Source organism: Finegoldia sp., assembly GCF_046991905.1.
Taxonomy (GTDB): domain Bacteria; phylum Bacillota; class Clostridia; order Tissierellales; family Peptoniphilaceae; genus Finegoldia.
The window spans coordinates 1-57,671 of sequence record NZ_JBKWZF010000002.1; the positions used below are offsets into that span (position 1 = coordinate 1).

The 57,671-nt window shown below is 33.2% G+C and carries 52 protein-coding genes and 1 riboswitch; of the genes, 44 read left to right on the top strand and 8 right to left on the bottom strand.

Going from position 1 to position 57,671, the window contains the following annotated elements; translation table 11 throughout:
- The first annotated feature begins 34 nt into the window (after window positions 1–34).
- From ACLUJM_RS01160 to ACLUJM_RS01180, 5 genes are all read left to right on the top strand, one after another.
- Entirely contained in the window at window positions 35–475 is a 441-nt protein-coding gene (locus ACLUJM_RS01160) for a peroxiredoxin (RefSeq protein WP_094207729.1), read from the top strand.
- On the top strand, window positions 468–1,403 hold the full coding sequence (locus ACLUJM_RS01165; protein ID WP_278725763.1) for a TIGR01212 family radical SAM protein: 936 nt from the start codon (window positions 468–470) through the stop codon (window positions 1,401–1,403). The genes ACLUJM_RS01160 and ACLUJM_RS01165 overlap by 8 nt, the downstream gene beginning before the upstream one ends.
- Window positions 1,404–1,447: 44 nt before the next feature.
- Window positions 1,448–1,870, top strand: a complete 423-nt coding sequence (locus ACLUJM_RS01170) for an ATP-binding protein (RefSeq protein WP_278725764.1) — start codon at window positions 1,448–1,450, stop codon at window positions 1,868–1,870.
- 672 nt (window positions 1,871–2,542) lie between these two features.
- A complete protein-coding gene (locus ACLUJM_RS01175; RefSeq protein WP_412411932.1) occupies window positions 2,543–3,016 on the top strand; it encodes a site-2 protease family protein in 474 nt (157 codons plus the stop codon).
- 32 nt (window positions 3,017–3,048) lie between these two features.
- Window positions 3,049–3,546 (top strand): M50 family metallopeptidase, encoded by a 498-nt coding sequence (locus tag ACLUJM_RS01180; protein ID WP_094225186.1) that lies wholly within the window; start codon window positions 3,049–3,051, stop codon window positions 3,544–3,546.
- Between the two features lie 84 nt (window positions 3,547–3,630).
- Here ACLUJM_RS01180 and ACLUJM_RS01185 read toward each other — a convergent pair whose 3' ends face one another.
- From ACLUJM_RS01185 to ACLUJM_RS01195, 3 genes are all read right to left on the bottom strand, one after another.
- On the bottom strand, window positions 3,631–4,779 hold the full coding sequence (locus tag ACLUJM_RS01185; RefSeq protein WP_412411933.1) for an MFS transporter: 1,149 nt from the start codon (window positions 4,777–4,779) through the stop codon (window positions 3,631–3,633).
- 82 nt (window positions 4,780–4,861) lie between these two features.
- A complete protein-coding gene (locus tag ACLUJM_RS01190; RefSeq protein WP_412411934.1) occupies window positions 4,862–5,074 on the bottom strand; it encodes a hypothetical protein in 213 nt (70 codons plus the stop codon).
- A 60-nt stretch (window positions 5,075–5,134) separates the two neighbouring features.
- Window positions 5,135–5,686: a hypothetical protein gene (locus ACLUJM_RS01195; protein ID WP_412411935.1), complete on the bottom strand. Its 552-nt coding sequence runs from the start codon at window positions 5,684–5,686 to the stop codon at window positions 5,135–5,137.
- 841 nt (window positions 5,687–6,527) lie between these two features.
- Here ACLUJM_RS01195 and ACLUJM_RS01200 point away from each other — a divergent pair.
- Window positions 6,528–7,352, top strand: coding sequence for a DUF5633 domain-containing protein (locus ACLUJM_RS01200; protein WP_412411936.1), 825 nt, complete (start codon window positions 6,528–6,530; stop codon window positions 7,350–7,352).
- A 100-nt stretch (window positions 7,353–7,452) separates the two neighbouring features.
- Here ACLUJM_RS01200 and ACLUJM_RS01205 read toward each other — a convergent pair whose 3' ends face one another.
- Window positions 7,453–7,905, bottom strand: a complete 453-nt coding sequence (locus ACLUJM_RS01205) for a hypothetical protein (protein WP_412411937.1) — start codon at window positions 7,903–7,905, stop codon at window positions 7,453–7,455.
- A gap of 238 nt (window positions 7,906–8,143) precedes the next feature.
- Between ACLUJM_RS01205 and ACLUJM_RS01210 the strand changes: the two genes are divergently transcribed.
- The 16 genes from ACLUJM_RS01210 to sdaAA all read left to right on the top strand — a co-directional run bounded on the left by ACLUJM_RS01210 (window position 8,144) and on the right by sdaAA (window position 25,319).
- Complete coding sequence (locus ACLUJM_RS01210; protein ID WP_412411938.1) at window positions 8,144–8,683, top strand: sigma-70 family RNA polymerase sigma factor; 540 nt, start codon at window positions 8,144–8,146, stop codon at window positions 8,681–8,683.
- A 154-nt stretch (window positions 8,684–8,837) separates the two neighbouring features.
- Window positions 8,838–9,500 carry a nitroreductase family protein gene (locus tag ACLUJM_RS01215; RefSeq protein WP_412411940.1) on the top strand — a complete coding sequence of 221 codons (663 nt, stop codon included), beginning with the start codon at window positions 8,838–8,840 and terminating at the stop codon, window positions 9,498–9,500.
- A complete protein-coding gene (locus ACLUJM_RS01220) occupies window positions 9,491–9,619 on the top strand; it encodes a hypothetical protein (protein WP_275077110.1) in 129 nt (42 codons plus the stop codon). Before ACLUJM_RS01215 ends, ACLUJM_RS01220 begins: the two co-directional genes overlap by 10 nt.
- On the top strand, window positions 9,609–10,553 hold the full coding sequence (locus ACLUJM_RS01225; RefSeq protein ID WP_412411941.1) for a DnaJ domain-containing protein: 945 nt from the start codon (window positions 9,609–9,611) through the stop codon (window positions 10,551–10,553). The genes ACLUJM_RS01220 and ACLUJM_RS01225 overlap by 11 nt, the downstream gene beginning before the upstream one ends.
- A gap of 18 nt (window positions 10,554–10,571) precedes the next feature.
- Window positions 10,572–13,157, top strand: a complete 2,586-nt coding sequence (gene clpB / locus ACLUJM_RS01230; protein ID WP_412411942.1) for an ATP-dependent chaperone ClpB — start codon at window positions 10,572–10,574, stop codon at window positions 13,155–13,157.
- Between the two features lie 1,199 nt (window positions 13,158–14,356).
- Complete coding sequence (gene galU, locus ACLUJM_RS01235) at window positions 14,357–15,220, top strand: UTP--glucose-1-phosphate uridylyltransferase GalU (protein ID WP_316515983.1); 864 nt, start codon at window positions 14,357–14,359, stop codon at window positions 15,218–15,220.
- A gap of 81 nt (window positions 15,221–15,301) precedes the next feature.
- Entirely contained in the window at window positions 15,302–15,997 is a 696-nt protein-coding gene (locus ACLUJM_RS01240; protein ID WP_412411943.1) for a LytR/AlgR family response regulator transcription factor, read from the top strand.
- Window positions 15,998–16,004: 7 nt separating this feature from the next.
- Window positions 16,005–16,670: a sensor histidine kinase gene (locus ACLUJM_RS01245; protein WP_094208094.1), complete on the top strand. Its 666-nt coding sequence runs from the start codon at window positions 16,005–16,007 to the stop codon at window positions 16,668–16,670.
- A 79-nt stretch (window positions 16,671–16,749) separates the two neighbouring features.
- Complete coding sequence (locus ACLUJM_RS01250; RefSeq protein WP_412411944.1) at window positions 16,750–18,552, top strand: ABC transporter ATP-binding protein; 1,803 nt, start codon at window positions 16,750–16,752, stop codon at window positions 18,550–18,552.
- Entirely contained in the window at window positions 18,536–19,219 is a 684-nt protein-coding gene (locus ACLUJM_RS01255) for a hypothetical protein (RefSeq protein ID WP_412411945.1), read from the top strand. The genes ACLUJM_RS01250 and ACLUJM_RS01255 overlap by 17 nt, the downstream gene beginning before the upstream one ends.
- 14 nt (window positions 19,220–19,233) lie before the next feature.
- A complete protein-coding gene (locus ACLUJM_RS01260) occupies window positions 19,234–20,370 on the top strand; it encodes an ABC transporter ATP-binding protein (protein ID WP_412411947.1) in 1,137 nt (378 codons plus the stop codon).
- 53 nt (window positions 20,371–20,423) lie between these two features.
- Window positions 20,424–22,454, top strand: a complete 2,031-nt coding sequence (locus tag ACLUJM_RS01265; protein WP_412411949.1) for a cell wall-binding repeat-containing protein — start codon at window positions 20,424–20,426, stop codon at window positions 22,452–22,454.
- 184 nt (window positions 22,455–22,638) lie between these two features.
- The gene (locus ACLUJM_RS01270; protein WP_412411950.1) at window positions 22,639–23,160 is read left to right on the top strand and encodes a cell wall-binding repeat-containing protein; all 522 of its coding nucleotides are present in this window, start codon (window positions 22,639–22,641) and stop codon (window positions 23,158–23,160) included.
- Window positions 23,157–23,630: a CAP domain-containing protein gene (locus ACLUJM_RS01275; RefSeq protein WP_412411951.1), complete on the top strand. Its 474-nt coding sequence runs from the start codon at window positions 23,157–23,159 to the stop codon at window positions 23,628–23,630. Before ACLUJM_RS01270 ends, ACLUJM_RS01275 begins: the two co-directional genes overlap by 4 nt.
- A gap of 117 nt (window positions 23,631–23,747) precedes the next feature.
- Window positions 23,748–24,410 carry an L-serine ammonia-lyase, iron-sulfur-dependent subunit beta gene (sdaAB, locus tag ACLUJM_RS01280; protein WP_294685365.1) on the top strand — a complete coding sequence of 221 codons (663 nt, stop codon included), beginning with the start codon at window positions 23,748–23,750 and terminating at the stop codon, window positions 24,408–24,410.
- Between the two features lie 9 nt (window positions 24,411–24,419).
- Window positions 24,420–25,319, top strand: coding sequence for an L-serine ammonia-lyase, iron-sulfur-dependent, subunit alpha (gene sdaAA / locus ACLUJM_RS01285; RefSeq protein ID WP_412411952.1), 900 nt, complete (start codon window positions 24,420–24,422; stop codon window positions 25,317–25,319).
- Window positions 25,320–25,370: 51 nt separating this feature from the next.
- Here the strand turns inward: sdaAA and ACLUJM_RS01290 are convergent, their stop codons facing one another.
- Window positions 25,371–25,922: an ECF transporter S component gene (locus ACLUJM_RS01290; protein ID WP_412411953.1), complete on the bottom strand. Its 552-nt coding sequence runs from the start codon at window positions 25,920–25,922 to the stop codon at window positions 25,371–25,373.
- Window positions 25,923–26,074: 152 nt separating this feature from the next.
- Here ACLUJM_RS01290 and ACLUJM_RS01295 point away from each other — a divergent pair, with 152 nt between their 5' ends.
- The 5 genes from ACLUJM_RS01295 to ACLUJM_RS01315 all read left to right on the top strand — a co-directional run bounded on the left by ACLUJM_RS01295 (window position 26,075) and on the right by ACLUJM_RS01315 (window position 37,217).
- Window positions 26,075–31,981: a cell wall-binding repeat-containing protein gene (locus ACLUJM_RS01295; RefSeq protein WP_412411954.1), complete on the top strand. Its 5,907-nt coding sequence runs from the start codon at window positions 26,075–26,077 to the stop codon at window positions 31,979–31,981.
- A gap of 132 nt (window positions 31,982–32,113) precedes the next feature.
- Window positions 32,114–33,397 (top strand): UDP-N-acetylglucosamine 1-carboxyvinyltransferase, encoded by a 1,284-nt coding sequence (murA, locus tag ACLUJM_RS01300; protein WP_374042472.1) that lies wholly within the window; start codon window positions 32,114–32,116, stop codon window positions 33,395–33,397.
- Between the two features lie 63 nt (window positions 33,398–33,460).
- Window positions 33,461–35,692: an ATP-dependent RecD-like DNA helicase gene (locus ACLUJM_RS01305; protein WP_412411955.1), complete on the top strand. Its 2,232-nt coding sequence runs from the start codon at window positions 33,461–33,463 to the stop codon at window positions 35,690–35,692.
- Window positions 35,679–36,317 carry a ComF family protein gene (locus ACLUJM_RS01310; protein WP_412411956.1) on the top strand — a complete coding sequence of 213 codons (639 nt, stop codon included), beginning with the start codon at window positions 35,679–35,681 and terminating at the stop codon, window positions 36,315–36,317. Before ACLUJM_RS01305 ends, ACLUJM_RS01310 begins: the two co-directional genes overlap by 14 nt.
- Window positions 36,318–36,356: 39 nt before the next feature.
- Window positions 36,357–37,217 (top strand): neutral zinc metallopeptidase, encoded by an 861-nt coding sequence (locus ACLUJM_RS01315; protein ID WP_412411957.1) that lies wholly within the window; start codon window positions 36,357–36,359, stop codon window positions 37,215–37,217.
- A 14-nt stretch (window positions 37,218–37,231) separates the two neighbouring features.
- On the opposite strand, the gene ACLUJM_RS01320 is transcribed toward ACLUJM_RS01315, so the two are convergent.
- Window positions 37,232–37,744, bottom strand: a complete 513-nt coding sequence (locus tag ACLUJM_RS01320; protein WP_316511027.1) for a hypothetical protein — start codon at window positions 37,742–37,744, stop codon at window positions 37,232–37,234.
- Window positions 37,745–37,914: 170 nt separating this feature from the next.
- On the opposite strand from ACLUJM_RS01320, the gene pflB reads away from it, so the two are divergent.
- The 4 genes from pflB (at window position 37,915) to ACLUJM_RS01340 (ending at window position 43,521) form a co-directional block, all read left to right on the top strand.
- Entirely contained in the window at window positions 37,915–40,191 is a 2,277-nt protein-coding gene (gene pflB, locus ACLUJM_RS01325) for a formate C-acetyltransferase (protein WP_412411958.1), read from the top strand.
- Window positions 40,192–40,246: 55 nt separating this feature from the next.
- Entirely contained in the window at window positions 40,247–41,752 is a 1,506-nt protein-coding gene (pflA, locus tag ACLUJM_RS01330; protein WP_412411959.1) for a pyruvate formate-lyase-activating protein, read from the top strand.
- A gap of 71 nt (window positions 41,753–41,823) precedes the next feature.
- Complete coding sequence (locus ACLUJM_RS01335) at window positions 41,824–42,240, top strand: hypothetical protein (RefSeq protein ID WP_294685354.1); 417 nt, start codon at window positions 41,824–41,826, stop codon at window positions 42,238–42,240.
- Window positions 42,239–42,311, top strand: a riboswitch (Fluoride riboswitch). Its footprint overlaps the gene before it by 2 nt.
- 40 nt (window positions 42,312–42,351) lie before the next feature.
- Window positions 42,352–43,521 carry a cation:proton antiporter gene (locus ACLUJM_RS01340; RefSeq protein ID WP_412411960.1) on the top strand — a complete coding sequence of 390 codons (1,170 nt, stop codon included), beginning with the start codon at window positions 42,352–42,354 and terminating at the stop codon, window positions 43,519–43,521.
- Between the two features lie 392 nt (window positions 43,522–43,913).
- Here the strand turns inward: ACLUJM_RS01340 and ACLUJM_RS01345 are convergent, their stop codons facing one another.
- A complete protein-coding gene (locus tag ACLUJM_RS01345; protein ID WP_412411961.1) occupies window positions 43,914–44,300 on the bottom strand; it encodes a hypothetical protein in 387 nt (128 codons plus the stop codon).
- Window positions 44,301–44,460: 160 nt separating this feature from the next.
- Here ACLUJM_RS01345 and ACLUJM_RS01350 point away from each other — a divergent pair, with 160 nt between their 5' ends.
- The 3 genes from ACLUJM_RS01350 to ACLUJM_RS01360 all read left to right on the top strand — a co-directional run bounded on the left by ACLUJM_RS01350 (window position 44,461) and on the right by ACLUJM_RS01360 (window position 46,173).
- A complete protein-coding gene (locus ACLUJM_RS01350; RefSeq protein WP_412411963.1) occupies window positions 44,461–45,330 on the top strand; it encodes a D-alanyl-D-alanine carboxypeptidase family protein in 870 nt (289 codons plus the stop codon).
- 10 nt (window positions 45,331–45,340) lie between these two features.
- Complete coding sequence (locus ACLUJM_RS01355; RefSeq protein ID WP_094224242.1) at window positions 45,341–45,643, top strand: MTH1187 family thiamine-binding protein; 303 nt, start codon at window positions 45,341–45,343, stop codon at window positions 45,641–45,643.
- An 89-nt stretch (window positions 45,644–45,732) separates the two neighbouring features.
- The gene (locus ACLUJM_RS01360) at window positions 45,733–46,173 is read left to right on the top strand and encodes a hypothetical protein (RefSeq protein WP_412411964.1); all 441 of its coding nucleotides are present in this window, start codon (window positions 45,733–45,735) and stop codon (window positions 46,171–46,173) included.
- Between the two features lie 65 nt (window positions 46,174–46,238).
- Here ACLUJM_RS01360 and ACLUJM_RS01365 read toward each other — a convergent pair whose 3' ends face one another.
- Window positions 46,239–46,796, bottom strand: coding sequence for a CD3072 family TudS-related putative desulfidase (locus ACLUJM_RS01365; protein ID WP_412411965.1), 558 nt, complete (start codon window positions 46,794–46,796; stop codon window positions 46,239–46,241).
- A gap of 87 nt (window positions 46,797–46,883) precedes the next feature.
- Here ACLUJM_RS01365 and ACLUJM_RS01370 point away from each other — a divergent pair, with 87 nt between their 5' ends.
- From ACLUJM_RS01370 to cas2, 10 genes are all read left to right on the top strand, one after another.
- Entirely contained in the window at window positions 46,884–47,585 is a 702-nt protein-coding gene (locus ACLUJM_RS01370; protein ID WP_012291126.1) for an ATP-binding cassette domain-containing protein, read from the top strand.
- Window positions 47,578–49,188: a hypothetical protein gene (locus tag ACLUJM_RS01375; protein WP_412411966.1), complete on the top strand. Its 1,611-nt coding sequence runs from the start codon at window positions 47,578–47,580 to the stop codon at window positions 49,186–49,188. The genes ACLUJM_RS01370 and ACLUJM_RS01375 overlap by 8 nt, the downstream gene beginning before the upstream one ends.
- A gap of 226 nt (window positions 49,189–49,414) precedes the next feature.
- The gene (gene cas6, locus ACLUJM_RS01380) at window positions 49,415–50,134 is read left to right on the top strand and encodes a CRISPR-associated endoribonuclease Cas6 (RefSeq protein WP_412411967.1); all 720 of its coding nucleotides are present in this window, start codon (window positions 49,415–49,417) and stop codon (window positions 50,132–50,134) included.
- Window positions 50,135–50,143: 9 nt separating this feature from the next.
- On the top strand, window positions 50,144–51,925 hold the full coding sequence (gene cas8a1 / locus ACLUJM_RS01385) for a type I-B CRISPR-associated protein Cas8b1/Cst1 (protein WP_412411968.1): 1,782 nt from the start codon (window positions 50,144–50,146) through the stop codon (window positions 51,923–51,925).
- Window positions 51,926–51,935: 10 nt separating this feature from the next.
- Entirely contained in the window at window positions 51,936–52,817 is an 882-nt protein-coding gene (cas7i, locus tag ACLUJM_RS01390; protein WP_412411969.1) for a type I-B CRISPR-associated protein Cas7/Cst2/DevR, read from the top strand.
- The gene (gene cas5b / locus ACLUJM_RS01395) at window positions 52,795–53,598 is read left to right on the top strand and encodes a type I-B CRISPR-associated protein Cas5b (protein WP_412411970.1); all 804 of its coding nucleotides are present in this window, start codon (window positions 52,795–52,797) and stop codon (window positions 53,596–53,598) included. Before cas7i ends, cas5b begins: the two co-directional genes overlap by 23 nt.
- 12 nt (window positions 53,599–53,610) lie before the next feature.
- Window positions 53,611–55,878: a CRISPR-associated helicase Cas3' gene (cas3, locus tag ACLUJM_RS01400; RefSeq protein WP_412411971.1), complete on the top strand. Its 2,268-nt coding sequence runs from the start codon at window positions 53,611–53,613 to the stop codon at window positions 55,876–55,878.
- Window positions 55,875–56,372: a CRISPR-associated protein Cas4 gene (locus ACLUJM_RS01405; RefSeq protein WP_412411972.1), complete on the top strand. Its 498-nt coding sequence runs from the start codon at window positions 55,875–55,877 to the stop codon at window positions 56,370–56,372. Before cas3 ends, ACLUJM_RS01405 begins: the two co-directional genes overlap by 4 nt.
- Before the next feature lie 8 nt (window positions 56,373–56,380).
- A complete protein-coding gene (gene cas1b / locus ACLUJM_RS01410; protein ID WP_412411974.1) occupies window positions 56,381–57,373 on the top strand; it encodes a type I-B CRISPR-associated endonuclease Cas1b in 993 nt (330 codons plus the stop codon).
- A 2-nt stretch (window positions 57,374–57,375) separates the two neighbouring features.
- On the top strand, window positions 57,376–57,651 hold the full coding sequence (gene cas2 / locus ACLUJM_RS01415; RefSeq protein WP_035109318.1) for a CRISPR-associated endonuclease Cas2: 276 nt from the start codon (window positions 57,376–57,378) through the stop codon (window positions 57,649–57,651).
- Window positions 57,652–57,671 lie beyond the last annotated feature (20 nt).

Genomic DNA, 57,671 nt, shown 5'->3' on the forward strand with positions numbered 1-57,671 from the left:
AAATTTTTAGAAGAACTATTTGAGTTGAGGGATTATGAATAATTTAAAAGAATTTTTGAACGAAGAATACTATGACAAATATAAGGGCAAAAACTTGGTAGTCTACATTTATCCAAAAGATAACACAAGTGGATGTACGATAGAAGCAGACGGATTTTCCGAAATTTACGACGAATTTCAAAAACTAAACACAGAAGTTGTCGGAATAAGCAAAGACACTGAAAAAACTCACGAAAATTTCAGAAAAAAACAAGGACTAAAACAAGAATTGATATCCGACCCAGAAAGAATATTCTTGAACAATTTTGGTTGCGTTTACAAGGGCAAAATGTTCGGCAAAGAAGTTACCAAAACAGAAAGAAGCACATTTGTATTTGACAAGGATATGAACTTGGTCAAAGAATTCAGAAAAGTAAAACCAGACGAAAATCCACAAGAAGTGTTGGATTTCGTACGAGATAATCTAAATGACTGATAGATATAACATTTACAGCAAATATCTCAAAGAACATTACGGAGAAAAAGTCTACAAACTTCCGATAAAATTGGACTTAACATGCCCGAACAGAGACGGAAGGCTTGGGCGTGGTGGTTGCATTTACTGTCACGAAGAAGGTGGAAGCTTTGAAAACAAAGAAAAACACCTTTCCATTCGTGAACAATTAGAAGAGGATAAGCAAACCATCGAGAAAAAATACAACGCCCACAAATTCATATCGTATTTTCAAAACTATTCCAACACGTATATGCCACTTGATTTGTTTCGAAAATACGTAAATGAAGCTGTGATTGACAACGTCGTTGCAGTTAGCATATCCACAAGACCGGATTGCATAGCTCGTGAACACTTGGAAATACTAAAACAACTTCAAGACGAAAAAAACGTCGACATCATCATAGAGCTTGGACTGCAAACATCGAACAACAAAACACTGAAGATAATCAACAGACAACACACAGTTGCTGATTTTATCCAAGCGTGTCTTCTAATCAAAGAATACGGATTTAGAATTTGTACGCATGTAATACTGGCACTTCCTTGGGATGATATGGACGATGTGAGAGAAACTGCGAAGCTATTGTCGGTATTAAAAGTTGACGAATGCAAAATCCATTCTCTATACATTCCCAAACACACAATACTTGCAAAGTGGTACGAAGAAGGAAAAGTGAAACTCAAATCACTGGACGATTACGTAAATGAAGTTTGTGAATTTTTGAAATATTTGGATAAGGATATCCTGATTCAACGATTAGTCGGAAGAATGCCCGAAGAGACTTCTGTGTTTTGCAACTGGAATACAAGTCACTGGAAAATACAAGATATGATAATTGAAAAAATGGAACGAGAAAATATTTTCCAAGGTGATAATTTTAGTAAAAGAATGGGTATAATAATATAAAGTAAATTAAACTTTTTAAAATGGTTTAAGAAAGGATGATAATAATGGTTAAATTTGTAGTAGGTCCTAAAGGCAGCGGAAAAACAAAATGGTTGATAGACAAGGCCAACGACGAAAAACAAAACAAAAACGGTAACATAATATTTATAGACTCTGATGACAAGCACATCTTCTCACTTGATCACTCAGTAAGACTTATAGATGCATCGACATTCCACATCTCAAGTCCAGAAAGTTTGTATGGATTTTTGGCAGGAATAATGTCACAAGATTTCGACATCGAAACAATTTACGTAGACGGAATTTACTCAATCGTTGAAATGACAGAACAACAATTAGAAGAATTCCTAGAAAACTTGGAAGTTTTATCAAAAGAAGCCAATGTTAATTTCTTCATAGGAATGAACAAAGAAAAATCAAGCTTACCAGCAAAATACCATGAAGATACAGTGGAATTGCATGAATAATACCTTCACGATAGACCCTTTTATGAGGGTCTATTTTTATGGGAAAAAATTGTTGAATTGGTTGATTGCAAAGACAGTATCATTTCACAGTAAAATCAGAAAACTGATTTGCACTAATATCTGGCTTACGAAAATAAAAAAATCCTCACGCTCATGCCCCTAAAATCTCAAGTGCGCCTACGGCTGGCGCGAGTGAGATTTTTGACGGGTCATTTCGCTTGGATTTTTGGTTATTTTCTCCAGACGATATTCTTAGCAAATGCAGTAATCTGATTTGTTTCACTGAAAAAGGGAGTGGAAATTTTTCGCAACATAAACATACGGAATAAAAGTCGTAACATGCCTCGTCTGGCTTACGCAAATTGGCAAATTCTAACCTCGAAATTCTAAAATCTCAAACTCGTGCTACGCACTCAGACAATGAGATTTTTTAACGAATTTCTTCGATTGAATTTGACACAATTTACTCCAGATGACTCGCTTAGTTACGATCTTTTATTAGAGTGCTAAGTGTGTTTTTGACAGCAGTAATCTGATTGTTTCACTGACAAAAAGATGTATTGCATACCACTTATAGACACTCCTAAAATGCATATTTTTTCACAAAATACTTGACAAAAAAGTGGGATGCGGGGTAGAATGAAATCGTAATCATAGATTTAGGAGGATATAATGCTTTTAGAACTAATAATTAAATACTTGATAATAATTACTCTTACATTCTGCCATGAAATGGGGCATATTTTAATGTGTATTATTTTCTTTAAATGTAAAGACTGGAAAATAGATATGGGTATTGGGAAGGTTTTATTTGAAACTAAAAGACTTATTATAAGACCCATAATTGTTGTTGGGAAAATACTCCCACAGTTGGATGGGGAATATTATAATAGCAAGAGCAAATTACAAAAAATAATGATTCCATTAGGTGGACCATTATTTAATTTAATAGTACTGATTGTTACAATTCCATTATCAATAAATGAATGGAAAATGATAGCTGGATATTCACATCTTTTTCAAGAATCAATAAAGTTTTTGTTGCGATTTAATCAGGCGCAACTTTTCTGGACTTTGTTACCAATTTATTACAAAAGAGATATGCCTAGCGACGGTAGAAGAATAATTGAAATAATTAAAAACTGATTTGTTTTTTATTTTACATAATTGAGGTTATAATGCTTAACTTATTAATGAAAATCGTAATATTTTATTTTGTTTATCAAGTTTCACAAATTCTGCATGAGATAGGACATGCTGTTGCATATCGAGTAGCATATAAATCAAAAAAATGGAGAATCGAAACAGGAAGAGGCAAAGAGATATTCAAATCAAAAAGGATTAGAATATGTTTATCACTAGCTGACGGAGTATGTTACTTTGATGATGATTATGAAGATTGGTATTACAAGAGAAATTTTATTGTCTTTTTAGCGGGGCCACTTGTTAACATCATTTTATTTGCATGTATGATTCCTTTTATCTACGATATCAATCATTCCACTAATGTAGGTAGTTTTTACCGAAATATAGTATTTATTACATTTTATGTTAATCTCTGGAAGGCTTTTTTTAGCTTATTACCAAAAGAATACGAAGGTGCTAGAGCGAAACAATCTGACGGACTTCAATGCCTAAACGCAATAAAAGGGATGAAAAAAAGAACGAAAATTTAATACTTTTTAACACCAAAAATCCCTTGCCACACGACAAGGGATTAATTATTATAATTTAGTTCTATCATCATCGGAGTTTGCGATTTAGGATAATGATGAGACGGAGGTGTCATTTCTAAGTAATAATGCACTTAAGAATAGAGATAATGATATAAATACGAAGATATATTTGTAATTGAAAGATGAAATATACGAGTTTGCCAACAAGAATACTACTTCGAAGACATCAGCGAAGAAGCTAAATGCTGATAACATGGTTGCTCTGTGATTTTTGAAGCCTATTGTGTCTATATAATTGTTTTGGATTTTTTCAATAAATATCCCCAAGACAGACAAGATTGTTGGAAGTATAATCATCAACAACACTACAGCTTTTCCAGATATCACACATAATCCAGCAAAGAACGATGATGCAATAACTGAAAATAATCGAACTTTGTTCCATGCTTTTTGTTCTCCTAGATATTTTATGATAAATGTTTGTGAGAGTTGAAGTCCCGAGTAAGCTAGGATGAGTGGCGACACTATGTTTTCCGAATATCCATTGTCAATTATGACTTTTACATAGAAGAAGTTGATCAACAAAAATGACAAATTAAACAACGACACGATTAACACGATTACTCTGAAAGTTTTATCATGTACCAATAGTTTCAATGTTTTTGATAAATCAAATTGTTCCTCAGTTTCTAATGAGTTGTCGGTATCTGGAATAAAAATAGAAATCACAGTTGCGATTGTATTTGCAATTATGGTTACCCAAATCAAAGTGTTAATGTTCCATTTTGAATTAATAAAAGGAAATATTACGGTTGATACGATAAAAGCGATCGTTCCCCAATTATAGAACTTTGAAATATTATTACTGTAATTATCATCACCGAAAAGCTTGTATATGTAGGCGCTTATTGTTCCGGAATTCAATGCAAAAGCAATTCCTTCAAGCAAGGCTTCCACAGCAAAAAACATAAAATTATTGGCTATCAATAAAATTATCCTGGCAGTTAGCATAGTAAACTGTGCGAGAACTATTGACTTTTTTAGCCCGATTTTATCCGTCAACACACCTAATGGGAATTCAAAAACCATACAAGTAACAGACAGTATCGCCTGTAACACAAAAAACTGGGACAAACTAATTCCTCTATTGGTTCTAACCAACAATGCAACAGGTGCATAAAATATTAAATTGGAAAATAAATTCATTGCATATATTTTTCTTGAAGTTTTCATAGATATATTATAACTCTTTTTTTCAATAAAATATGCTCTTTAACACCAAAAAATCCCTTGCCACACGACAAGGGATTGATTATTATAATGTAGTTCTATCATCATCGGAGTTCATCAACAATTGATAAACTTGGATTTCTCCGATTAACTTCAATTCTTCAAAGCCACGGCGGCGAAGTTCATCACGTTCGTGTTCGTTTTCGTAATTTGCATCTGTTTTGAAGTAGTTTTCCAAAATCTCAGACACTTTTTCTTTATTATTTGCGTTTTTAAGTACTTCTTCTCTAATATACATAATATACCTCCTACATTTGTGGTTATCTTACATATAATTATACCCCAAAAACACACAAATCTACCTTATAATATTAATTCCATCTTCCACAACGTATTTCAAATCACAATTACTCAACAAACCATTCATCCACGCACGACGGAATTCATCGTAAACTTCAGAAGGCTCGCCGTAGTTGTAATACTGTTCGTGCACATCAATTCTCTTAACCCAACGGAACTCTCCATCATCTGATTCCACTGGCAAATTCGCCATATCGCAAGGCATACCGTCCAAGAATTTATCGGACATAAATTGAAAAGCATCAGAAGCATCACCTGAGAAATCCTCCTTAGCACCAAAATCATAGGCGATTTTAAGAGCATCTTCAAGCTTTTCTTCTTTTTTCAGCTCACTCAAAACCATCGCCAAATTATCCTCGACAATTCCAACTCTCACTTGTAACCATCCGTGAATATTGTCCGTGTCAATCAAATCCTCCAACTCTCCACGTTCAATATTTTTCAAATCAACATTTTCATCCAACAACTCACTCATCTTGCGTGTAATCTCATCAACGTAATTTATCTTATCGAACATTATATAATGAATTTTTCCTAAAAATCTTGACATATTATCCCTCCATTTTTTTGATTATATTATACTGATAACAGTTACAATAATCCGTAACCATTGTTACGTAGTATAATTAAATTGAAAAGAAAAATTCTTAGAATTAGCTCATAAACCAAAGAAAAGTTGAACATTTGAACACGGAAAAATTAAATTCTAAGCATCATAAAATAATAAAAAAACAAATAATTGTAATAATATTTAAGCACAACACAATAAGTGATTAGGAATAAAGCAAATACACTACATGTTGGTTTTGAAATAAAAAATGCTGAATAACAAATTGCATAACTATTCTGCAAAATATATACTCAAAAAGAATTTGAAAAATTTATTGTAATATTTAAAAGTATATAGTATAATAAGCATAAGACGTAATGTAGTGAGTTGAAGCAAACTGTACTATGGATAAAACATTAGATAAATATTAACGATAATGATAATTTGGAAGTCGTAATACAAATGCGGAATATAAAATAACATTCTTGTAAATAGAATGAAAAATTAAATAGAATGAAAAATGTTTTCATCAAATACTAGTATGATTATAACTACTAGAAATAGTAGTTACAATAAGTTAGGATGTGAACTTACCGAACCTAACGCTTGTGGACATTATCCTTGGGAGATTATTGGATGGTGGACGAAACAAGAACACCTTTTTGATAAAATAGGTGAAGTTCAGTTGTTGTAATACCTTTTATAGGTAGACAATTAATAATAAGGAATGGCAAGAAATTGCTTGGAAACGAATTTGATTTAAATAGCATTGAATTGCAAAAAAATTTAAAAGGAGGAGACAAATTCCACCCGAAAGGGAAGTTTCCATTGTCAAAATATTATGAAACTTAATAAGAAATTATTAATGGCTGCACTTGCAGGTGCAATTGTAGTAGGTGGCGGAGTTAATACATTCGCAGCTGATCAAAACATACCAAAAACACCAGAAGCCAAAGATCAAGGAATGTTCGTAGGTAAAGAATACAAAGCATCTACTGAAAAAGAAGTTAAAAACGAGCTTGTAGCAGCAAAGAATGCAGCAAAAGCAAAATTAGAAAGACTTGGAATAAAAAATCCAAAGATTTATGAACAAATTGAAAAAGCAAAAAACAGCGCTGTATTGGACAATTTCGTTGAAACAGTTGTAAAATCTAATGCTGCTTCAAATCCTGGCAAAGAAGAAGAAGATAATATACCAGAAGATAGTCCATACTACAGACAAACACCATTTGCTTACAGAACTAAAGAAGAAGCTGAACAATCAGCTAAAAAAGCTTTAGAAAATGAATTATTAAACCCTGGTCATATAAATAACGGTTATGAAGTTGTACAAAAAGCAGATGGAAACTGGGATTATGTGTTAAAGATTATTGATAAATCAGAAGATAAAAAACCAGAAAACAAAAAACCTGAAAACAAAAAACCAGAAAACAAAAAACCAGAAAACAAAAAACCAGAAAACAAAAAACCTGAAAACAAAAAACCAGAAAACAAAAAATCTGAAAACAAAAAACCAAACAACAAGAAACAAAACACTGATTCTCCAAAGAAAAAGAAAAAATTTGCATTACCAAAAGCTGGTAACGAAGCTGAAATCTTAACTTTAGCAGCAGCTTCATTATCAAGCGCTGCAGGTGCTTTCATTTCACTTAAAAAACGTAAATAATTAATCTCAAGATACAAGATTAATTGAAAATGGGACTAATTTCGGTCCCATTTTTTAATGCGAAAAACTGATACGAGATGTATCAGTTTTTTTGTGATTATTATTTGGTGAGCATGTCCAAGTTTGTCGTATAATCATCTATCAAAAGCCTGGCGAGTTTCGCTTTTTGAATTTTGTCTTCGATGCTTTTCTTGGATTCTAGTGTTGTGATTTTTTGATTATTCGCAAGTATTATGTGTCCTGTTTTTATTTCTTCGATGGATTCGATGTTGAACAGTCCATAACTTCCATCGTTTTTGGATATTGGTTTTCTGACTTTGATCATGCAGTACGTTCCGTTTTTAAAACAAATAGGAGGATTTTTGGTTATGTTCAAGGATTTTTTGATTAATTTCTTGGCCTCTGTGATGTCTATTAATTGGTTGCGGGCGATTTTTTTGATGCAGCAATCCAATGAACAATAATTGGTAGTGGTGAAATCATTAAAATAAAGTTGGACTGCATTGCCGATATTGTCTACGTATATCGGAATGATTGCTTGTAATTGTTTCATTGATTCTCCTTTTATTTTATGATAATTTTATTATAACAGAACATACGTTCTTATTCAAGCGTTTTCAATTTGAATTTACAATGAATTGGTTTGTTTTGTGAAGAATGATGATGATTTTTTACAAAATAGTCGAATAGTTCACGCTATTACTATCTGTTTTGGTGTGGTTTTACGTTTCATTCTTGATTAATAAAATCTTCTTATCGATTGTAAAATTGAGTAAAAGGAGATGGAAATCATGAATTTTGAAGAGATAGATTATATTGTGAACAACAAAATTTTGAATGATAAGAGAATTTATAAGGCTTTTGAGCCGTTGATTATTAGTAGTATAAAAAAATATTATGATAGGGCGGATATTTTTGAGGAGCTTGTGGATGATGGCAAGACTGAGATTATGTATGCGATTATGGAGTATGATGCTTCGAAGAAGGTTCCGTTCAATTATTATTTGAAGCAGAGGTTGAGGTTTTTCTATTTGAAGAAGAATCCTAGAAGAAGTATTTCTTCGTTGAATTATACTAATGAGGATGGTGATGAGGTGATGAATTTGATTGAATCTGATGAGAATATCGAACAGGATTTTGAGGATAGGTTGGAGATTAAAAGGCTTTATGAGAAGGTGCGTAAGCTTCCCGATAAGCAACAGAAGATTATTTATGAGAATTTCCTTAGAGAAAAAAGTGCGAGGGAGATTTGCAAAGAATTGAATATGAAGCAGTCGACATTCTACAATACGAGAAGCAAGGCTTTGGAGAATTTGCGCAAGATGTATTGAGCTTTGGGTGTGGAGTGGTGGGTTAATATAGATGGAATCGGTGCGATTCCATTTTTGTTTGCGTGGAAATATTTAAATGTATGCGTGGTGGTGCGTGAATTTTCGTGATTTGTGGTATATTATAATAAGTATATATTTTAATGAGGGGGACAAGGTGGATATTTTAGAGTTGATGCACAAAAGGAATTCTGTTAGAAAATACATAGATGAAGAGATTGATAATTCTGTGAAGGAGATTATTGAACAGAAGGTTGATGAGGTTAATCGTGAGTCGAGTTTGAATATAAGGGCTGTGTTTGATGATAAGGAAGGTTTTAATTCAAAGCTTGCGAAGTACGGAAAGTTTGAGAATGTGAATAATTTTCTGATTATGAAGGGTGTAGGCAATGATTTGAGCGAGACTTGTGGATATTACGGCGAGAAGCTTGTGATAGAACTTATGAATTTGGGTTTGGGTTCGTGCTGGGTTGCTCTTACATATAATAAGAAGAATATAAGAAAATACATGGAGCCTAACGAAAACTTGGTAATTGTGATTGCGTTCGGTATTCCTGCAAATTGGGGTTACGATCACAAAAGCAAGTTAGCTAAACAAGTGTCAAATGTGAACGAAGATTCACCACAATGGTTCAAAGACGGGGTTGATTGTGCGTTGAATGCTCCGACTGCGATTAATCAACAAAAATTCATGTTGACTTTGGTTGATGATAAGGTGAAGGCGAAGGCGAAATTTGCTCCGTCAGCCAAGGTCGATTTGGGAATTGTGAAATACCATTTCGAAGTGGGAAGTGGCAAGGATCATTCTATATGGATATAAATGTCAAAGAAATTGCAAAGATTGCAAATACTATTGATTATGCACTCATAAGGGTGTATAATAATATTAAGGTCAAAGAAAGTCAAAAACAAATTACGGGAGGTTTTTATGGAATATAAAGATTATTACAAAGTTTTGGGGGTGGACAAGAAGGCGAGCTCCCAAGAAATAAAAAAAGCATACCGAAAACTCGCCAAGAAATATCACCCCGATTTAAATAAAGGCGATGAGAAATCACAAGAAAAATTCAAGGAGATTAACGAGGCTTACGAGGTTTTGGGTAACGAAGATAAGCGTAAAAAATACGATATGTTTGGCTCCAATTATAATTTCCAAGGCGGACAAAACTTCGATCCGAATGCGTACGATTTTGGAAACTTCGGAGGATTTGGTGGTTTCGGCAAGAATTCTGGATCCTACACTTACACAACTGGTGGAAGTGGCGGAGGATTCTCGGACTTTTTCAATGCGTTTTTCTCAGGCGGACAAGGTAGCGGCGGAGGATTTTCCGATATTTTCGGTGGTTTCAAAAATGCCGGAAGAAAATCTCAACCAAGGCAAAGATATGACACAGATATTTCCGTTTCCTTATCAGATATCTACAACGGTGTAGAAAAAAGATTGGGACTTATGATTGGGGATAAAAGTGTCAACTTGAATTTGAAAGTTCCAAAAGGGATTTTGCCTGGTAAAAAGATTAAGGTCAAGGGCGAAAAATTTGGCGTTGACGGGGACATTTACGTGAAGATTAACCTGGTTGATGTGTACAACAAGCTTGAAGATCACAATATTATAAAGAAGGTTGAACTTAAACCATGGGAAGCTTATTTTGGGAAATCTATCAATGTTGAAACGATTAGTGGCGAAAGAATCAAGGTTAAGATTCCGAAAAATATCAAGACTAATCAAAGAATTAGAATTAAGGATAAGGGATTTGTGGATATGAAAGGTGTCAAAGGTGATTTGTATCTTGAAATTTCCATTGTAAATCCTACAAAATTAAACGAAGAACAAGAAGAATTATACAAAAAATTATACGATATTTCTGAATAATGTTAGGAGGTAAGGATTATGGATTTAAACAAATTCACACAAAAATCTGTTCAAGCAATTCAAGACGCACAAAATACTGCGATAAAATTGGGCAATCCAGAAGTAACGGATGTTCATTTGAGCTATGCGTTGTTGTCTGATTCAGATTCAATAGTTGCAAAGACTATTCAAAAATTGGGCGCAGATTACAAAAAAGTTGTGAGCGCTTTTAATCAAAAAATAGATTCTCTTCCTAAAAACGACAGTCAATCGAGTGTGTACCCTAGCACTGCTTTCCAAAGAATTTTGTTGAAAGCAGAGGACGAAGCTAAGTCCATGGGAGATAGTTTCGTGTCAGTGGAACACATTTTTATGAGTATTTTAGGAGAAAAAAACACTGTTAGTGCAGTTTTGTTGAAAGATTTTAATGTTAACAAGCAAAACTTCGCATCTAATTTGAAGGATTTGAGGGGAAATCAAAAGATAGATTCTGATAATCCAGAAGATACAACTGATGTGTTGACAAAATACGGTCGTAATTTGACTGATTTGGCGAAAGAAGGCAAACTTGATCCAGTTATCGGTCGTGACGATGAAATCAGACACAGCGTTAGGATTTTGAGTCGTAGAACGAAGAACAATCCAGTGTTAATTGGTCAACCAGGTGTTGGTAAGACTGCGATTGTGGAAGGTTTGGCGCTTAGAATTGTCAACGATGATGTCCCAGAAACTTTGAGAAATAAATCTATTTTTGCATTGGACATGGGAAGTTTGATTGCCGGTGCAAAATTCAGAGGAGAGTTCGAAGAAAGATTGAAGGCTGTTCTAAAAGAAGTGGCAGAATCTGATGGCAAAATCATTATGTTTATCGACGAAATTCACACTTTGGTCGGAGCAGGAAAATCAGAAGGCGCAATGGATGCAGCAAACTTGTTGAAGCCAATGTTAGCACGTGGTGAAATCAGAACAATTGGCGCTACAACGTTGGATGAATACAGAAAATACATCGAAACAGATGGTGCATTGGAAAGAAGATTCCAAAAAGTTTTAGTTGAAGAACCTTCAGTAGAAGACACGATTTCGATATTACGTGGTATCAAGGACAAATACGAGATTTATCACGGAATTAAAATCACTGACAACGCGGTAATCGCTGCGGCAACTTTGTCGGATAGATATATTACTGACAGATTTTTGCCAGACAAGGCTATTGATTTGATGGACGAAGCAAGTGCTATGGTTAGAACTGAGATAGATTCTATGCCTGAAAGCATCGACGAAACTAAGAGAAAAATATTGCAACTTGAAATCGAACGTGCTGCTTTGAATAAAGAAGAAGACGAGATGAGCAAGATTAGACTCGAAAATTTGGAAAAAGAATTACAAGATACTAAAAACGAGTTTGATGCGATGTATATGGAATGGACTCAACAAAAATCCAAGGTCGACGAAATCAAGGACACAAAATCTGAAATCGAAGCCGTTAAACACGAAATGGAAGAAGCTCAAAGAAAATACGATTTTGAAAAATTGTCTGAATTAAAATACGGAAAATTAGTAGAACTTGAAAACAAGCTTGAAGAATTGAACAAGAAAATGGACGAAGATGACAGTTCTATCATCAAAGAAAGCGTAACTGAAGATGAAATCGCAGAAGTTGTGAGCAAGTGGACATCAATTCCTGTGACAAAATTAGTGGAAACAGAACGTGACAAGATTTTGAATATGGACAAGTTGTTACACAAGAGAGTTGTGGGTCAAGATGAAGCTGTTACTGCTGTGACTGATGCAATCATCAGAGCTAGAAGTGGTTTGAAATCGCTCAACAGACCAATCGGTTCATTTATATTCCTTGGACCAACTGGTGTTGGTAAGACAGAACTTGCAAAAGCTTTGACTGAAAATATGTTTGATGACGAAAAGAATTTGATTCGTATCGATATGTCAGAATATATGGAAAAACACGCAGTAAGTAGACTTGTGGGAGCTCCTCCAGGATACGTTGGCTACGATGAAGGTGGTCAACTAACTGAAGCTGTCAGAAGAAAACCATACTCAGTGATTTTGTTCGACGAAATCGAAAAAGCGCATCCAGATGTGTTCAACATATTGTTGCAAGTTTTGGATGACGGACGTTTGACTGACAACAAAGGTAGAACTGTCGATTTCAAAAACACGATCATCATTATGACAAGTAACATTGGCTCGATGGATTTGATTGAAGGAATCGACGACAGTGGAAATATTTCTGATGAAAGCAGAAATTCTGTAATGGACGAATTGAAATCACGATTCAAACCAGAATTTTTGAACAGAATTGACGATATCGTAATGTTCAAACCATTGACAAAAGATGACATCTACAAGATTATCGAAAAACAAGTTTCATTGTTACAAAAACAATTGGAAGACAGACAAATCACCATCGAAATCGACGAATCTGCAGAAGATTTGATTATCGACAAAGCATACGATGTGTTGTACGGTGCAAGACCAGTTAAGAGATTTATCGAATCCAACGTCGAAACAAAACTTGGACGTGAATTGATAAAAGGAACTGTGACTGACAAGGACACTGTCGTTATCACAAATGTAGATGGTGAATTGGGAATTAAAAAGAAATAGATTTTGGGGAAATAGGCAACGGGGGTTGCCTATTTTTTTATTGGTATAATGAATAAAAGTCGTAACACGCATCGTCTGGCTTACGAAAATTGGCAAATTCTAATCTCGAAATTCTAAAATCTCAAACTCGTGCTACGCACTCAGACAATGAGATTTTTTAACGAATTTCATCGATTGAATTTGGCACAATTTTCTCCAGATGACTCGCTTAGTTACGAGCTTTTATTATTAGTGCTACAATAATTAAAAATAGGCAAGGTTTATAACGAGGAGAGGGAGAGGATTAAAAGTTGTAACACGCATCGTTTGGCTTACGAAAATTGGCAAATTCTAATCTTGAAATTCTAAAATCTCAAACTCGTGCTACGCACTCAGACAATGAGATTTTTTAACGAATTTCTTCGATTGAATTTGATACAATTTTCTCCAGATGACTCGCTTAGTTACGAGCTTTTATTGGAGTGCTACAATAATTAAAAATAGGCAAGGTTTATAACGAGGATAGGGAGAGGATTAAAAGTCGTAACACGCATCGTTTGGCTTACGAAAATTGGTGTAATAGACTAGACTGTTTCGGTTTATGATAAATCAGAAAACTGATTTGCACGAATATCTGTCTTCGGAAATTTGTGATTTCTAAATCTCAAAATCCTGAAATTTGAAGCTCGTGCTACGCACTCAAGCGGTCAAATTTCTGGCGGATTTTTTCGATTTGAAATCATGTAAATTTCCTACGAATGATATTCTTAGCAAATGCAGTAATCTGCTTTTATATATCTACAGGGATAAAAAGAGTAATATAAAAAATATCATTTTTAAATAGGCAAGTTTTATAATGGGGGAGAAGGAGATGAAATAAATTCTGTGTCGCGTAAAAAGTGGATTACCGATTTTGCTAAGAATATCATCTGGAGAAAATAACTAAAAATCCAAGCGAAGTGACCCGTTAAAAAATCTCACTCGTGCCAGCCAGAGGCGCACTTGAGATTTTAGGGTCACGAGTGCGAGGATTTTTTTATTTTCGTAAGTCAGATATTCGTGCAAATCGGTTTTGCACTTTTTGATAGCATACGCAACTTCAAAATCCTGCAATATTGCCCCCACCCACACCCCCCTTATAGCAAAAATCAACATTTCTTGTTACAATATTATTAGAGACAAATGATTTATGGCGTAAAATTATAACACGAGGAGTGACAATGAAGGTAAGAAAAGCGGTTATTCCTGCGGCGGGTTTTGGTACGAGGATGCTTCCTGCATCGAAATCTGTTCCTAAGGAGATGCTTCCAATCTACGACAAACCAACTTTGCATCATATTGTAAAGGAGGTTGTGGATTCTGGAATTACGGATATTTTGATTATTATAAGCAAGGATAAGGGATCTATCGAGGATTATTTTGATGTGAATTTCGAATTGGAATACGAATTGAACAAGAAGTCTTCGGAGATATCACGAGAAATTCACGAGCTTTCGAAGATGGCGAACATTTACACTATTAGACAGAAGAAGAAAAATGGTCTTGGAGATGCGATAAAATACGCAGAAAGTTTTGTTGGTGGTGAGCCTTTTGCGATTTTGTTGGGCGATGATATTATCTACAATACTTCTGATGAGCTTCCTTGTATCAAACAAATGGCTGATATTTACGAAAAGGAAGAGACGCCGGTTTTGGGTGTGCAAGAAGTTTCCTGGGATGATGTTGATAAGTACGGGATTGTGAATGGTGTGAAGACTTCGGATAGAATTACTGAGGTTGAGTCGTTGGTTGAAAAACCAAGTCGTGAGGAGGCTACAACTAACTTGGCAATTCTTGGAAGATACATTGTAACGCCAGATATTTTTCCGATTCTTCACGAAACAAAACCTGGCAAGAATAACGAAATTCAATTGACTGATGCTTTGAACAAGTTAGCTGAAAAACGCAAGATGATTGCGTATGATTTTATTGGCAAGAGATACGATGTCGGTAACAAGCTTGGTTTTGTGAAGGCTACGGTTGATTTTGCACTTCATGATGACAAAATAAAGGACGAATTGTTAGAGTTTTTACGAGAAAAATAATTATTAGCTATTGGCACAAGGTGTCAGTAGCTTTTTTAATGGAAAACAATTTATTGTGATAAAATAATACAGAGGTGTGTTATGAATATTGCAATCGTAGATGACGAAGAAAATATAAGAAATTTGTATAAGAAATACTGTGAAGAATGGGCAGATATCAACAAAATCGATTTGAAGACTGAACTTTTTACATCTGGTGAGAATTTTATATTCAATTACGATGAAAATGATTATATAGATATTTTATTATTGGATGTTGAGATGAAAAAAATTAATGGCGTGGAATTATCCAAGAGAATTCGTGAGAAAAATTCCGATATTCAGATTATTTTCATCAGTGGTTATCCAGAGTATATCGGATACGGATATGATGTTAATGCTTTGAATTTTTTGATTAAGCCTATAAAAAAGGAGAAACTTTTCGAACTTTTGGACAAGGCGACTAATCAAATGAACAACAAGGAAAAGTTCATTATAGTCAAGAACGACGGGATTAATACGAAGATTTCGTTGAAGGATATCTTCAGTTGTATTTCGGACAAAAATTACGTGGATATTTTCGCACAAAATAAAAGTTACAGAATTAGGATGACGTTGACACAACTATTGGATATGCTGGATGACAGATTTTTTAAGGTGAGTCGTTCGGAGATTATTAATATTGAAAAAATCGCAGAAACAAAGAAGGATTATGTTTTGTTGGAGGATGATAGCAAATTTTTGTTGTCAAATGCGAAGTTCAACGAGCTTAACAGAAAAATTATTGAGTTTTATTAGGTGAGATATGAGATTTTTGAGTAAAATTAGGATTTTGTTTTCTAAAAAAGATATTTTTGAATATCAACAGCAACTGTTGAACACTCATTACCAAGAAGTGGAGAATATGTACCGTGATATCAGAAAATTTCGCCACAATTACAGAAATCACTTGCAAACTTTGCGCTCTTTTGTGGCTGAAAATGATATGGAATCTATCAAGAACTACTTGGATAATTTGGATGAGAATTTGCATTCAATAGCACCTGTGATTAGAACAGGAAATAGGATGGCGGATGCTATTTTGAATTCCAAGATAACTATGGCGACTAATGAAAATATAAAATGCATTGCCGACTGCAAGATTTCAAATATTTTGGATACAAAAGATATCGATTTGGCGACGATTATAGGGAATTTGTTCGACAATGCGATTGAATCGGTGAGAAATTTGCCAGAAGAGGATAGATTTATCAGGATTTATATGGATATGAAGGGCAATAAATTGTACATTTCATTTACTAACAAGACAAGTAGCAAAAAACAGGAGAAGTTTGGCAGAATTTTCAAGTCGACAAAGGGCGAGAACAGAGGTCTAGGACTTATCAGTGTCGACGAAATCGTTGACAAATACGACGGTTACATCAACAGAAATTCAGAGGACAATGCTTTTACGACGGAGATTTTGATATAGTCATCCCTGTTTTTGATATGCTTATCCCTAAAACGAAAATACGATAGTATTTCGGTTAAGATATTATTGGGAGGTAATTATGAAGAAAAATTATTCTACAAATGATAATATTAAATTTATGTTCAATCTTGCGTGGAACAACCAAAAAAGTTTGATTTTCATGCTGATAATTATGGCTATCACAACTGCTGGAATTGATATTTTACAGTTGTACTTTACTCCACAAATTATCAAAATGGTTGAAAGCTCACAAGATTTCAGAACGATTATGCTTACAGTTGTCGTGTTTGCGGTCTTGATTTTCGTCTGTTCAGCGACAAAAGAGTCGTTGGATTTGAGGATCTTGCCAAAGAAAATCTACATTCGAACTTTGATGTTAAATCAATGTATTGAAAAATTCTTGTCGATGGATTATGAGATGATTTTGGACAAAAATGTTTTGGATTTATCCGAAAAAGCGAACGTAAACTTAGAAGGAAATGATCAAGCTACAGAACACATCTGGATTACGATGAAAGACGTTTTGTATTTACTAATCAGCACAAGTGTGTATTTGATTTTACTTGCAAGGCTTCCTATTTTCATAATTTTGGTGTCGATTATCGCTAGTTTGATTAGTTTTCTGTATTCCAAAAAATTTAAACAATGGAAGTACGATAACAGGAAAACTCAGGCTAAATTTGAGAAGGAATTCAACTACATTTATTCAGTGAGCAGTCAAGAATACTCAAAAGATATCAGAATGTTTGGCCTAGGAAATTGGCTGGACGATATATACGACAGCGTTTTTGTGTTGTACGATGATTTCTTGAACAAGATGGGTAACAAAATGTTGATGGCAGATTTCTTGGATTGCATGTTCAACCTTTTGAGAAATTCCGTTACATATTATTATTTGATAAATTTTGCAGTAAATGGCAAGATCGATGCCAGTATGTTCTTGTTGGCTTTTTCTGCACAAACAAAATTCGGATACGATGTTCAAAGATTGTTCAATTTTCTGAGTGTGCTTTTTATGGAAGCAAAGGACATCGCAACTGTAAGAGAGTTTGTGGATTTGGAAGAAAAGTTCAAAAAGGATGGAGGAATCGAATTAAATCCTGACGAGGATATTACGATAAAATTCGAAAATGTGGGATATAAATATCCTGGTAGTGACGAATATGTTTTGAAGAATGTGAACTTTCAAGTCAACCCACAAGAAAAGGTCGCTGTAGTTGGGCTCAATGGATCGGGGAAAACTACGTTGATTAAACTTTTGATAGGATTTTTGGATCCAACAGAGGGTCGTGTGCTTGTCAATGGGATTGATTTGAGAGAACTCAACAGAAGAAAATATTACGAGATTTTCTCTGCGGTGTTCCAAGATTATTCGATATTGCCAGAAACTATTTACATGAATGTAACTCAATCAAAATCTACAGATGATGTGGAAGGCGTGGAAGAAGTGTTGAAATTGGCAGGACTTTACGATAAGGTTAAGGAATTTCCAAATGGTGTATTCAACACGATTGAAAAATATATCTACCAAGATTCACCAGTTTTATCAGGTGGAGAAACTCAAAAACTACTTCTTGCAAGAGCTTTGTACAAGAATTCGAAGTTTTTGATATTGGATGAGCCGACAGCAGCGCTTGACCCATTAGCAGAAAGAGATTTGTACAACAAATACAATGAACTAACGAAAAACCACACATCGATTTTTATTTCTCATAGAATGGCTTCGACGAGATTTTGCGATTACATTTTGCTGATTGGAAATAAGGGGATTGAAGAACGTGGAACTCACGAAGAATTGATGGAAAAAGGCGGAACGTACAAGTATTTGTTCGACACTCAAGCGAAATATTACAGGGAGGACTACAATGCAAAAGAATCTTAAATTATTCAAAGATACTTGGAGTGTTTTGTGGAAAAATTACAAAAAACTTATCATCAACTACACTCTTAACTGTTTATTCTCAGCAGTTTTCCCGTTAATTAGTATTTACGCATCTGCTAGAATGATAGATGGAATTGTCAACAAGATGCCTGTACAATTTGTAGGTAAATGGGCAGTAATTGCGTTGTTGTCAGTGTTCTTCGTTCAAATTATTCTAGCTTTGACGAATAAAATCCAAAACACGTACAATGACAAGAAATACGAGATATTTTTCCACATTTTATCCGAAAAATACAATGAATTGGATTACAAACAATCCCAAGACACAGAAATTATTGGAGAAAAATCGAATATAGAACAAAACATAAACTTCGGTGAATTCGGAATTATAAGAGTTCTTTACGCATACGATATGATATTGGAGTCTTTATTGGCGATGATAGGTAGTTTGGTGTTGTCGTATCAATTTCTCATTACAAGCTGGAATGCACCAGAAAGTTTTTCGTTTCTGAATAGCGTCTGGATAAATGTTTTGTTGATTGCAGTGGTTGTATTTTTATCGTGGATTTCACAGAAAATTAACGCAAAACAATTTGAAATTTGGCATAAAATAAATGAAGAAGGAAAATTTGGAAATCGAGTGTTCTCATTTTATTTTTTAGGATGAGAGATCAATATAGAATGCTTGATACTAGAATGTATCGTCAATATAACATTGCATCTAATATGCTTAATGAATGTGGGATTTTCAATCCTGGTGGAGTTTTCGACAGAATTATGTCCACAGAAGGTGTCACATACAAAATACTCAGCGAATTTTTCTCGAAATTACAAGTTTTGTTGATTTATCTTGTCGTAGTATCCAAATCATTGCTCGGAGCTATTTCAATAGGAATGCTCAGTCAATATTTGGGAAGTTTGATAAATTTTACGAGCAATTTGTCGAAATTCTTGGAAGGAGTTGCATTGTACAAAGGAAACACTCCGTACGCAGAACTTACGATGGATTATTTGCATAAAAAATCGGAGTTTTACAATGGAAGTTTGACTACGGAAAAAAGATCCGACAAAAAATACGAAGTTGAATTCAAAAATGTCAGCTTCAAATATCCTGGAACTGATAATTGGATATTGAAAAATATCAATTTGAAATTTGACCTTGGCAAAAAATTGGCGATTGTAGGGCAAAACGGTTGTGGAAAGACTACTTTTGTGAAGATATTGATTAGATTTTACGATGTTACTGAAGGGGAAATCTTGCTGAATGGAATTAACATCAAAAAATACAGATACGATGAGTATTTGAAAATATTCTCAGTTGTATTCCAAGATTTTAATTTGTTCGCATATCCATTGGCACAAAATGTCGCTTCGGGAATGGATTACGACGAAGAAAAAGTAGTTCAATCGCTCAAAGATGTCGGAATGTACGATGATGTTCGAAAATGGGACAAGGGAATCCAAACTTATCTGTACAAAGATATTGACGAAAATGGAATCAGCGTTTCCAAAGGTCAAGAACAAAAAATCGCCATTGCAAGAGCGTTGTACCAAGACAGTCCGTTCTTGATATTGGATGAACCGACTGCGAGCCTTGACCCTATAAGTGAAGCTGAAATTTACGAGAAATTGGGCGAAATAATCAAAGACAGAACTGCGATTTTTATCTCACATAGGTTATCTAGTTGCAAATTCTCCGACAAAATTATCGTGTTCGACAAAGGGAAAATTGCTGAAACTGGAGATCACGACAGCTTAATAAGCAAGAACGGAATGTACAAAAAATTGTGGGATGCACAGGCGGAATTTTATGTATAAAAAATGATTTTATTTCCTCAATATGTGGTATAATTTTTATTGAGGAGGAAGGTATGAATAAAAAGAAATTATTGATAGCTTTTTTACTAGCATTTTCCATGACTACAGGAATTAGTTATGCGGAAGAAGAAAACATTATTTCACCTAAAGTTGAAGTAAATGACACACAACTAAATCCTGAAAATAGCACAAAACAAGAGGAAAATTCTATAGAAAAGTCTAATCAAAAAGAAAACCAAAAAGAAGAACAACCACAAGAGGAAAAAGAACAACACAAGGAAGTTCTTACGGACAAAAATGTAGCTGAAAGAGTCGAAGGACATGACAGATTTGAATCTGCAAATAAGATTCACGATGAGTTTTTCGACAAGGCAGAAGAAGTTGTACTTACATCCAGCGATGTTTTCGCAGATGCTATAAGCTCTGGCAACATCACTGATGGCAAAATGCCTATTTTGTACACAGAAGGTTCATCTTTAAACGCAAAAACTAAAAAACAACTTCAAGACAGAAAAATCAAAAAAGTTCACATCATTGGTGGCGAAAAGACTATCAGCAAAGATGTTGAAGAAATTTTGAAAAAAATGGGAATCGAAGTTGAAAGAATCGATGGACACGACAGATACGCTGTTAACGCAAAATTAGCCAAGAACAAGAAGGACGCTGATACATTAGTATTTGCAAGTGGAGAAAATTATGCAGATAGTTTGAGTTCTGTTGGCCTTGCAAACAAAACAAAATCTCCAATCCTTTTGGTTCAAAAAAACACACTACCTACATCTATCAAAGAGTATTTATCATCAATTGATAAGACAAAGATTTTAAAAAGCTATATCGTAGGTGGAACTAACAGCATTAGCGATTCTGTAAAAGCAGAAATCGACAGCATTCTTAACTTAAAATCTACAATAATTGCAGGTCACGACAGATACAAAACAAGCGTTGAAGTATCTAAGATTGCTTATCCAAACGCTAAGAAGGCAATATTTACTACAGGAGAAGTGTATGCAGATGCATTAGCAGCAGCTCCAGTTAGCCAAAAAATCGACGCTCCAATTGTTTTAGTTCCAAAAGATAATATCCAATTGGAAAAAGAAGCAAACTCTTCTAACAAAACTCAAACTCATGAAAACTACTTGAAAGGTTTAAATGTAGAAGAAAAATCATACGTATTTGGTGGCGAAAAATCTATCTCAGATGATTGCTACACAAATATTAAGAATGCTTTATTAAAGAAAGATTTAATCAAGGTTTATAATATTGACAGAAAGCTATTCAAATTAAAAGATTACGTTGTTAACAACAAAGCTGTTTCTTTGTTAGCTGAAATGAAAGATCAAGCGAAAAAAGTTATCGATGTTGCAGTTAATAAGATTTTGAAGGTTGTTAAAATCGAAGATAAATGGGTTAATTTATCATTCAACGGAATTAGCGGATGGGTAAGACCAGAAGGATTCAAATACTACAATCCAAAAGATTTTGCTCCAGTTCACATTACAGTTCCAAATATCATGAACCAAATTACACCAAAATCTCAACGTGGCATTAAACAAAAAGCAGCGCCAATAGGTTGTGAACCAACAGCAATGTATCACGCATTGCAAGCAAAAGGTTATGCATTGAAATACACTTACAATGAATTTTTGAATCAACTTCCAATGAACACTAACAATAACAACACTGGTTTTTCAAAGAATCCTTACGTTTGGGACGAATATTACCACACAAAAGTTATGGCAACATATATGAATCCAGAACCAATGACTAAATTTGCGAATAGATTTGCAAATGGCAAGGCAGAAAATATTTCTGGTTCAAGCATGAGAGATATAGTTGCAGAACTTCAAAACGGTAACACAATTATGTATTATGGAACTTTGAGATGGGAAAAACCAAGATGGTCTACAAATGTTTACGGAAAGAGATTTTTCGCAAATAACCACGGAATTTGTATCAATGGATACAATGCACAAACAAACAGATTTACATTTGCAGATCCATGGTATTCATACGAAATTACAAAATCATATCAAAAATTAGCAGAAAACTACTTGTCAAGACAAATGGCAGTAGTAGTTAGATAACAAAAGATGGTCTCTTTTACAGGGACCATTTTTATTTGCTTTTTTACTGAAATATTTTTATGTAAATGATACTATTTTAGTAGGATAAAAAGATTAAAAAAGATTTCACAATAATATAATTACAAATATAATAATGGAATCTAATAAAAGAGATACAGTATTAATAATTAAAGGAGAAAATTTCATGAAAAAGAAGAAAATTTTGGGATTGATGCTAACTGGAATTATTTTAGCAAACGTTATGCCACAAGTGTCATTGGCAGCTAATGATTACAATGTGAAAAGAATTCAAGGTAAGAACAGATACGAAACTTCTCTTGAAGTAATGAAACGCATGAATAAAACTGAAAAAGCTGTTCTAGCTGATGGAAGAAATTATCCAGACGCATTGTCCGCAGCTCCTCTTGCAGTTAAGAAATCTACAGGAATTTTATTGTCAGATGATACTGCAATTGACAACATAAAAGCATATACAGACAAAAGTTCTATCAAAGAAATTAATATCGTAGGTGGAGAAAATTCTGTATCTAAAATTCAACTTCAAAAATTAACGGGTGAATACAAACCAGAAAAGAAACCTGAAAAGAAACCAGAAAAAAAGAACCAAAAAATACTGAAAATAAAACAGCAAAAAACACAGATTTGTCTAACTTTAACATCAACACACCTTTGTCACAAAGAGAAAAAGAGCTTGCTAACTTGGTGAATGAATACAGAAAATCAAAGGGATTGAAACCTCTTAAGATTTCAAAATCATTGACTTTTGTAGCAAGAACTCACAACAATGACCAAAACCTATACTATAACGAAAATTGGAAGGACAAAAGAGGATTGCCAGCAAATCTTCATAGCTGGTCAAACAAAGGGAAATGGACTCCAGTAATGTACACTTCAGATCATAAATACGCAGAAGGAATGTGGAATAAACCATCAGAACTTACGGATTTTAAAGTTGATGGATTTGAAATTTCAGCAGAAGGATATTTCGAAGCGGATGAAAGTGCAGAATTTGCATTAAAAATGTGGAAAGAATCTGAAGGACACAACGCTGTACTTACAGGACAAGGAAATTGGAATAGCTTATCTGTAATGGGAGTATCCATTAATGGAGATCATGCAGATATTTGGTTTGCAGATGAAACTAACGATCCGGCAGGATTTTTCAAACTAAAATAAAATGTGGGAGAGGCAACTAGCCTCTCTTATTTTTTTTGAGAAAATTTAAACGAAATTTCCTTTATTCACTTAGTTTGTTATGATATAATTGTTAAGGAAATTAATGAGGGGGTTTTTATGGGAGAATATAATATTTTTGATATTTTGGGACCTGTAATGATTGGACCATCTAGTTCTCATACTGCAGGTGCTTGTAGAATAGCTAAGACTGCTCTTATGATCGCTGGAAATGAGTTCATAAAAGTTGAGTTTGATCTTCACGGATCATTTGCAAAAACTTATAAGGGTCACGGTACTGACAGAGCTTTATTAGCTGGAGTGTTGGGAATTGAACCAGACGATATTAGACTTAGGGATTCATTTGCAATCGCAGATCAAAGAGGAATTGATTATGTGTTCAGAGAAGCTGACTTGGGGGATGTTCATCCAAACACTGCAAAAATAACATTTACATACAAAGATGGAACAACTATGTACATTGTCGGCTCATCAATCGGTGGTGGGAATATTGAAATCATCGATATCAATGGAATAGCTGTTCAATTTACAGGAAGTTATCCTACAATTTTATTGAAATACGTGGATGTGAGAGGAATTATTGCCGATATTTCGTCTGAACTTGCCAGAAATGGCTACAACATCGAAGGAATGAAGACGTTGAAAAACGACGGAATTGTTACTTTGATTATTGAATTGGATAAAAATATTGGCGAGGATTTGACAGAACATTTGTTAAAAGATAAGAGATTTCTTTTCACAAAATATATTCAACGAAATTAAGGAGAGTTTATGTTTGATACATCATTAGAAATAATTAATACTGTTAAAAAAGAAAACAGACCTTTTTACGATTATGTTATAGAAATAGAAAACGAAAGAACTGGCAAATCTGAAGAATTTATCAGAAGTGAATTGTCACACATGTTAGATGTTATGGAAAAATCTGCGACAGATTTCTTGGAAACACCTTCAGTGACTAACCAAAAAATGATTGACGGATTTGCACATAAAATGCACGTGTATGCACACGAAAATGAACCTATTGTCGGAGAATTTAACGCAGAAGCTATGGCGATGGCTTTTTCTACGTTAGAAATCAGTGCGGCGATGGGAAAAATCGTAGCATCACCTACAGCTGGATCAGCTGGGATTTTGCCAGCAGCTCTTATGAGTTTTAAACAAAGATACAATCATTCAAGAGAAGAACTTATCAATGCGATGTTAATCGCAATTGGAGTTGGACAATTGTTGGGAAAATACGCTACATTTTCAGGTGCAGACGGAGGTTGCCAAGCAGAAACAGGTTCTGCAGCAGCGATGGCAGCTGGAGCAATGATATTTTTGAGAGGTGGATCTATTGAGCAAATATTCCACGGAGCATCATTTGCAATTTTGCACGTATTGGGACTTGTATGTGACCCAATCGCAGGACTTGTAGAATATCCTTGTACATTTAGAAATGCAATGGGAGTTACAAATGCTATGATAAGTGCTGACATGGCATTGGCAGGCGTTACAAGTATAGTTCCATTCGAAGAAGTGTGCCAAGCGATGAGAAAAGTCGGCAAAACTCTTCCACCATCATTGAGAGAAACAGGAATGGGTGGAGTTGCAGGAACAAAAACTGGTCAAGATATCAGAAGAAGATTTTTGGGTTCATGTAATATCAGCGATGACGACGAAGATTAAGACAAAAAATTATCCACAAGATTTTAAATCTTGTGGATTTTTTTAATTGAATTATTTATTTTTGTTAACACTTTTTGCAATCAAAATCGCCAACACGAATGATAGAGCGATTTCAAAAGGCATATTCGTAGCGACAATCCCTCCAAGAAAATATTGCGCTTTGATATGCATAACGCTTTCGATTTGTTTTGAGTGGCACACAAAAGCCATTCCCAAAACTCCCACAGTGTTCATAACAGTTCCACAAATAGCTGGAATGCCGTAGCGAATCACATCGTTTTTATCCTTTAGTTTATTGTAAACTTGGTAAGTTACAACTGGGATTAAAACTCTTGGAAGCACGGAAACCAATGGATTGTAGAACATGAATGAAAGAATTGTCGGCGTAATAATATTATTTACTAATGAAAACAAACCGAACAATAATCCCACAAACAAACTCACCCATGGCCCTGCAACCAAAGCTGCAATAATAGTTGGAATATGTAATGTAGTCACTCTAACTGGGCCAATAGGAATCATACCCAAAGGAGTAAGTCCAAGCACAATAGTCAATGCGCCGAATACTCCGATTTTTGTCAAATCTTTAGTAGTTATTTTCATTTTTCCCTCCTGTAAATCATTGATAGTATTATACCACTTAATCAGAAAAAATTAAAAGAATATTCTATATATAGAAAATTTCAATAAGTAATTGCTGGTAAATATTAATTTCTCAATATATAATGAAATATAGATTTAATTTAGGAGGTAATATGAAGAAATTTTTAGGAGTTCTTCTGACGGCGAGCATGGTCATGAGCTCATTAACACCAGTTCTCGCACAAGAACAAAACAAAATCAATGTTGACAGAATTGCGGAGGCTGATCGATATGAAACATCAGCAAAAATCAGCCAACAAACTTTCCCAAATCACATCAAAACTATCGTGCTTGCAAGTGGGGAAAATTTTGCAGACAGTTTGGTAGCAGGAAGCTTAGCGAATAAGAAAAACGCACCTGTACTACTTACAAAAAGAGACAACCTACCAAAAGTTATTAAAGATGAAATCACAAGACTTAGTCCAGAAGAAGTAATCATAGTAGGTGGCGAAAAATCAGTAAATGTTAAAGGGTTAAAAAATGTTAAAAGATTAGCAGGAGCTAACAGATATGAAACATCTGTCCAAGTGTACAAATACTTAAATCCTAATGGAAAAGTTGCGCTTGCAAGCGGATTGAACTTCGTAGATGCATTGTGTGCAACACCACTTTCCACAAAGGAAAATTTGCCAATTATTTTGACAGATGGACACAATTTGCCAAAAGGAATCACAAAAGACAAAGTGGCATTAATCTATGGTGGAGAAAAATCTGTTAATATAAAAGGATTAGAAAATGTTAAAAGATTAGCAGGAGCTGACAGATACGAAACAGCTTTGATAATCGCAAAAGAATTTGGAAGCTTAGACAAGTTTGTCTTGGCAGACGGAAGAAACTATCCTGATGCATTATCTGTAAGTCCATGGGCGCATAAAAACGATGAGCCAATTCTACTAACAGAACCAAATCGTGCAGACTTTATCAGAAAAATAGTAAAAGAAAACAACACAAAACAAATCACAGTAGTAGGCGGAGAACAATCAGTAACTCCAAAACACGTTGAAAAAATAGTTGAAGGATCAATAATTCAAGAAAAACCAGAAGAAAAGCCAGAAGAAAAACCGACACCTGATATTCCATCAACTCCTGAAAAACCAGAAGAAAAACCAGGAGACAAACCAGGTGACAAACCAGAAGACAAACCAGGTGACAAACCAGAAGAAAAACCGGGTGACAAACCAGGTGACAAACCAGAAGGAAAACCGGGTGACAAACCAGAAGGAAAACCGGGTGACAAACCGGAAGAAAAACCAGAAGAAAAACCAGAAGGAAAACCGGGTGACAAACCAGGTGACAAACCAGAAGAAAAACCAGAAGACAAAGCAAAAGAAAAAGCGCTAAAAGAAGCAAAAGAAAAAGCCGTTGAAGAATTAAAAAACAATGGAATAACCTCACCAGTATACATTGACCAAATCAACAAAGCCAAAACAATAGAAGGAGTCAATGCATTAAAAGATGAAATCATCAAAGCACACAAAAAACCAGAAGAAAAACCAGAAGAAAAGCCTGAAGAAAAAATCGTGGAATTTGGTGATGCAAAATTAAAAGAAAAACTTCTAAACTTTTTCAAAGACTACAATGGAAAAGATATAGTTGACGAAGATATGAATGAATATAACTTCGAACTTATCGACAAAAACTACAGAATTGATCCAAATGCTACAGAATTGACAGTAAAAGACATGGAACAACTTCAATCTTTTGGTCATAGATCATATGATAAAAATTATAATGTAGTAGAGTTTAATAGCATTAAAGGTATGGAAGCTGCGAAAAACTTGGAAACACTTACAATTAGTGGAAACCCAGAAGATTCTTCTAAGTCATTCAAGGATTTAACACCATTAAAGAATCTTAAAAAATTAAAATTGTTGAGATTATCACACAATGCAATTAAAGATTTAACTCCATTAAAAGATTTATCTGGATTGGAAAAATTATACATTTCTCACAATCAAATTGAAGATGTATCAATTCTTAATAATTTGAAAAATCTGAAAGCCTTAGATATTTCAGTAAATAAAGTTAGTGATATATCAGAATTAAAAGATTTAACAAAAGTTGAAAATCTTGATATGAGAAATAATAAAATTTCTGATATTTCTGTTACTAAAAATTACAAGAACTTAAATTGGTTAATGGCTAATAATAATCAAATAAAAGATATATCATCATTGAAAAGCAACACAGAATTGAATTATTTGAACTTGGAAAATAACCAAATAGAAGATGCGTCCGCAATTACAGATTTATCAAAATTACAATCGTTGAATCTAAATAATAATAAAATTACCAAAATAGATGTATCTAAACTTACTAATTTAACAGAACTATACATTTCTCAAAACGGACTAGAATCTATAGATTCTATTTCTAAGTTAATGAAATTAAATGATGTAAACTTGTCGGAAAATAAACTTACATCAGTAGAAGCCTTGAAAGATTTAACGGAATTGGGAATGTTAAATTTATCTAGCAATCAAATAAAAGATATAGCACCAATCAAAAATTTAGCAAAATTGTACAATTTGGATGTACATTCCAATCCTATTAAGGACATTTCAGTAGCAAAAGATTTGAAAGAATTAGGAAATGTAAATGTAAGTGAAACACAAATCACTGAACTAACACCACTTTCTTCTGATGCAATATATACATTAGAAGCTGACAAATTATCTACAACAGTATCAAATGTTAAATTAACTGGTAACATTATAGAATTTGACAATCCATTCAAAGGATTTGACAAAGTATTCAAAAAATTCAAAGATATTAAAACTGACAATCCTAAAGTAAAAGCAGAAGTCACTAAAGACAACAAAATCAAACTTACTTTGGAAGACAAGAATACATTAAAAGACATCGAAGGTTTGAAATTAGAATACACATTCGACAGTAAGTCTTTCTCTGACCCAGTGTACACTTATAATATTGAACTAAGTAATTTGAAAAACACTGCAAAGCCAACCCCTGAAACACCTATTGAAGAAAAAATAGCAATGATTCAAGACATTACAAGTGGCAAACTTTCAGCAAAAGATGCTATTGCTAAGATTAGAGTTGCAGGTCAAATCAACAACATTCCAAGCGACAAATTCATCGTAAAATTGGTGGACGAAGAAGGAAAAGAAACTTATCCTGAAATTGAAGTTACAGGTGAAGCATCAAAAGCTTTAAGATTTATCAATATTAAAGTTCCAGAAAATACTTCTGATAAGGAAAAAACATATTCAGTTTATGTTTCATCAACTGGATCTAAAACTGATTTTGCACCTGTAACTGCAAAAATCACACAAGATAAAGCTTCAGGAACACAAGAAGTTGAAAAAACTTACAAGATTAATTCAAGCAACAAGGATATCATAATAACTGTAAATGGCGAAGAAAAAACAGTAGCTAAAAAGGGTGATACTGTCGTAGTGAAAGCAAAGTTTGGAAAAGAAATCACTATGTTTTATGTAAGTGGATCGAATGAAGAAGGATATCCAATGAAGGTCAACTTCAAACAAGTCGGAGATTCTTACCAATTCACAATGCCAGAAAGTGATTGTACATTGAATATCGAAACAAAGGACAAGGAAGTTTTAAAAGAAAATATACAAATGTTAAAACTAACAACTCCAAAAAAAGTATCCAAAGATTCATCCACTGCTACAGTTCAAGTAATGGGTGATTTGAGTGGTATTGCCAATGACAAATTCGTAGTAAAACTTGTTGATAACGATGGAAATGAATCATTCCCTAAAGTAAATGTATCTGGAGATGTAGACAAGACTAAGAGAACTGTTTCTTTTGAAATTCAAAAAAACACGACAACAAAAGAAAAAGAATATACTGTTTACGTATCATCCACAGGATCTAAAACTGATTTTGCAAGTGCAACTGTAAAAATCACACAAGAAAAATCAGATACAGAAGAACAAATTCCAGAAGGAATAATGAATGTGGTATTAGGGACTACAGAACCATTGGAACCAGCTGGTGGAAAAGTTGTTCTAAAAGTAATGGGTAGTTTTAAAAATGTTTCCGATGACAAATTCGTAGTCAAATTGCTTGATGATAAAGGAAACGAAACTTTCCCACAAATTACAGTTAGTGGAAATGGTGCAAGGAGAACTTTGGAATTTGAAGCACCTAAGAATGAAGAAGCAACAGAAAAAACTTACAAAATTTATGCCACTTCAACTGGATCTCATACTAAATTCTACGAAAAATCAGTTGAAATAAAACAAAATGCATCTGAAAACACAAAATCAACTATTGAAAAAATCAATGTTCTTACACCAATACTAAAAAATGCGGAAAAGTTAAAAGCTAATATAATTGGTGAGAATGTAAATCCGGATAATTTGACGGTTTCATTCTACAGATTTGAAAGCGGAAAATTTGTAAAAGATACATCTATAAGACCAACATTTGAAAATTCAGGTAATTTCGTACAAATTGTTGCGGATAGCATAGCCTTGATAAAAGGAAATGAAGAAGATGTATACAAAATCTTGGTAAGAGATAATACAGACATTTCCAAATCCTACGAAGCATATTTTAGAGTAAAATACACTGAAGACAAAGCCGTATATACTCAAATTATGCCAAGTTATGTACATGCAGCAAAGGATGGAAAGATAATTGAAGTTGGATTTGACGAAGAAATCGAAGAAATATTTAATGAAAGTGTAAAATTAGGAACAAGCATCGATAAAAATGCTGATGGAAATTACGAAAGATTGACAAATGGAGATACGGTTGAATTGTCAGACAAAAAATTCGTAATTACACTTGAAAAGCCACTAGATGTAGAACGTCTAGGTACGCAAAAAGCGAAAATCAAAATAAATCAAGGTGTATTTAGAAGTAAAGGTACTGAAAACTTGAACTCAGATGTCGACTATTTTATAAATATCGGAAAGCCAATTGTTCGTCAAGCCACTATCGAAGGCAACGATGTAATCACTAATAAGAATAGAAAAGTGACTATCAAAGTTAATGGATTGAATTTATCTGAAAACGCAAAAGTAAAAGCAGTAATGCAAACAAAACTTGCAACAGAAGACACTGCAGTTGCTAGAAAAGGAAAACAACCAGAAGTTCAAGGAACAATTTCTGGAACTGACAATGAACAAACTATAACATTTGAACTTCCAGAAAATAAAACAGATAGAACTGTATCCTACGAAATTTTGTACAAACCAGAAATGAATGGTAAATTCGAAAAATTACCTGGAAATAATCCAAAATCCAGAGCAAATGCTATAGTTGTTTCATTATTAGCTGATGGTGTAGATGAAAATGCTGCTACACTTGCATTTATGAAAATTCAAACTTATGGAGCAACTTCTACAGAAGCTGGAAAAATTCCTGATATAACTTACGGAGTGACACCGACAATTCAAGAATCTAAGAAGACATTTATTCACGTTTACGGAACTAACTTGGAAGCGAAGAAAACAAGAGTGAGAATCTTCGATGAAAGAGGAGTTGAATGGTACATCGTAAACCAACCATCATTAGGAGCGGCAGCATTTAAAATGGTAGTTCCTGCATTGATTGGAATTGATGGAGAAGGAAATTATCAAACAATGGAAATAATTGGGCCAGGTAACTTGATTGGAGATCACACATTCACATACAAAGTTGCAGTAGATAGCAAAAACTACGATGATAATGTTACAGTTTCAGTTACAATTCCAGCAAGCGGCAAAACAGATTCAGGAAAATTTGATTTGGAAAAACAAGAAACTACATTGAAATTAAATTACGTCGATGAAGACGGCAAACAAATTAAAGAATCTACAACAAAAAGATCATACAGTTTCTTTGGAGAATGTGCAGCAGGAATATATCCGGATTTTATCGAACATTATCAACCTATCAAAATTGTTCGTAAATCAGATGGAAATGAAATAAATTTACCAGGCGGCGTAGACTATACAGACTACAGAAATCTTCAAACGTTATTAGGAGTAGACCCAATTGGCGATAATCCTGAATATACTATAGTTTACAACAAAACTAAATAAAACTTCGCAAAAACCTCCTTACCTAAGGAGGCTTTTGCTTTGTAAAATATTTGCAAAAAGGGCTTTAAATTAGTCAACGATAAATGGATATGATATAATATTTTATATATAAACATAAAACAAGAATGACTGATGGAGGTTGTTTTGGAAGTTATACAAGTAAAAAAAAGTTTAAATTTAAAGGGTGAGGTCAAGATTGACGGCGCGAAAAATTCAGCGCTTCCTATTATAGCAGCATCTCTTTTGGGGACTGAGCCTATAATTTTAGAGGATGTTCCAAAGTTAAAGGATGTTTCAATTATTTTAAAAGTTTTAGAAGAATTGGGATCAAAGGTAACCTATTTGGACAAGAATAAGGTTGAGATAGATAGTAGCAATGTTAATAATTCTGTGACTCCACACGAATTGATGAACAAAATGAGGGCTTCTTTTTTGGTGATGGGACCTTTGTTGACTAGACTTGGTCAAACGAAGACTTATTTGCCAGGTGGATGTGCGATTGGTTCGAGACCTGTGGATTTGCATTTAAAAGGCTTCAATGCATTGGGTGCTGAGATTGAATCGACTGACGAAAAGATAGAAGCTATCGCAAAAGATGGTTTGATTGGTGGGGAAATATATTTGGATTTTCCTAGTGTTGGTGCGACTCAAAATATTATGATGGCAGCGACGATGGCAAAGGGAGAAACTGTTATCGAGAATGCTGCAAAGGAACCGGAAATCGTAGATTTGGCAAGTTTCTTGAACAAATTGGGAGCGAAGGTTCGTGGCGCTGGTACTTCTACTATTAGAATTGTTGGCGTTGAAAAATTAGGTGGAGCAAAGCATACGATTATTCCAGATAGAATTGAGGCTGCGACTTTTATGGTTGCAAGTGCTATTACACGTGGAGATATTACTGTGAAAAATTGTATTTCGTCTCATATTATGCCAATTATTGCTAAGCTTCGTGAAGTTGGCTGTGAAGTTATCGAAAATGAAGACGAAGATTCTATCAGAGTTATATCTACAGGAAGATTGAAGGGAACTAAGATTAAGACTTTGCCATATCCTGGTTTTCCTACTGATGTTCAAGCACAATTCATGGCATTGATGACTGTGTGCAAGGGTCAAAGTAGTGTTGAAGAAACTGTTTTTGAAAATAGATTTATGCATGTGGAACAACTTCAAAAAATGGGCGCTGCTATTGCAACTGAAGGAAATGAAGCGAGCATTGCAGGGGTGGATTCTCTTCAAGGAGCTACTGTGAAATCTACCGATTTGAGAGCTGGAGCGGCTTTGATTTTGGCAGGACTTGTAGCAGATGGTACGACGAATGTAACAGATATTTATCACATTGATAGAGGATATGACGATATTGTATCCAAATTCAAGAAATTGGGAGCAAATATCGAAAGAATTGAAATAGAAGATTAATAAATTATATGAAACGAGGGATTGTTACTAAGTTAAACAACCCTCTTTTTTGTAGGTGAGTGTATGAAGTTCAGTGCGACTGTCAAAAACATAATATTTGAAAATGAGTCCAATGGGTTCAGGATTTTTTCTGTGGATAAAGACGGAGAGGAAAGAATTATCAAGGGCAATAGTTTCAAAATTATGCCTGGAGATTTCTTGGATATTGAGGCAAACAAAGTTCAAGATCCAAAATACGGCGAGCAGTACAATATAATTTCCGTCGAAAGATCCAATAAACCTAGCCTTTACAATATTATCAATTATCTTCAAAGTGGTTTGATTAAAGGAATTGGAGAAACTACTGCGAGAAGAATTGTGGAAGAATTTGGCGAAAATACTATGGAGATTTTGAAAAATTCTCCATCCAAATTAATGCAGGTCAAAGGAATCGGCAAGAAAAACTACAAAAAAATCAAGGAATCACTTGACGAAAAGAAGGAATACGCTGAGATTTTCTTGTATTTACAATCGTTGGGATTGAGTCTTCATCAAGCGAATATTATTTCTGATTTTTACAAGGAAGACACGAAGAAGATTATCATGAAAAACCCATACACTTTGATTGATGATGTTAGGGGGATTGGATTTAGGACGGCGGACATTATTGCGCAGAGAATCGACATTGAGCCGGATTCTCCATTTAGAATCAAGGCTGCGTTCAAATATTTCATGGAAAAAGAGGCGAATTCTAATGGAAATTGCTACGTTTTGGAAGATGATTTGATAGAAGGAGTAGAAAAACTTCTGGACATCGAGATTACAAATAGACAAGAAACGTTGGAGTCTTTGATTGTAAGTGGAATTATCACAATTGATGATACTGGTGATGAGAAAAGAGTTTACCTTCCTAATATCGAAAAATCCGAGATGAGATGCGCACTAAATATTGCAAATATTTTGAAATGCGAATTAGAAAATGAGTTTGATGTGGAATACGAGCTTTCAAAGCTTGAATCAGAACACTTGGATGAATTACAAATCGAAGCTATTAAAAAATCTTTGACGGAAAAAATGTTGATAATTACTGGTGGACCTGGTACTGGTAAAACCACGATAATCAACAATATTACGAAAATTTTCAAGCAAAACGACAAAAAAATAATCCTTGCAGCGCCTACTGGACGTGCGGCGAAGAGACTTTCTGAAAGCTGCAATGAAGAAGCGAAGACTATTCACAGGATTTTGGGGTATATTCCAGTTGAAAATGGAATGATTTTCGAGCACGACGAGGACGATCCGATAGATTGCGATTTGATAATTATTGATGAAGCGAGTATGATGGATATTTTCATAGCGGATAGTTTGATGAGGGCTTTGGATGCGGACACGAGAGTTGTTTTCGTGGGAGATTGCGACCAACTTCCAAGTGTGCAAGCGGGAAATGTCCTTAACGATTTGATACAATCAGGAGAAATCACGACGATTAAGTTGACGAAGATTTTCCGTCAAGCACAAAACTCCAATATAATTGTGAATGCGCACAGGATAAACAACGGAGAATTTCCTATTTTGAATGAAAAAGGGAAGGATTTTTTCTTTATCGAAGAAAATGATCCGGAATGTGCCAAGCAAACAATTTTGGATTTGTGCGCACAACGACTTCCCAATTTCTACAAAAAAGATGAGTTTGACGATATAATTGTGCTAACTCCTATGAAAAAATCCAGCTGTGGTACTAAGGAATTGAACACTGCTTTGCAGGAAGTTTTGAATCCCAAAACTCCGATTACAGAAGAAATCGAGCAAAGAGACAGGATTTTCAGACTGAACGACAAGGTTATGCAAATCAAAAACGATTATACGAAAGAATTCATCGACGACGATGCGATGGGTGTGTTCAACGGAGATATCGGTAGGGTTACATACGTCGATCCGATTGATGAAACGATTGATGTGTTATTTGATGATAAAACTGCGAGTTTCACGAAAAAAGAATGCGACGGTTTGACGTTGTCTTATGCGATTACTATTCACAAATCACAAGGAAGTGAGTTTCCAATAGTTGTAATTCCATTGACACAAGCACCGTACATGCTGTTGACTAGAAATTTGCTATACACTGCGATAACGAGAGCCAGAGAAATCGTGGTGTTGGTTGGAAGTTTGAAAATTTTAAGACAAATGATATCCAACAATAAAATAATGAAGAGAAATTCTGGATTGGACAGAAGAATTAAGCAATACATGGATGTTCATATCGATACTGATGAGCAAGATATGATGAGAGAGATGTTCGAAGATGAGGAATTTTAGTTTATTATTTCAAAAACGTTGCATTATTTGTCACGAGAAAAAACAGTTTAAGTATTTGTTGTGTGAAGATTGTTATGAAAAATTAATATTTGTGGACTGTTACAGAGACATCGATGACACGGATTGCTATTTTTCTTTGTTGCATCAGGGCTTGACGAAAAAACTTATCTACGACTACAAGCTTAGCAGAAAAGAAGTGGTGAGGTATTTTCTTGCAGATGTTATATCTTCTAAGATAAAAGAAAAAAATTTACAAGACTACACTTTGCTCATAGTTCCTTCGACAAAATCTACGATAAATAGACGTGGGTTTGATCACATTCACGAGATTGCGAAGGAAGTGGCGAATAATTTGGATATGGAGTATTTGCCCGATGCGATTGTAAAGGTGAAGGAAACCAAAATCCAGCACAATTTGTCACAACTTCAAAGAATTGAAAACTTAAAGGGTGCATTCAAAGTGAATGCTGATTTGTCAAATAGGAAAATTTTGGTACTGGATGATATTGTGACGACCAAGAACACTTTGAGAGAAATCAAAAGAACTTTGAATGGAAATTATGTAGATTTAAAATTTGTTGCAGTATCCAGCAGATCCAATGAAAAATATTATAATTGGGTATAAATAGTAATAACGAAATTAAACGATAATTGGAGGCAAATCATGAAATGGCAAGGTAGAGAAGGAAGTTCAAATGTAAGCAGAGGCTCATCCGGTGGTGCTCCGTTTAAAGTCGGAGGCGTCGGATTGATTTTGCTTGTGATTGTGTATTCTTTGTTTGGAGGAAATCCACGAGATATTATCAACGAACAAAACAGAACTAGGCAAGAACAACAAGTAAATAAATCTGAAAAAGCTAGCAGCAAGGAAGTTGAACAAGCCGAAAAAATGCTCAGCGTTGTGCTAAAGGACACTGAAGATGTGTGGCACGAAAAGTTTTCTGAAATCAATAAAACTTACGAAGAACCAAAACTTCATTTCTTTGAAGGGGCAGTGTCGACTGGTTGTGGAAATGCGGACAAAAATGTAGGACCATTTTATTGTTCGCTGGATAAAACAGTATACATGGATGTAACTTTTTATAATATGTTGACTCAAAAGCTTGGCGCTGACGGTGGAGATTATGCGATGGCTTATGTTTTGGCACACGAAGTTGGTCACCACGTCCAAAAAGAACTAGGAATTTTGGATAGAGTTCACAATATTCAACGTAGATTGAACGAAAAAGATGCCAATAAATACTCCGTAGCACTTGAAACACAAGCAGATTATTTTGCAGGAGTGTTCAGTTATTATATTAAAGAGAAAGGCTACTTGGAAGAAGGAGATATTGAAGAAGCGATAAGTGCAGTTCAAAGTGTCGGCGACGATCACATCCAAAAAATGGGACAAGGATACGTACAACCGGAAAAATTCACTCACGGTTCATCCGAACTTAGAAACGAATGGTTCCAACGAGGATTTAAATACCACGATTTTGACCACGCAGATACATTCGGTGAAATGGGACTTAGAATTCAATAAAAAATACGCCAGAATTAATTTTCTGGCGTTTTTTGAGTTTCGTTGTATTCTTTTTCGTGTTTGTCGATATCTTGCAAAAGCATTTTAAAAATCTGATTAAATGATTGGTTGTATTTTTGTAGGGTTGATTTTTGTAAAACTTCGCGCGCTTTTTGGAATTGATGGTCTTCCACATAAGCTATCGCCAAGTTAAAATAATACAAGCTTTTTGCGTAATCTGTTTTAGGTTTGTCTTTTATTTTCTTGAAATTTTGGAATAATTTGTCCAAATTCCCATTTTGTTCGTAATCCAGCATGTATTTTCTGATTTCGCCGGCGATTTTTCTATCCATAATCATATTGTGAAGCACTTGAATCAAGATAAAACTCAACATTAGAGCAAATGTCGTGATTAAAGTGAATGAAATTATAATTAAAATCCTATTAATTCCTGTGATATTTTGTGTAGCAAATACTGCTATGGTTTCTATCACAAATGTTAGAATTGCTAGAAATATTAGTTTAGTATTAGATATTTTTATTTTCATAAAATCCTCCATAAGTAAAATATATCTTATTTTTAGGTTATTTACAAGTAATATTGAAATATTGTAAGATTTAGGTGATAAAAAATATCATGGAGTGATTATAATCACAGTTTTTAAAATTGTTTTAACATATACTTAATGTATCATTAATAATAAAAAAGGAGATATGTATGAGCAATTTATTTGATAATGAACAATTCAAACAAGCTTGGGAAGGCTTTAATGATGGAGATTGGTCTGACGAAATCAATGTCAGAGATTTTATTCAACAAAACTACACTCCATACGAAGGTGACGATTCTTTCCTTGTAGGTCCTACACAAAAGACAAAAACTTTGTGGAAAGAAGTAAACGATATGATCGTTGAAGAAGTAAAATCTAAGAAAATAAAAGTAGACCTAGAAAGATTTAGCGGAATTAATAATTTTGATGCGGGATACATCGACAAGGATAACGAAGTTATATTTGGATTACAAACTGACGAGCCTATGAAAAGGATTATGAATCCATACGGCGGTTTCAGAATGGTTGAAAATTCATTGAAGGCTTACGGTTTGGAAATGGATCCTGTTATTAAAGAAAAATTCAACGAATACAGAAAAACACACAACCAAGGAACTTTTGACGCTTACACAAAAGAAATGAGAACTTTCAGATCAGTTGGTTTGTTGACAGGACTTCCTGATGCTTACGGAAGAGGAAGAATTATCGGCGACTACAGAAGAATTGCTTTGTACGGTATCGATTATTTGAAAGCGATGAGAATTAGAGACAAGGAAAATTTGACAGGAGATGCTACTGAAGAAACAATCCGTAGACGTGAAGAATTTTCTGAACAAATCAGAGCTTTTGACGAAATAAAAGACATGGCTATGAGTTATGGTTTTGATATTTCAAGACCAGCTATGAATGCGACTGAAGCTGTTCAATGGTTGTACTTTGGATATTTGGCAGCAGTAAAAGAAAACAACGGAGCTGCAATGTCTATCGGAAGAAACACAGCGTTCTTAGATATTTATATCAAAAGAGATATGGAAAAAGGAATCTTGGATGAAGAACGTGCACAAGAATTGGTTGACCAATTAGTTATCAAACTTAGAATGGTAAGACATTTGCGTACTCCTGAATACGACGAATTATTCGCTGGAGATCCAACTTGGGTTACAGAATCTATCGGTGGAATGGGCGTTGATGGAAGAACTTTGGTTACTAAAACTTCATTCAGATTTTTGCACACATTAATCAACATCGACACATCACCTGAACCAAACATGACAGTTTTGTGGTCAGACAAATTACCACGTGCATTCAAAGATTTCTGTTCAATGATGAGTATTAAAACAGCATCCATTCAATACGAAAACGACGATGTTATGCGTGATGTTTACGGAGACGACTACGCAATCGCATGTTGTGTTTCTGCAATGCAAGTCGGAAAACAAATGCAATATTTTGGAGCGAGAGCAAACCTTGCAAAGGCGCTTTTGTATTCAATTAATGGTGGAGTTGATGAAGTTTACAGAGACAAAAAAACTGGTGATATCGTAACTGTAATAGAAGGAATTGAAAGAGACGATTCTGAAATTTTGGATTACGATAAAGTTGTTACAAACTACAAAAAAGTTATCGATAAACTTGCGAAAGTTTATGTGAATGCTATGAACACAATTCACTACATGCACGATAAATACGCTTACGAAAAAGGACAAATGGCTCTTCACGACCCAGAAGTTCACAGATTTATCGCTTTTGGTATTGCAGGAATTGCGATTGCTGCAGATTCATTGTCAGCGATAAAATATGCGAAAGTAAAACCAATCAGAGATGAAAACGGATTGGCTGTGGATTTTGAAGTTGAAGGAGATTTCCCAAGATACGGAAATGACGACGACAGAGCAGATGATTTGGCTATCGCTATAAGCAAGTATTTCATAGAATCTTTGAGAAAAACAAAAGCTTACAGAAACGCAGAACACACTTTGAGTCTGTTGACAATAACTTCAAATGTAACTTACGGAAAGAAAACTGGTAGCACACCAGACGGGCGTAAAAAAGGCGAACCATTTGCACCGGGAGCAAACCCAATGAATGGAGCAGACAAATCAGGAGCGCTTGCTTCGTTAAACTCTGTTGCTAAAATGCCTTACAAGAATGTAAATCAAGACGGAATTTCAAATACTTTCTCAATAATTCCAAACGCACTTGGAAAAAATGAAGAAGAAAGAATAATCAATTTAACAAATATAATGAATGGTTACTTCAACCAAGACGCATTCCATTTGAACGTTAACGTAATGGATCGTGAATTGTTAGAAGATGCAATGGAAAATCCAGAAAAATATCCTAACCTAACTATAAGAGTTTCGGGATATGCAGTAAGATTTAACCAATTAGACCGCGAACATCAATTAGATGTTATCAATAGAACATTCCACGAGTTTGTATAAATAAATTTTATTAAGGGCATATTTGTATGCCCTTTTTGATGATTGGAGGAAAATTATGGACAATGAAATAAAAGGTTACGTTCATTCTATAGAAACGATGGGACTTGTCGATGGACCGGGTAACAGAACGATATTTTTCTTGCAAGGTTGTCCATTGAAATGCATCTACTGTCACAATCCCGATTCACAAGCTATACATGGTGGCAAAGAGTACACAGTAGATGAAATTCTAAAAATCGCAAAAAGATACAAGCCTTACCACGGACAAGAAGGTGGAGTCACGATTTCTGGAGGAGAGCCACTTTTACAAGGAAAATTCCTGAAAGAATTGCTGAAACGATTAAAAGAAGAAGGGTTCAACACTTGTTTGGATACATCAGGAGTTGGTGAGAAGAAATACTACTCTGAAATTCTTCCATTTGTCGACACTATGCTACTGGATTTTAAAGCTTTTGATTCTGATTTGTATAAAAAAATTACCTTCATGGATGACAAAAATTTCTTGGAATTTGTGGATAAATTGGAGTCTAATGGCTTTTGTGGAAATATTTGGGCGAGACACGTTATGGTTCCTGGATTTACGGATAGTTTTGAAGAAATGGATAAGTTCGTAAAATCATTAGACAAAATCAAAAATATGGTTGAAAGAATCGAAATTTTGCCATATCATTTAGGTGGAGTATACAAATACGAAAATTTGGGTAGGAAATACTTCCTTGAAAATGTCGAAGCAATGGACAAGAAAACTGCAGAAAAATTCGAAAAATACGTCAACGCACAATTTGCCAAAACATTGAGCGAAAGTAGACGTGATGATGCTTTGAGTTTTCAAAAGAAGAAAATAACAGAGGAGCAATTTGATATGGAAGATGATAAGAAATATTTGTTGGAAGCTATAAAAGATGTGGAGCTTTTCAAGGGAATTGACGATGTGGATTACGATGAGGTAATCGACAAGTTGAAGTTTTTGAAATTAAAAGCAGAAGACTACATCTTTAAGCCCGGAGATTCTGCCCAAAACATGTATGTAATTCACAAAGGTACGATAAAAGTATTTCACAACACTATTGATGGCAAAGAACAAATTCTGTATTTGTATCACGAAAATGATTTTGTGGGTGGACACAATATTTTGGAAGATGTGGAGTACATTTATATGGGTCAAGCTCTGACAGATTGTGAAGTTATCAAAATTCCACGAGATATTTTCGACAAATATTTGATTAACTCTCCACTTGCTTTGACGAAAATTCTGAAGAAAAGTTTCGAAAGAATTAGACTTGCAGAAGATTTGGTGCAAAGATTATCCACAAGCAATGCAACTATGAAAACTGCGGCGCTTTTATTACGATTAAAAGATACAATGGGCGTGGAAACTAAGGATGGAATAAGGTTAGACCTTGCGATGAACAGAGAAGAACTTGGGAATTATTCTGGACTTACAAGAGAAACTATTACTAGAAAATTAGGCGAATTCAAAAAGCTTGGATATATCGATTTGATTGGGACCAAGGTTATTTTGATTAAAAATGTCAAAATTTTGGAAGAATTAGTGTTGTAGTTTATTGTAAAAAACTTTCTGTTGTGGTATATTATTATCAGAAATTTTGAAATATATGGAGGATTTTTATTATGGATTTACCCGGTGAGCCGAGCTATTTAATTATTTTTTCGGTAATTGCAATTGTTGCAGTGGTATACTTTATGTATATGAATGGAGTTGGATATTTTAGGAGCATGTCTGCCTTGTGGTTTTATCAGACACATGGGATTTTGGAGGACAATATTCACGCAAGTTTGAAAAAAACTAGCGGGAAAGCTACAAAAGTGTTCAAAGTCAAAAAAAGTGGTTTCTACGATTTTAATTTGGATAATGAATTAGAAAGTGGCAATGTTACGGTGAGTCTTATAGATTCATTGGGAAACACGGTGTTCGAATTGAACAAGATGAATGGATTTAGTTCTGATTATTTGAACGAAACGGAAAGATACCGCTTAGTATTCAACTACAACAAAGCTTGTGGTAAGTTTGAACTTTCATGGAAATAAATATATGGGGAATGAAGTGCTCCCTTGTTTTTAACTAAAACGCAAAATTTGCTGATGACTTCTGTTATTTACAGATATCATCAGCTTTTTTATTACACAAATGGAGGAATTATGTTAAAAAGTATAGCGTTTATAATTGTATTGTCGTTGTTTTTGGGGAGTTTTTTCAAAAAAATAAAACTTCCACCTATTCTTGCATTTTTGATTGTAGGAATTGCGATGGGACCTTTTGCGATGAATTTAATAGACAAAAAGATTTTGGATATTTCATCTGAGATAAGAACCATCGCACTTGTGATAATCCTAACTCGTGCAGGATTGTCGTTGGATATTGACGATTTGAAAAAAATCGGAAGACCAGCGGTGTTGATGTGTTTCGTGCCGGCTGTTTTTGAAATGTGCGCGGTGGGATTTTTGGCGCCGATATTTTTGAAGGTCGATGTGTTGGATGCGTTTATTATTGGATCGATCATAGCTGCGGTGTCTCCTGCAGTTGTCGTTCCTAGAATGATACGACTAATTGAAGAAGGCTACGGAGATGAACACAAAATCCCACAACTTATCTTGGCAGGAAGTAGCTGCGACGATGTTTTCTGCATAGTTGTGTTCACATCACTGACATCTCTCGCACAAACAGGAGACATCAATGTGTTCAAATTCATCGCCATTCCTTTTTCTATTTTGATTGGAAGTGTTGTAGGAGCTGGAATAGGATTTTTGTTGGTGAAATTTTTCAAAAGATTTCATATGCGTGACACTGTGAAAGTGTTGATTGTGTTGAGTATTTCGTTCTTGCTTTTAGAATTGGAAAAAATAACACCAATTCCATTTTCGGGACTTATCGCAATAATGGCGATGTCCATGGTTGTGAAGAAGATTTACGAAGATTTGGCGGAAAGATTATCTGAAAAATACAATAAATTGTGGGTTGGAGCTGAAATATTCTTGTTCGTATTAGTAGGAGCGACTGTGAATGTAAAATACGCAATAAATTCTGGAATTATGGTAGTTGTGTTGGTGATTTGTGCATTGATGTTCAGAATGGTGGGCGTTTATGCATCAGTTTTGAAAACAAAATTAACACCAAAAGAAAGACTATTCTGTATGATTGCCTACACTCCAAAAGCAACTGTACAAGCGGCAATCGGAGCGATTCCACTTTCAATGGGATTGAAAGTCGGAGATATGGCGCTTACTGTGGCTGTTATTTCTATTTTGATTACGGCGCCATTTGGAGCGATAATGGTGGATAATTTGTATAAGAAATTGTTAGAACGTTAAAAATTGAAAAAACTAGAATAATTGGCGGTTGTAGCCAATTTATTCTAGTTTTTGTTTAACAATTCAATTTATTCTAGTTTTTGTTTAACAATTCAATTTATTCTAGTTTTTGTTTAACAATTCAATTTATTCTAGTTTTTGTTTAACAATTCAATTTATTCTAGTTTTTGTTTAACAATTCAATTTATTCTAGTTTTTGTTTAACAATTCAATTTATTCTAGTTTTTGTTTAACAATTCAATTTATTCTAGTTTTTGTTTAACAATTCAATTTATTCTAGTTTTTGTTTAACAATTCAATTTATTCTAGTTTTTGTTTAACAATTCAATTTATTCTAGTTTTTGTTTAACAATTCAATTTATTCTAGTTTTTGTTTAACAATTCAATTTATTCTAGTTTTTGTTTAACAATTCAATTTGTTTTACTTTCAAAAATTCATTATTGTTTTGTAGTTGTTTTTCATCTATATTTATTTTAATCCTGTCAGATTGTTTTAAATCATCAAATTTTATAATCTTTGGTTGGTTTGAGGAATTAAATTCTACTATTTTACAATCTTTTTCTAAATCTTTGCAGTCAATTTTTGACTCTTGTTGAATAATTTCCCTGCCACCTTCAGCGCCTATAATTGTAAGTGTTTTGTCGGATCTATTAATATCTGTTATCTCACATTCTACTCCTAATAGTACTACGTTTTCTTCTTTTTTAGTTGTATGAAAGAAATAAAAGAAATATATTAATAGGAAAATTATCAATACGAATATTATTATTTTTTTCATTAAAACACCTCCGATATATAATGAATTAACCAAATTATTTATTTGATTAAATCATATCAAAATAAAAAATAATGTCAACATAAAAATGTTAAGATTTGTCAAATGATATTTAATTGCAAAAATTAGTGGTATAATTGAAATGAACAAACGGGGTGAATTTATGAAGAAGAAATTGGGGATAGCAGGAGTTACTCTGTTGATTGTTGTAGGAATTTGTTTCATTTTCAAAGTAGTTAATGCAAATAAATTAGACAAGCTTACTTTTAATGCCGATTGCATTTACGTTTACTCAATTGATGATGAGAAGGAGATTTTCTCTAAAAATCCAGACAAGAAAGTGTATCCTGCGTCTTTGACTAAGATGATGACGGTGTATACAGCTGTGGGAAAAATTGAAGATTTTGATAAAAAAGCTCCGATAGATAAGAGAAGCTACCAACAACTTGTTGCACAAAACGCATCAATGGCGGGTTTTTATGGCAATGAGCCTACAACATTCGACGATTTGTTGTATGGAACAATGCTTGCCTCTGCAGGAGAATGTGCAGACAGCTTAGCTATAAATGTAGCTGGTTCCAAGGAAGAATTTGTAAAGTTGATGAATGAAAACGCAAAGAATATGGGCTTGAATAATACTCATTTCAAAAATTCTGAGGGAATGGATGAGGATGATCATTATTCGAGTGCAAAAGACATGGCGTTTTTGTTGAAAAATTCATTGAAAAATGAAAAATTCTACAAGATTTTCACGACAGATAAGTACACTTCTACGAAAACTTTTGATCATCCGAAAGGAATTGAAATTGAAAGCACAGTTCTTTCTAGATTGAAAGATTACGATCAAGATGGTTTCAAAATCTTGGGTGGCAAAAGTGGAACTACGGAAAAAGCAGGGCTTTGTTGGGCAACTTTGTCCGAAAAAAATGGCAAAAAATACATCATTATTGTAATGGGTGTTGATTTTGATGATATTAAACATCCAGGTGATGGACAAATCCAAGATACGATTAAGATTTTGAAGAATTTATAAGGAGATTATAATGGCTATTTTAGAATTAACATTAGTTCCAATCGGAACACAAACTACAAGTTTATCACAATACGTTGCAAAAGCTTATGACAATGTAAGAAATAAAGAAAATATAAAAGTTGAATTGAATCCAATGGGAACTGTTATGCAAGGAGATATCGACGAATTATTGAAAGCTGTTCGCGATATGCAAGAATCTGTATTTAAAGAAGGAGTTGACAGAGTGTATTCTGTGATTAAAATTGATGACAGAAGAGATAAGGATGCATCATTTGAGCAAAAATTAGACTCTGTAAATAAAAAATTAAAATAATGAACAAAAAATCTGTAAAACTGTACAATTTGATATTTCCAGTCTGGATTGTGTGGCTTTATCCAGTAACTTGGGTTGGGATTGTACCGTTGAATATATTAGTAGATTTCTTGGTAACTTTGTTAGCTTTGAAATTAATGAAAATCGAAAATCCATTTGCTATCATCAAAAAATCACTTGCCAAAACAGTTGCACTTGGATTTGTCGCAGATATAATCGCTACGGCGGTTTTGATGATTTTATCATTTGGGATTACTGGAACTAGAAATACTTTTGCAAAATGGTTCTATGATAATATTTCAATTCCGATATTGAACGATTATTACGAAACACCTTGGGGAATTTTGGTTATGATTCTAGCAGTTATGTTCGCAGGATTTTTGGTGTATGTATTCAACCGCAAATTTTCGTTCAGACACACTGATTTGTCAGAATCTCAAATCAAAAAAGTTTCATTGACATTGGCAATAATAACAGCACCGTATCTGTTTTTGATACCTACAAATGTATTTTATAATATGTTTAATTAATGAAAATATAATATTGCAATAAAAAAACTGTGTGAATTTGTGTTCACACAGTTTTCGTTTTTTAGCTATTTATTTTTTATAGATTCTTCAATTTTTTCTATGATTTCATTTTGGTTTCTGTCGTTATAACCGTAAAATTTTGCGCTGATATTTTTATCGTTAAATAATTTTTCTAACTCTTCCATGAACACGCCATTGTCATCTGTCATTTCAATAGATTCTACACAAGATGCGAAGTCTTTTATCGCAGAGATTTCCCCCTTAAATTCATTAGATTTACAAGTTAGTCCAATTCCACAGCTAGGAGAGCCATCTATTCCTATAACTCCCAAAAAATTTACCCCATCTTTGATGTAATCTTCGATTTCATTGACAATTGGATTTAACAAATCACGGCTTGTTTGTCTGTAAAAATTATTGTCGAATTGTTCGTACACACTACCCCAACGATTGGACCCGTACATTCTGTTTTCTGGACAAGGCAATTGAAAAATCCCTACATTCATTTTCATTAAATTTTTAATTAAATTCAAACTATCTTTTCTGCCTGGGTCGTTTTTGACTACGGCAAGTTCATTCAAAAGACAATGTGACACCAAAATTATATTCTTATATTCTTGCATACGCACCTCTATAAAATAATTATAGCATATTTTAACAATACACCAAATGTATGGTATAATTAATACAATAGTAAACAGGAGGATAAAATGAAATTAGTAATCAAAAATTTGACTAAAAAATACGACGATAAATTGGTGCTGGACGAAGTAAATTATGAATTCAAAGAAGGGGTCATCACTTCTGTTTTGGGTAGAAATGGAGCAGGAAAAACAACTTTATTCAACGTCTTATACGATGAGATAGATTTTGATTCGGGAGAATTTTATTTGGAAAATGAAGGCGTAACTGAAAAACTTAAAAAAGAAGATATAGGAATGCTTTTTTCTGAAAATTTCTTGCCAGAATTTCTCACAGGATATGAATATATCAAATTCTATCGTGACATCAATTCTCCAAACGATATAAAAACGGTTGAAGATTACATGGAAATGATGGAATTTTCCAAGAAAGATCAAAATAGACTCATCAAAGATTATTCACATGGAATGAAAAGCAAAATTTCTTTGATTACGCTGTTCATTTCAAGACCGAAAGTTTTGTTATTGGACGAACCATTGACAAGCTTGGATGTTGTAATCAGCACGCAAATCAAAAAATTACTTATGGAATTGAAATCGCAAGGAAGAATTATTGTACTATCTACACACATGTTGGACTTGGCAAAACAATTGAGCGAAGAAATCGTGCTACTACACCACAAAAAATTACAAAAATTGGATTTGGACAAGAACGATGAGAAATTCGATGCAGAACTTTACGACATTTTAAAGGATGAGTCCGATGAGTAATTATCTTAGCACTTATTTGAAACTTGTCATGAAGATGAAGCTCAATCAGACAATGTATCAACTTCGTAAACTTTCAGTTTTCAAGAAGATTATTCCTGCGGATATTTATGGAAATGACGTGTTGAGCTTTGGATATTCTGCGTTTTTTTACATTTCATACGTAATCAAAACATTGTTTTTAAAAATCTTGTACTGTGTAGCAGTTTATGGAATAGCAGTTATAGGAGCTGCGAAGATTTTCAAAGGAACGATTCAACAAAATATACTTATAACGTTCTTTTATTTGTCTGTTGTAATCGGAAGTATGATTTCACAATTTATGTACGTAAGTTTCGATAACGAGGATTCGATTTGTGTCAAAGCCTTGAAACTTGACGCCAAAAAATACACGATTTTGCAGGATTATTTGTCAGACATTAGCTTTGCAATCTCAGGAATAATATTAGCGATATTTTTCGCTATATTCGACATCAACCCAATGAATGCAATGAATATCACTGTATTTTGCCTTGGATTTAGAAAATTAATAAAATACATCAACATTTTAGCCTATTCCACAAAAAACAAAAAACATTTAACCGCAAATTACATTTGCATGTGGGCGATTTTACTATCGGGAATGGGACTTTTGGCGTTGTACAGCATGAAATCCAAATATTTTGTAGAAATATTCTACTCAACTTATGCACTGATTTTCGGGATTGTTGCATACATTATTGGAGCTGTTCTGATTTCAAAAACCGACAAAATCAGACATATCGCTAGACTTGAAATCACCAATAAATCCATAATCGATCACGACAACACATTCAAAGACATCAACACAGTCGCATACCAAATCGACGATGAAAAAATAGCAAAAGAAAACGGGAAAACTTACGATAATTACAACGGGATAGAATACATCAATAAACTTTTCAGATACAGATTCAAACACAAATACAAAAAAATGATTCTAATACGTTCGGGAATAATTTTGGCTGTTGGTGTAATTGGATTTATCGTACTAAGAGGACTCACAATCAATCCAAAACCAAGTGAGTTGAAAATATTGGTGTCAGTATTTCCGGTGATATTGATATATGCAGCAGTTCAAGTGGCAATTCCAGAATCATTCAACAGATTTATTTTCTTAAATATGGACAGATATTTGATGAAACAAATGATTTATGCCAATAAACAAAACATAAAACAAACACTCAATTTTAGAATAAAACAAAACCTAAAAGATAACGCAATCCAATTTTCATTAGTATTATTAGTAGTATTTAGCTGGATATTTGCAGCAAAACTAATGACATTAGAATTGTCGATAAAAGCGATAGTCGCCGTTTTAATAATGTATGTATATATAAGCGTCAAACAGTTATACATGTACATTCTACTTCAACCATTTACAGTTGGATTAAAAAGCAAAAACATAGTCTATTCAGTATTAAATTCCGCAGAAACATTAATCTTTTGGGCAATAATAATCCTTCAATTAAAATTGAAGTTTAACATTGGATTAATAGTATTGGCGATTTGTGTGTTGTATAGCGTTGTAGGATATTTTTTGGTGTTATCAAAAGGTGATAGAACATTTAATTTAAGAAAAAGTTAGGGAAAATAGAATAAAAAATTAAAAAAACAAGCTCTCCAGCTTGTTTTTTCCATTTTGGTTAGATTTTATTGTTGTTTTGATGGTTACAAATATATTTACATTTCATTATGAGTATATTTTAATAAATCCATTTTAACATAAAAAATTTTTTAAAACCAGTTGACATTTTTGTTAAAAAGGTTTATGTTACTAATATAGGGAACACAAAAAAAGGAGGCGAAACAAAATGCGATTCAAAATAAGTATTTATTTAAATACTTCGAATATCCCAATTGATAAAAATAGGATGATATTATCATTTTTAAAACATAATCTAGAACGAAGCAATAAAGAATTCTATGAAAAAATGTACAAAAAAGGAAATGTAGACAGGAAAAAATCAACTTTCTCGCTTTATTTAAAAAACGCAAAGTTTGAAAATGATTTTATAAATATTCCGGATAAAACCATAATTTTGTATTTTTCAACATCTGATATGATTTTTGGCATTGAATTTTACAATGCTATGATGGAAGGAAAATCACATCCTTATTTGTACAAAAATATTGAATTAACTATTAAACAAATTCAAATGATTAAGGAAAGAAATATTATAGACAATGAGGTAGTTTTTAAAACAATGTCACCTTTAGTGATCAGAGATCACAAAGACAACTCAAATACCTGGTACTATGATATTTGCGACCAAAAAGGGAAGAAAATTTTCATAAGAAATTTAAAGAATCAACTATTAGAAGAGTTACCAGAATCTAAGTATGATGTTGATAATATTGATGTGAGAATTATTTCTAATAAGAAAACAGTAATAAAATACTATGACATTTGGATTCAATCAAATCTTTGCATATTTGATATTAAAGCAAAACCATATATTCTTAATCATTTGCATAAAAGCGGAATAGGATCTTTAAAATCAGCAGGTTTTGGGATGTTGAATTTAATGTAGGAGGTTAGTTTGGGAGAAATAATAACAATAAAATCTGATGATTGGCTAAAAAATGCTGGTATTTGTGGTTTATATAATATACTGGAAAAAGCAGGACATAAAAATCAGATAGAAGTGAGCTCGGATGAAATAAAATTTCCTGTAGAATTGCTAAAAGGATTCTCAGATATGTTTTTTAATTATTTGATAGAAACCTACAAGGATACTTTCTCATTATTCAGAATTATTAACGCAGAAAAATTATTAGACAATTGGATTGAAAATGACTTCGAAAAATTTGAGAAAAAAGAACTTGATTTACTTAATTTGAACATTGAAAATTTCAAGAAATATATAAAAAGTAATAGCTACAAAAGTGCTTATAAATTGATAGGTGGAAATGTAGATCCTGAATTATTAGAAAAAAATCTTCAAAAAATCAAACTAAAGAAAAAAGAAAAGGTTTTAGATAAAATAGAAGATATAAAAAGTCAGATAGCTACAATGAAAGAAATAATTAGCTACTTTCAAAGTGATGATGCAATTAAATACATTGGAGCGAAAAATGCGATTTACAACATAATTAGAAATGCATGGGACGGAGTCAGCTTTTTAAATCGTCAATGCAAAAATCCAGATATGTATGATGAATATCAAGATTATTTTGTTAATCCAGCAATAGAATATATAGAAGACATCGACAAAAACAAAACAAAGTTTAAGTATCAATGTTTGGCTTGTTCTTCTAAAATAAAAGACTTGAATTCAGATATTGGTTTCATACGAGAAATGGGATTTGATACAAATAGAAAGACATCTCATGTATGGGATTTTAATAATTATGTAGCTATTTGTCCAATCTGTAGATTGGTGTATTCATGTGTACCAGCTGGTATTAATTATGCATTCAATAAAGGAATTTTTATTAACTATTCAATGGACTTGAACGATTTAATTAAAATTAACAAGAAGATAAATTTTGAGATACATGAAAATAGTTACTCGGGAATATCTATTTACAAATCAATACAAGATAATATGAATGAGAATTTAAATGAGAACTCTCAGTATGAACTATCAGATGTTCAAGTGGTTAGGTTTTATAGAGATGTAGATAAAGACTCTATAAAATATTACTTCAACATAATTAACAAAGTTGTATTGGAGACGATATCTAGTTGCAAAACTGAATTGAACACGATAAAACAAGAGAAATATAGCGAAAATTCTAATGATAAGTATATCTACAATGAGGTAATGGAAAAGTTATTAAATAATCAAAATCAATTCCTGTTAGTACAAAAATTACTTCATTACAAGCTATCAATACCTGACAGCACGTATTATAAAGTGGGTATTGTTTCAAGTATATTAAAAATTAATATTAAATATTTAGAGGAGGCAGGTTACGTGAAAAAACTAGAAAATAATTTAGTTGACGAAGCTAGAATTGCTGGGCACTATCTTCAAAAAGCATACAATATTTCAGGAAAAGGTAAAGTGGAGATTGACGAAGTATTACAACAAGAATCTAGTGAAAATGAAGATAAAAAAAAGAATAATAATTTAGCATATAATAAAAAGCTTAATGGCATAGCTTACAGAATGTTAAATGCACTAAAAACAAATAACAAGCATTCTTTTATGGATACGTTGATTAATGCTTATATGTATGTTGGTAAGAGTATCCCAAAAATATTTGCTGAAAACTTGGAAGATGATTTAGTATTTAAAAATATTGGATATGCTTTTATTACTGGAATAATAGGATATATAAAAGAAGAAAACAAAGATAAAGAAGAAAATAAATAGGAGGATACAAATGAGTAATTTAAAACCAAAAGGATTAACACTTACAATAATATTTGAGGCTGAAAGTGCCAATTATGGAGAATCAATTGGAAATGTGGCATCATTAAAGAAAGTTGCGAGAAATAACGGGGAACAATATTCATACATTTCTAGACAAGCCATTAGATATAACATTGTTGAACAATTAGGAGAAGACTTAGCCCCAGTAAGTGCTGAAGGAAAAGGTGAAAAAAAGGTTGTACAATTTAGTAAGGATGCAACTATTGCGAAATACCCTGAAATAGACTTTTTTGGATATTTAAAAACAGAAAAAAATACTGGCGGCAAAAAGAGAAGCGCTAAAGTTAGGTTATCAAATGCAACATCATTAGAAACATACAAGGGAGATTTGGATTTTCTAACTAACAAGGGTTTAGCAGACAGATTATCTGAAAATATGAATTTAGCGCAATCTGAAATCCATAAATCATTATATAAATATACTATCACTTGTGATTTGGACCAAATTGGGATAGATGAAGTCTATGATATTAATCTTCCAAAAGAAGAAAAAGCACGAAGAGTAAATAAACTATTGGATACAGTATCAATGCTTTACAGAGATATAAGGGGAAGAAGGGAAGACTTAAAACCATTATTCGTTATTGGTGGTATTTATGATACTAAAAATCCATTTTTCCATAATTTGGTAGATGTAAAAGATAAAAACATTGATGTTGAAGCAATAAGCGAAGCAATGCCAGAAAGCGTAGAAAAAGAAACTTATTGTGCGGTTTTATCAAAGAAATTCGAAAATGATTCACAAATAAAAAACGAATTGAATACTATATCAATGTCTGAATTCTTTAAGGTTATTAAAGATAAGGTTAATGAATATTATGAAGGCTGTTAAACTACACTTATATCAAGATTTAGTAAATTATAGAAAGCCAATGAGTTTTCAAATAAAAGAAACTTATCCTCTTCCACCTTATTCTACGGTAATTGGAATGGTTCATAATATGTGCAGATACTCTCAATATCAACATATGAATATAAGTGTTCAAGGTAAGTATGTTTCTAAGGTTAATGATTTATACACTAGATATGAGTTCAAAAATGGATACAAATTTGAAGCATCAAGACACCAAATAAACGTTGATGGATTTGGAGTAGGAAGAGGTGTTTCTACAACTGAGTTGCTTTCACAAGTAGAACTAGTTATTCACGTAATGCCAAAAAATGAAGATCAAGTAACAGAAATTTATGAAGCATTTAAAAAGCCGTGGGAGTATCCATCTTTAGGAAGAAGAGAGGACTTAGTAATAATAGATGATGTAAAAATTGTTGAAGTCAAAGAATGCGATGTTGAGAGAAGTGTGTATTTGAATAAAGATATGTACGCATATATTCCTTTAAAAATTTCTGAAAGCAGTAAAGATTTTGATTCGGATAAGTACAACTATTTGAATAATTCAATCTACAGATCAAAAGCAAAATCAGGAGTTCCTCATAGAGGTACAAAATATATCTTGAATAAAGATTACGAGAGCGTAGATTACGGAAACAAAAAGAATCCTAAAAAATTTAGGATATGGAATAAAATAGAAGTGCTGTATACATCCCATATTTATGCAGATTCTGATTTTGAAATTTTAATGGATGATACGGGAGATTTGGTGTTTTTTGCATAAAAGGAGAATTGAATGCATCATAACAGATATTTGGCAAAATCAAATCCAGAAGAAACCATACAACAACATACAGATAATCTTTTAAAACAATTGGAAATTTTAAAATCGATATATCCTAATATAAATGTTAATTTTGATTTGTTGTATTACGCTTGTTTATATCATGACTTGGGTAAAATTTCTCTAAGCTTCCAGAAAAAAGTAGATAAAAATTTATCTGATAGTATAACGAATAATGAAGAATTTCCACACGGAGTACTAAGTACATTATTTATTGATACTAAAAAACTCCGAAAACTAGGTTTTTCTTCGGAAGAAGTTTCATTGCTTTATCAAAGCGTATATTATCATCACCATCGAAAATCTTTGGATAATGTAAATAAAAGTAAAGTTACAGATCAAATTGATAGTTTAAAATTAGAACTAGAAAATTTCCATTACGATAAACTTAATGATATTAAATTAGTGGAATTTAAGGAAAGATTATTAGATAATAGCACAATTGAAGATCAAACAAAGTTTCTTAAAAAGTATATTATCCTTAAAGGGTTACTAAACCGATTAGATTATGCAGCAAGTGCACACATAAAAGTTGAAAATAAAAATGATTTTTTGGAAGAATATCTTGAACTTTTTATGAAAAAACTAAAGAAAAAAGAAATTGAAAAAGGAAATCCAGAACCCAAATGGAATGATTTGCAACTTTTTATGAAAGAGAATAGCAATGAAAACTTAGTGATAATAGCACAAACAGGAATGGGAAAAACAGAAGGTTCATTGTTATGGATTGGTAATAATAAGGGTTTTTTTACATTACCGATAAGAACAGCAAACAATGCTATATATAATCGTCTTAAATTCGATATATTAAATGGAGAAAAAATTAATGAAAGGATAGCACTGCTTCATGGAGACACAAAATCTTTTTATTATAATAACTCTTCAGAAAACGAGACAACAGCAGATATAGAAGGTTACTTTACAAAAACTAGGCAGCTGTCATTGCCAATAACTGTAAGTACTTTGGATCAATTATTCACGATAGTATTTAAATATAGAAATTACGAAAGTGTACTTGCTACATTGTCCTATTCAAAGGTTGTAATCGACGAAATACAAATGTATGGGTCTGAATTGATAGGGTATTTAATTGCAGGGCTCATAATGATTCAAAATATCGGGGGAAAGTTTGCTATCGTAACGGCAACTTTTCCTGGATTTTTGAAGCAATTAATGAATGAATATGGATTGAAATACAAAATGAGTCCGGCTCCATTTGTTGATAAAGGTAAAATTAGACACAGCGTTAAATGGATTGAAGAGAAAATAAACTCTGATTTTATTGAACAAAAATATTATGATAATAGAATTTTGGTAATTTGTAATACGGTAAAAGAATGTCAAAGTTTATATTCAGAATTGAAGGATAAAGAAATTCCTGTAAATATGTTTCATTCGAAATTTATCAAAAAAGACAGAGAGCAAAAAGAAGCAAACATATTAGAATTTGGTAAGTTATTTAAAAATGGAAAAAGAAACAATGATGTAGGGATATGGATAACAACATCGGTAGCAGAAGCATCATTAGATATTGATTTCGACGTCTTAATAACTGAATTATCTGATGTTAATAGTCTGTTTCAGAGGTTTGGAAGATGTTACAGAAAAAGAGAATGGTCAGATGAAGGATATAATTGCTATGTGTTTGATGGAGGGAAAAAGAAATGTTCAGGAGTCTCAAGTGTTATAGATGAGGAAATTTTCAACATTTCTAAGCAAAATCTAAGACGATTTTTTGCTTCTCATTCTTCTAAAATTACCGAAGAAGAAAAAATGAAATTGGTAGAATCTATTTATTCATATGAAAATATTAAGAATACAAAATATTACAAAACAATAACTCATTTTATTGACAAACCAGAACTATATCTTCCAGCTGAAACAGACAAAAAAGAAGCTCAACAAAATTTTAGAGAAATAGCATCTGTAACTGTAATGCCTAAAACAGTATATGACGAAAACAAAGAAGAGATTCTCAACTGTTTAGAGGAATTAAATGATTTCAAGAATGATATTTCCAAGAGAGTTATCGCACGACAAAATATTTACAAATACACATTAACATTAGGCTATGAAGAATTTGCTAATGTTTATAAGCATAGTATCACAAATATTATTGAATTAAGCAGTTATGAAAGAATTCAAGTTGTAGATTGTAATTATAGTTATGATTTTGGTCTTTCGGCAGTACAACCTAATTCAGGAGGAATATTCATATGACAGAAGATAAGATTACTGGGCTTATGATTTACTACTATTTTGTTTGTAAAAGAAAACTGTGGTATTCTTGCCAAAACATATCTATGGAATCGGAGAACGAGAATGTATCTGTTGGAAAATTTGTAGATGAATCTTCATATATAAAAAACAGAAAACACATTATGATTAATAACGAGATTAACTTGGATTTTATCGAGAATTCAAATACTATTCACGAGATTAAGAAAAGTAGAAAAATTGAGAAGGCTTCGATTTGGCAAGTCAAATATTATTTGTACTATTTGAAAAAACGTAATATCTATAATTTGAATGCGAAAATAGATTATCCTCTTTTGAAGAAAACGGTGGAAGTTGAATTATCCGAAGAGGATGAGCTTACTATAGATAAATCTATCGAGGAAATAAAAAGGATAGTTTCGTGTGAATTTCCACCTGAATTTGAAGTTAAAAATATTTGTAAGAGTTGTGCATTTGAAGATTTGTGCAAAATATAGGAGATTTTATGAAGAATAGCTTGTATGTTTATCAAAACGGGGAATTGAGAAGAAAAGATAATACACTTCAATTTTGCACGGTTGATGGCGAGAAGAGGGACATTCCGATAAATATGGTATCAGAGATTTATCTTTTTGGAGAGGTTAGTATTAATTCTAAATTAATAGATTTTCTGTCTCATAATGACATAATCGTTCATTTTTTTAATTACTATGATTTCTACAGTGCAAGTTTAATGCCAAAAAAATCAAAAGTTTCTGGGAAAGTAACAGTTAAACAAGCCAAATTTTATTTGGACGATGAAAAAAGACTGCAACTAGCGATGAAATTTGTAGAAGGTGCAGGTAAAAACATATACAGAAACCTTAGATATTATAATGGCAGAGGGAAAGATCTCGAAGAGTATATGAATGAGGTTAATTATTACCTAAAAAACTTAGACAAAGCAAGAGATGTGCAAGAACTTATGGGTATGGAGGGTAATATTCACAAAACATATTACAAATCGTGGAGCACAATTATTAATCAAGAGATTGATTTTGAAAAAAGAGTCAAAAGACCACCAGATAATATCGTGAATACTTTGATTTCGTATTTGAACTCATTAGTCTACACAACCGTCTTGGGAGAAATTTATAAAACTCAGCTGGACCCCACGATTAGTTTTCTCCATGAACCTGGCGATAGAAGATATTCGCTGAGTTTGGATATTGCTGAAATATTTAAACCGTTGATAGCTGACAGATTAATATTTTCGTTGTTGAACAAAAATCAGATACAAGACAAACATTTTAGTCAAGAATTAAACTATTTGTACATGAAAGAATCGGGGTCGAAGGTAATATTGCAAGAATACAATAAAACTTTGCAAAGAACGATAAATCATAAAGATTTATCCAGAAATGTAAGCTATAGATATCTAATTAGATTAGAATGTTATAAATTGGTGAAGCATTTTATTGGTGAAAAAGAATATGAACCGTTTATAATTTGGTGGTAAAAATGTATATAATTTTGGTGTATGACATTTCAAATGAAAATAATGGACAGCGAAGGTGGAACAGAGTATTCAAAATATGCAAACAATACTTAAACCATATCCAAAACTCCGTGTTCGAAGGAGAAATCTTGGAATCGGATTTGTTTAAGTTGAAGAAGAAAATCCAAAAAGAAATCGATGAGAAGATAGATTCAGTAATAATATTCAAAAGTCGAAACGAAAGATGGCTTGAAAAAGATATATTGGGAACAGAAATTGATGATCCACAATTTATCTAAATATAATTGTCGATCACCTG

Coding starts and splice junctions, on each gene's coding strand:
- ACLUJM_RS01165 (WP_278725763.1), top strand. CDS start 468: ATGACTGATAGATATAACATTTACAGCAAATATCTCAAAGAACATTAC.
- ACLUJM_RS01220 (WP_275077110.1), top strand. CDS start 9,491: ATGGATATAAATGTCAAAGAAATTGCAAAGATTGCAAATACTATTGAT.
- ACLUJM_RS01320 (WP_316511027.1), bottom strand. CDS start 37,744: ATGAAAATAAAAATATCTAATACTAAACTAATATTTCTAGCAATTCTA.
- ACLUJM_RS01170 (WP_278725764.1), top strand. CDS start 1,448: ATGGTTAAATTTGTAGTAGGTCCTAAAGGCAGCGGAAAAACAAAATGG.
- murA (WP_374042472.1), top strand. CDS start 32,114: ATGGAGGTTGTTTTGGAAGTTATACAAGTAAAAAAAAGTTTAAATTTA.
- ACLUJM_RS01335 (WP_294685354.1), top strand. CDS start 41,824: ATGGATTTACCCGGTGAGCCGAGCTATTTAATTATTTTTTCGGTAATT.
- ACLUJM_RS01175 (WP_412411932.1), top strand. CDS start 2,543: ATGCTTTTAGAACTAATAATTAAATACTTGATAATAATTACTCTTACA.
- ACLUJM_RS01210 (WP_412411938.1), top strand. CDS start 8,144: ATGAATTTTGAAGAGATAGATTATATTGTGAACAACAAAATTTTGAAT.
- ACLUJM_RS01340 (WP_412411960.1), top strand. CDS start 42,352: ATGTTAAAAAGTATAGCGTTTATAATTGTATTGTCGTTGTTTTTGGGG.
- ACLUJM_RS01355 (WP_094224242.1), top strand. CDS start 45,341: ATGGCTATTTTAGAATTAACATTAGTTCCAATCGGAACACAAACTACA.
- ACLUJM_RS01160 (WP_094207729.1), top strand. CDS start 35: ATGAATAATTTAAAAGAATTTTTGAACGAAGAATACTATGACAAATAT.
- cas5b (WP_412411970.1), top strand. CDS start 52,795: ATGAATATTATGAAGGCTGTTAAACTACACTTATATCAAGATTTAGTA.
- ACLUJM_RS01405 (WP_412411972.1), top strand. CDS start 55,875: ATGACAGAAGATAAGATTACTGGGCTTATGATTTACTACTATTTTGTT.
- ACLUJM_RS01365 (WP_412411965.1), bottom strand. CDS start 46,796: ATGCAAGAATATAAGAATATAATTTTGGTGTCACATTGTCTTTTGAAT.
- ACLUJM_RS01265 (WP_412411949.1), top strand. CDS start 20,424: ATGAATAAAAAGAAATTATTGATAGCTTTTTTACTAGCATTTTCCATG.
- ACLUJM_RS01200 (WP_412411936.1), top strand. CDS start 6,528: ATGAAACTTAATAAGAAATTATTAATGGCTGCACTTGCAGGTGCAATT.
- ACLUJM_RS01290 (WP_412411953.1), bottom strand. CDS start 25,922: ATGAAAATAACTACTAAAGATTTGACAAAAATCGGAGTATTCGGCGCA.
- ACLUJM_RS01315 (WP_412411957.1), top strand. CDS start 36,357: ATGAAATGGCAAGGTAGAGAAGGAAGTTCAAATGTAAGCAGAGGCTCA.
- ACLUJM_RS01245 (WP_094208094.1), top strand. CDS start 16,005: ATGAGATTTTTGAGTAAAATTAGGATTTTGTTTTCTAAAAAAGATATT.
- cas1b (WP_412411974.1), top strand. CDS start 56,381: ATGAAGAATAGCTTGTATGTTTATCAAAACGGGGAATTGAGAAGAAAA.
- cas2 (WP_035109318.1), top strand. CDS start 57,376: ATGTATATAATTTTGGTGTATGACATTTCAAATGAAAATAATGGACAG.
- ACLUJM_RS01255 (WP_412411945.1), top strand. CDS start 18,536: ATGCAAAAGAATCTTAAATTATTCAAAGATACTTGGAGTGTTTTGTGG.
- ACLUJM_RS01270 (WP_412411950.1), top strand. CDS start 22,639: ATGAAAAAGAAGAAAATTTTGGGATTGATGCTAACTGGAATTATTTTA.
- ACLUJM_RS01240 (WP_412411943.1), top strand. CDS start 15,302: ATGAATATTGCAATCGTAGATGACGAAGAAAATATAAGAAATTTGTAT.
- ACLUJM_RS01190 (WP_412411934.1), bottom strand. CDS start 5,074: ATGTATATTAGAGAAGAAGTACTTAAAAACGCAAATAATAAAGAAAAA.
- ACLUJM_RS01345 (WP_412411961.1), bottom strand. CDS start 44,300: ATGAAAAAAATAATAATATTCGTATTGATAATTTTCCTATTAATATAT.
- cas3 (WP_412411971.1), top strand. CDS start 53,611: ATGCATCATAACAGATATTTGGCAAAATCAAATCCAGAAGAAACCATA.
- ACLUJM_RS01350 (WP_412411963.1), top strand. CDS start 44,461: ATGAAGAAGAAATTGGGGATAGCAGGAGTTACTCTGTTGATTGTTGTA.
- cas6 (WP_412411967.1), top strand. CDS start 49,415: ATGCGATTCAAAATAAGTATTTATTTAAATACTTCGAATATCCCAATT.
- sdaAB (WP_294685365.1), top strand. CDS start 23,748: ATGGGAGAATATAATATTTTTGATATTTTGGGACCTGTAATGATTGGA.
- ACLUJM_RS01260 (WP_412411947.1), top strand. CDS start 19,234: ATGCTTGATACTAGAATGTATCGTCAATATAACATTGCATCTAATATG.
- pflA (WP_412411959.1), top strand. CDS start 40,247: ATGGACAATGAAATAAAAGGTTACGTTCATTCTATAGAAACGATGGGA.
- ACLUJM_RS01225 (WP_412411941.1), top strand. CDS start 9,609: ATGGAATATAAAGATTATTACAAAGTTTTGGGGGTGGACAAGAAGGCG.
- ACLUJM_RS01195 (WP_412411935.1), bottom strand. CDS start 5,686: ATGTCAAGATTTTTAGGAAAAATTCATTATATAATGTTCGATAAGATA.
- galU (WP_316515983.1), top strand. CDS start 14,357: ATGAAGGTAAGAAAAGCGGTTATTCCTGCGGCGGGTTTTGGTACGAGG.
- sdaAA (WP_412411952.1), top strand. CDS start 24,420: ATGTTTGATACATCATTAGAAATAATTAATACTGTTAAAAAAGAAAAC.
- ACLUJM_RS01185 (WP_412411933.1), bottom strand. CDS start 4,779: ATGAAAACTTCAAGAAAAATATATGCAATGAATTTATTTTCCAATTTA.
- ACLUJM_RS01295 (WP_412411954.1), top strand. CDS start 26,075: ATGAAGAAATTTTTAGGAGTTCTTCTGACGGCGAGCATGGTCATGAGC.
- pflB (WP_412411958.1), top strand. CDS start 37,915: ATGAGCAATTTATTTGATAATGAACAATTCAAACAAGCTTGGGAAGGC.
- ACLUJM_RS01310 (WP_412411956.1), top strand. CDS start 35,679: ATGAGGAATTTTAGTTTATTATTTCAAAAACGTTGCATTATTTGTCAC.
- ACLUJM_RS01250 (WP_412411944.1), top strand. CDS start 16,750: ATGAAGAAAAATTATTCTACAAATGATAATATTAAATTTATGTTCAAT.
- cas7i (WP_412411969.1), top strand. CDS start 51,936: ATGAGTAATTTAAAACCAAAAGGATTAACACTTACAATAATATTTGAG.
- ACLUJM_RS01370 (WP_012291126.1), top strand. CDS start 46,884: ATGAAATTAGTAATCAAAAATTTGACTAAAAAATACGACGATAAATTG.
- ACLUJM_RS01180 (WP_094225186.1), top strand. CDS start 3,049: ATGCTTAACTTATTAATGAAAATCGTAATATTTTATTTTGTTTATCAA.
- ACLUJM_RS01375 (WP_412411966.1), top strand. CDS start 47,578: ATGAGTAATTATCTTAGCACTTATTTGAAACTTGTCATGAAGATGAAG.
- ACLUJM_RS01305 (WP_412411955.1), top strand. CDS start 33,461: ATGAAGTTCAGTGCGACTGTCAAAAACATAATATTTGAAAATGAGTCC.
- clpB (WP_412411942.1), top strand. CDS start 10,572: ATGGATTTAAACAAATTCACACAAAAATCTGTTCAAGCAATTCAAGAC.
- ACLUJM_RS01205 (WP_412411937.1), bottom strand. CDS start 7,905: ATGAAACAATTACAAGCAATCATTCCGATATACGTAGACAATATCGGC.